Here is a 57,671-nt window from a genome sequence, read left to right as displayed (position 1 = left end):
GGCGTGGGCCTGGAGTCGCCCAAGGCGCTGCACGGCATGACCTCGCGCGCCAAGGGCGTGGCCCGCGCGGGCCTGGCCACGGTCAACCGGAACCTGTCGCCGTTCGTGTGGGCGGGCAAGCAGCGCTGGTTCGCCGAGCCCCCGCACATGCAGGTCTCGATCCTGTTCGTCCCCGCGGACGCGCCGGAGCCGCACGTGGGCGAGGAACTGACGGCGATCCTGCGCCACACCACCACGATGGTGGACCGCACGGTGGACCGCTGAGCGCCCCGAAGGGGCGCGCGGAACTGCGCGACAAGCCACAACGGCGGCGCAGACGAACGACAACCGTCACACCAGCGGCGCGGGGACCCGCTGCACCCGGGAAGGGCCTGCCCCGGCCGTCCGTCGCAGACCGCGGCTTCGTTTCGCCTGAGCGCGCAGTTCCCCGCGCCCCTGAAGGGGCGCGCGGAACTGCGCGGGTGACCACGACGGGCCCACAGCCGGCAACGAACAGTCAGGGGCAGCCCCTCAATCACCGTTCGGCCACAGCGGCGAGCGCTCAGCTTTCGGTCTTGCCGTCGATGAAGTCCTGCACGTTCTGGCGTGCGACGTCGTCGAAGTACTGCACCGGCGGGGACTTCATGAAGTAGGAGGAGGCGGAGAGGATCGGGCCGCCGATGCCCCGGTCCTTGGCGATCTTCGCCGCGCGCAGCGCGTCGATGATGACGCCGGCCGAGTTCGGCGAGTCCCACACCTCCAGCTTGTACTCCAGGTTCAGCGGCACGTCGCCGAAGGCGCGGCCTTCCAGGCGGACGTAGGCCCACTTGCGGTCATCGAGCCAGGCGACATAGTCGGAGGGGCCGATGTGGACGTTGTCGGCGCCCAGGTCGCGGTCGGGGATCTGGGAGGTGACGGCCTGCGTCTTGGAGATCTTCTTCGACTCCAGGCGCTCGCGCTCCAGCATGTTCTTGAAGTCCATGTTGCCGCCGACGTTCAGCTGCATCGTGCGGTCCAGGACCACGCCGCGGTCCTCGAAGAGCTTGGCCAGCACGCGGTGCGTGATGGTCGCGCCCACCTGGGACTTGATGTCGTCGCCGACGATCGGCACCCCGGCGGCGGTGAACTTGTCCGCCCACTCCTTGGTGCCCGCGATGAAGACGGGCAGCGCGTTGACGAAGGCGACACCGGCGTCCAGCGCGCACTGCGCGTAGAACTCGACGGCCGTCTGCGAGCCCACCGGCAGGTAGCAGATGAGCACGTCGGCCTGGGAGTCCTTGAGGGCCTGGACGACGTCCACGGGCGCCGCGTCGGACTCCTCGATGGTCTCGCGGTAGTACTTGCCCAGGCCGTCGTAGGTGTGGCCGCGCTGGACGGGCACGCCTGCGGGCGGCACGTCGCAGATCTTGATGGTGTTGTTCTCGCTGGCGCCGATGGCGTCCGCGAGGTCGAGGCCGACCTTCTTGCCGTCCACGTCGAAGGCGGCGACGAACTCGATGTCGCGCACGTGGTAGTCGCCGAACTGGACGTGCATCAGACCCGGGACCTTGCTGTCCGGGTCGGCGTCCTTGTAGAACTCGACGCCCTGGACCAGCGATGCGGCGCAATTTCCCACGCCGGCGATGGCTACGCGAACCGAACCCATTCCGGTTGCTCCCTGTGTGTTCTCGCTGAGGCCCGCACGAGCGGGAACCTCATGTGTCGGTGTTTTCGGACGGACCCGGCGCGGGATCCGAGGACTCGTTGTGATCGGGGTCGCGCCGACGCCCCGAACGCTCGCTCTCGATCAGCTCGTTGAGCCAGCGCACCTCGCGCTCCACGGATTCCATGCCGTGCCGCTGGAGTTCGAGGGTGTAGTCGTCGAGGCGCTCGCGCGTACGGGCGAGCGAGGCGCGCATCTTCGCGAGCCTCTCCTCCAGCCTGCTGCGACGGCCTTCCAGCACGCGCATACGGACATCGCGCGAGGTCTGGCCGAAGAAGGCGAAGCGGACACCGAAGTGCTCGTCCTCCCAGGCGTCGGGGCCCGTTTGGGACAGCAGGTCCTCGAAGTGCTCCTTGCCTTCGGCCGTCAGCCGGTAAACGATCTTGGCCCGGCGCCCGGCGAGCGGCGCCGCCTGGGTGAGCGCGGGCTGCGCCTGCGGCCGGCCGGCTGTCTCCTCCACCAGATAACCGCTGTGCACCAGCGACTTGAGGCAGGGGTAGAGCGAGCCGTAGCTGAAGGCGCGGAAGACGCCGAGTGAGGTGTTGAGCCGCTTGCGCAGCTCGTACCCGTGCATCGGTGACTCGCGGAGCAGGCCGAGGACGGCGAACTCAAGGATGCCCGAGCGTCTGCTCACCGTCCGCCTCACCTCCTTGGGCCGTCACTGCGCCGACGCATCCGGTACGCGCCGCTTTCCCGTTTCGACTGTCTTGCTTCGACTGTCGCTTCGACTTCTCGCCGCGACGTACCGGCATCTCACTCTGATGTATCGGCTCGATACATCCCGACGATAGAACGGGCCCGGGAGTGCGACAAGAGGGGGGCCGGTGAAGGGACTCACATCACTGATTCACAGCAGAAGCTTTGCGTCGAATGAGGCGAATACGCCGTTAGGAAGGTTTTGAAGCTGCGTAGTCTGTCGGCTGTGCAGACCACCCCCGGGAACCGAGCGGCGCGCGTAAGCGTCCTCGACCTGGGTGCAGTGCGTGCGGACCTTGCGAAACGGTCCGTTTGCACTCGGGGGGACCAGACGTCAACTGCCACCTTCAGGCGCATGGGCCGCCTGCCCGAGGAGTAGCTGTTCCAATGAGCGGAAACCGTCGAAAGCCGCCGCAGGGGCGCGGCCGACGCGCGGCACAGCCGCCGCCGACTTCCGGACGCCGCGCCGCATCGCGCGGCTCTGCTCCGGAGCCGTCCGGCGGCCGTGCGGAGTCCAGGAGAGCGGCCCAGCAAGGTGCCGGGGGCGGTGGCGGCCGGCGCCGCGCGGCCTCCGCGAGTACCGGGGCGGCGGGCGGCGGACGCCGCGCCGCGCGTGAAGCCGGACGCGGCAGAGGCGGGCCGGAGCGCAAACGGTTCATCGACTACCCCCGTGCCAACAAGTACGGGGTGCGCCGCTGGCTGCCCTCCTGGAAGCTGCTCCTCGGTACGGGCTTCGGTTTCCTCGCGCTGATGGTGGGGCTCGCGGGCATCGCGCTGTGGATGGTGCAGGTGCCCGAGGCCAGCGCCGCGGCCAAGCAGGAGAAGAACGTCTACTACTGGGCCAACGGCAAGCAGATGGTCGTCGCGGGCCAGGGCGACCACAACCGGCAGGTCGTCGGCATAGACCAGATCCCCTCCGGAATGAAGTGGGCGGTCATCGCCGCCGAGAACGAGTCCTTCTACGACGACAACGGCGTCGATCCGATGGGCATCCTGCGCGCCGTAGGCAAGATGGCGATGGGCGGCGAGACCCAGTCGGGCTCCACGATCACCCAGCAGTACGTGAAGAACACCTTCCTGGACCAGTCGCAGACCATCAGCCGTAAGGCGAAGGAACTGCTGATCTCCATAAAGGTGGGCGCCAAGGAGGACAAGGACGACATCCTCGCCGGCTATCTCAACACCGGCTACTACGGGCGCGGCGCGTACGGCATCCAGGCGGCGGCGCAGGCGTACTACCGCGTGGACTCCGCCAAGCTCGACCCCAGCCAGGCCGCTTTCCTCTCCGCGACGCTCAACGGCCCGAACCTCTACGACCCGGCGGGCGGCATCGGCTCGGCGGCCACCAAGGACAAGAACCTCGCCCGCGCGAAGGCCCGTTGGTCCTGGACGCTGGATCGCGAGGTCGCCATCGGCAAGATGTCCAAGTCGGAGCGGGATGAGATCAAGGCCAAGGGCTTCCCCATGCCCAAGCAGCCGAAGAAGGCGACGGAGCTGAAGGGCCAGACCGGCTACCTGGTGGAGCTGGCGAACCGGAGCGTCGTCAACAACAGCGGCGGCAAGATCACCAAGCGCATGCTGGAGAGCGGCGGCTACCGCATCCACACCACCTTCGATCAGAAGAAGACGGAGGAGATGCGGGACTCGGTCGAGAAGGTCAAGAAGGCGAACATCGACGAGAAGAAGCGCAAGGTCGACAAGTACGTCCAGTTCGGCGGGGCCTCCGTCAGACCGAGCGACGGCGCGATCGTGGCCATCTACGGCGGCGAGGACGCGACCAAGCACTTCACCAACAACGCCGACTACACCGGTGTCCAGGTCGGCTCCACCTTCAAGCCGTTCGTGCTGGCGGCGGCGATGCGGGACGGGGCGCGCGACCCCGACCTGGGCCCGACGCAGAGCGAGGCGGAGCGCACCAAGGTGTCGCCCAAGAGCGTCTTCAACGGCAACAACAAGGTGAAGCTGCGCGACTACGACGGCACGATCTGGAACGACAAGGACGGCGGGGAGTGGCACCAGCGCAACGACGGTGACCACAGCTACGGCAGGATCAACCTGCGCTACGCGATGCAGGAATCGGTGAACACCCCCTTCATCCAGCTAGGTATGGACGTGGGCACCGACAAGGTCAAGGAGGCCGCGCTGGACGCGGGGCTGGACGAGGACAGCCTGGCCCGCACCACCCCGACCTTCTCGCTGGGCACCTCGGCGCCCAGCGCCATCCGGATGGCCAACGCCTACGGCACCTTCGCCAAGAGCGGCAAGACCACGGAGCCGTACTCGGTCAAGAAGGTCGAGCGGAAGGGCCAGGAGGTCTACACCCACCACTCCAAGAGCAAGCTGACCTTCGACCGCGCTGTCGCCGACAACGTCACCGACGTGCTGGAGAACGTGGTCCAGAAGGGCACCGGCAAGCCGGCCAAGGCGCTGAACCGCCCGGCGGCGGGCAAGACGGGTACGACGGACGACAACAAGTCCGCCTGGTTCACCGGATACACCCCGCAGCTGTCCACGTCGATCGGCATGTGGCGGGTCAACGACCAGGCCAAGTCGCAGAAGTTCCTGAAGATGTACGGCGTGGGCGGTGAGGACACCATCCACGGTGCGTCCTTCCCCGCCGAGATCTGGACGAAGTACATGCAAGGCGCGCTCAAGGGCACCAAGGTGATGTCGTTCCCGAAGGCCGGCCCGATCGGCGAGAAGGTCTACGGCGACGGCATGAGCCCCACCCCGACGCCCACGCGCACGGACGAGCCGTCCGACGAACCGTCCGAGACCGCGAGCGACAAGCCGAGCAACTCGCCGTCCCATTCGGCGAGCGACAAGCCGAGCAACTCGCCCTCGTCCACGACCTCCTGCAATCCGATGGATCCGAAGTGCGAGGACGACAACGGCGGCGGCAACGGCGATCCCGGCGGCGACGACGGCGGCACCCCCGGCAATCCGAACGGCGGCACCGGCGATCAAGGGGGCTTCATCTCCGGCCCCAACTCAAGCCGCAGAGACTAGCGTTCGGGCCATGCTCCCCGGGCTCCGGTCCGGGAGGCACGCGGCCTGGCACATGGCTGGGCAGACGGTCGAGCACCCGGCTCGGCCCACGGCCCGGCAGCGGCGGCGAAAGGCCCCGGCTCACCCCTGAGCCGGGGCCTTTCGGCGTGCCGGGAACGCGCCGGAGCGCCGGGAACGCGGGAGGCCAGGGGACCCGGGAACGCCGAGTGCACGGCCCGTACCGGCACAGGACGGTTGCGGTGTGGCGGGGAGCGCGCCGATACCGGGGCAGAGCACGCCGAAGTCGCCGCCCCCACAGTGCGTGACAGGGGCGTGCGGCAGGATGTGCCCCATGACGAGCGCCCCCACCGACCGGAACCCCACTCCGCGGCAGCCCGCCACACCCCCCGCCCCCGTCGTCCACCCCACGGACCAGGACAAGGTGGCCGCGGCGGCGAGTGAAGTGGCCGGCGGGCCCGTGGGCCGACGAGCCGTCGCGAGCGCCGGATGGTGGACGCCCCTGCGCGTGATCGTGCTGGTGGCCCTGGGGATGTTCGCGCTGGGCATGGTGCAGAAGATGCCCTGCTTCAACGGCGCGTGGTTCTCCGGCCAGACCTCGCAGTACATCCACGCCTGCTACTCCGACATCCCGCACCTCTACAACGGGCGGGGCTTCGCCGACGGGCTGCGCCCCTACTTCGACCGGATTCCGGACCAGATCTCCGGGGGCATGGAGTATCTCGAATACCCCGTGCTGACCGGTGCGTTCATGCAAGTGGCGGCCAAGCTGACGGTCGGCGGCGCCGACATCCAGCAGGACGAGCAGATCTACTGGATGATCAACGCCGGAATGCTGATGGTCTGCGCGGCCGTCCTGATCGTGTGCGTCGTCCGCACCCACCGCAACCGCCCCTGGGACGGGATGCTGGTGGCGCTCGCACCGGCCCTCGCGCTGACGGCGACCATCAACTGGGACCTGCTGGCCGTGGCGTTGACCGCCGCGGCGATGCTGCTGTGGGCCCGCTCGCGCCCGCTGGCGGCCGGCATCCTCATCGGCCTGGCGACCGCGGCGAAGCTCTACCCGGGCTTGCTGCTGGGGCCGCTGCTGGTGCTGTGCTGGCGGGCGGGGCGCTGGCCCGCGTTCGGCCGGGCCGCCGGGGGTGCCGTCGCCTCGTGGGTGGTGGTGAACGTTCCGGTGATGGTGCTGGCTCCGGCGGGCTGGGCGAAGTTCTACACCTTCAGCCAGGAGCGTCCGGTGGACTTCGGCTCGGTATGGCTGATCCTGCAACAGCGAACCGGATATTCGTTCGAAGACGCCAACATCTACGCCATGATCCTGATGGCGCTCGGCTGCGCGGGTATCGCGGGCCTCGCCCTGTGCGCACCCCGGCGGCCCCGGCTGGCGCAGCTGTCCTTCCTGGTCATCGCCCTGTTCGTGCTGACCAACAAGGTGTACTCGCCGCAGTATGTGCTCTGGCTGATCCCCCTGGCCGCACTCGCCCGCCCCAAGTGGCGGGACTTCCTGATCTGGCAGGGCTGTGAGGTGCTGTACTTCATCGGCATCTGGATGTACCTCGCCTACACCAGCAGCGGCGACAAACACCAGGGCCTTCCGCCGGAGGGCTACCAACTGGTGATCATGGCCCATCTCCTCGGCACGCTCTACCTGTACGGAATGGTCGTACGGGACGCACTCTTCCCCGAGCACGACCCGGTGCGCCGTGACGACGGCTCCGACGACCCCGGCGGCGGACCACTGGACCGGGCACCCGACGTTTTCGCCTTCGACCCCTTCCGCCAGTTCCCCGGACGCCGGCAGAGCGACCCCGGAACCGACGCCGACCCCGACGCCGAGCCCCAGAAGAGGTCCGTCCGCTGGGGCACCCTGGCGGACTGACCGGACGGCTGCCCCGCTCCCCGTCCGCCCTTGGCCTCGCGCCATGGCCCCGCGCACACAGCCCGTAGCCTCTCGCCCATAGTCCTGTTTCCCGGCCTTCCACCTCCGCCCCTGCCTCCGTCCCCCGTCCCGCTGGAGCGGCGGCTGCTCTGTTTCACGTGAAACCACCGGACTCCGCTGTGTGAGGCTGTCTCCATGTCCGTCGCCCGCGATCTGCGCACACTGCTCCGCTTCCCCGGCTTCCGCCGACTGCTGACGGTGCGGCTGCTGTCCCAACTCGCCGATGGGGTCTACCAGGTCGCGCTGGCCGCCTACGTCGTCTTCTCCCCCGAGAAGGAAACCTCCCCCTCCGCCATCGCCTCCGCGATGGCGGTGCTGCTCCTGCCCTACTCGCTCCTCGGGCCGTTCGCCGGAGTCCTGCTGGACCGCTGGCGCCGACGGCAGGTGCTGCTCTACGGCAATGTGCTGCGCACCGGACTGGCGGGCCTTACCGCCGTACTCGTCCTGGGGGCCGCGCCGGAGCCGCTGGTCTACCTCTCCGCGCTCACCGTGACCGCCGTCAACCGCTTCGTCCTGGCCGGGCTCTCCGCCTCGCTCCCCCGGGTCGTCGACGGAGAGCGCCTCATCATCGCCAACTCCCTCTCCCCGACGGCCGGTACCCTCGCCGCCACGCTGGGCGGCGGCGTCGCCTTCGTCGTCCGCTTCCTCGCCCCGCAGTCCGGCCGACAGGCCGACACTCTCGTCCTGCTCACGGGCGCGGCGCTCTATCTGCTGGGCGCCCTGGCCTCGCTCCGCATGGGCAAAGACCTCCTGGGCCCCGGCCCACAGGAGCGGCAGCCCCGCGTCCTGGCCGCCGTGGCCAGCACCGCACGCGGACTTCTCGCGGGCCTGCGCCACCTCGGTGAGCGCCGCGTCGCGGCCTACTCGCTCGCCGCCGCCACATTGATGCGCTTCTGCTACGGCGCGCTCACCGTCACCGTGCTGATGCTGTGCCGCTACGCCTGGAACGCGGGAGACGCCGAAGAGGGGCTGGGACTGCTCGGTGTCGCGCTCGGGCTCTCGGGTGCCGGCTTCTTCGCCGCCGCCGTCCTGACCCCCTCTGCGGTGCGCCGGATCGGCATCTTCGGCTGGATAGCGCTGTGTTCGGGTGGCGCGGCGGTGCTGGAGCCCGCCCTCGGACTGCCCTTCGCGCCGGTACCGATACTGATCGCCGCCTTTGTGCTCGGGCTGGTGACCCAGGCCGCGAAGATCGCCACCGATACCGCCGTCCAGACCTCCATCGACGACGCCTACCGGGGCCGGGTCTTCTCGCTCTACGACATGCTCTACAACGTGGCGTATGTGGGCGCCGCCGGTACCACCGCGCTGATACTGCCGCCCGACGGCCGCTCGGCGGTCGTCGTCGTGGGAGTGGCGGTGCTCTACGCGGCGATCGCGCTCACCGTCTTCCATGTTTCACGTGAAACAGGGGACGCCGGGAAGTTCGACGAAGGCAGCGGAAGCGGGACCGGACAGGGGGGCGGCGGCGCGAACGGGAAAGCGGAGGGGGGCGGAAACGGGGACGAGAGGGGGAGCCGGAACGCGAACGGGAGCCCCGGGAACGGGAACGCCGGGAGCGTCAACCCTGCTGGGCCGCCCACCACTCCTTGAGCGCGGCCACCGCGGCATCCCGTTCCATGGGCCCGTTCTCCAGCCGCAGCTCCAGCAGATGCTTGTAGGCGCGGCCCACCTCGGGCCCCGGGCCGATCCCCAGCTCCGACATGATCTCGTTGCCGTCCAGGTCGGGCCGGAGCGCGTCCAGCTCCTCCTGCTCCTGGAGCCGCGCGATGCGCTCCTCCAGCCCGTCGTACGCCCGTGACAGGGCGCCGGCCTTGCGCTTGTTGCGGGTCGTGCAGTCCGACCGCGTCAGTTTGTGCAGCCTCGTCAGCAGCGGGCCCGCGTCACGCACGTAGCGGCGCACCGCCGAGTCCGTCCACTCGCCCGTGCCGTAGCCGTGGAAACGCAGGTGCAGCTCCACCAACCGGGAGACGTCCTTGACCATCTCGCCCGGGTACTTGAGCGCGGTCATGCGCTTCTTGGTGAGCTTGGCGCCCACCACCTCGTGGTGGTGGAAGGAGACCCGGCCGTCCTTCTCGAAGCGCCGCGTCTTCGGCTTGCCGATGTCGTGCAGCAGCGCCGCCAGCCGCAACGTGAGGTCGGGGCCGTCCTCCTCCAGGTCCATCGCCTGGTCCAGCACGGTCAGCGAGTGCTCGTAGACGTCCTTGTGCCGGTGGTGCTCGTCCCGCTCCAGGCGCAGCGCGGGGAGTTCGGGCAGCACCCGGTCCGCGAGCCCGGTCTCCACCATCAGCCGCAGCCCCTTGCGGGGGCAGGGGGAGAGCAGCAGCTTGTTCAGCTCGTCCCGCACGCGCTCCGCCGAGACGATCCCGATCCGGTCGGCCATCTCCCGCATCGCGCCGACGACCTCGGGAGCCACCTCGAAGTCCAGCTGCGCCGCGAAGCGCGCGGCGCGCATCATCCGCAGCGGGTCGTCGGAGAAGGAATCCTGCGGGGTGCCGGGCGTGCGCAGCCTGCGCGCCGCGAGGTCCTCCAGGCCGCCGTACGGATCGATGAAGGTCTTGGCGGGCAGCGCGACCGCCATCGCGTTCACCGTGAAGTCCCGGCGGACCAGGTCTTCCTCGATAGTGTCCCCATAGGTGACCTCGGGCTTGCGGGAGGTGCGGTCGTAGATCTCCGACCGATACGTCGTCACTTCGAGGATGAAGTCCGACTTCTTCACCCCGACCGTCCCGAAGGCGATCCCCACCTCCCACACCGCGTCGGCCCACGGGCGCACGAGCGCCAGCACGTCCTCGGGGCGGGCGTCGGTGGTGAAGTCGAGATCGTTACCGAGCCGTCCCAGCAGCGCGTCCCGTACCGAGCCGCCGACGAGAGCGAGCCGGAAGCCGGCCTCCTCGAAGCGCCGGGCGAGGTCGTCCGCGACCGGCGAGACCCGCAGCAGCTCGCTCACGGCACGGCGCTGCACCGCGCTGAGCTGCTCGGCTGCCGGCTGTCCCGCCGGTGGGGCGGGGGTCGGAGCGGTGGGCTGGTCCTGGCTGTCACTGTTGGCGTTCGGCACAGCAGCAAAGGTTACGTTGCCCTCCGTGCCGGGGGCGCCCCGTGCCCGCCCGCACCGCTGCGTGATCATGTGGTGGCAGGCGCGGCACTTCCACCCTGCGGGCATCGTTACCATCAGGGATCCGGAACGGGACGAGCGGCATCCGGCGGCACGCCCCCGCCGAGCGCCCCGCGCCCACCGGCAGGCACCACCGAGCAGCACCAGCGACCCGCACCACCGACCAGCATCAACCGACGACGACCGATCGACGACGACCAACGACGGGATGGACGAGCGCGTGGCCGAGGCGGCTGAGAGGCAGGCTCCCCCTGGTCCCGGGGGCACGAACCGCACCGGCGAGACGGGCCCGGCACCCCGGGTACGCAAGCGGTCCCGCGTCTGGCACCGCCGGGCGGCCACTCTCGCGCTCGCCACCCTCCCGGTACTGGCGGGCATCCTGTCGCCGTCTGCTGTCGCCGCTGCCCCCGCGGCGGCAGCCGCCCCCGCGACAGCGGCCCAGGCGGCCTCCAAGGCCACAGCGGCTTCCCGCACCACGGAAGCTTCCCGGTCCATGGCGGCGTCCCACGCCATGACGGCGGCCAAGGCCACGGCAGCGGCCAAAACGGCTGCATCCCAGGCCGCCGCGGGCACCGGCACCGGCTCCCGCAGCGCCGAGATCTCCCTGAACCAGGTCACCCCCTCCGTGCCCACCTCGGGCGACACCCTCACCCTCAGCGGCACCATCACCAACAACAGCCGCTCGACCCTCAGCGCCGGCCGCCTCAACCCCCGTATCGGCCCCACGCTGGGCAGCCGCAGCGCCATCGAGCAGGCGTCCCACCGCAAGGGCTACCTCTCAGGCGCCGACGGCAACGAGGTGGCGGGCAAGCACTCGGTGAAGCTCGCCGGCATGGCGCCCGGCGTCACCCGCTCCTTCACCCTCAAGGTCCCGGTCAGCGACCTCGACCTCGGCGCCGACGGTGTCTACCAGCTCGGCGTCTCCCTCACCGCCCACACCCGGGCCCGCCCCTACGACCAGATCCTCGGCATCGGTCGCACCTTCTTGCCCTGGCAGCGCTCCGACGCCTCGCACAAGACCCGGCTCACCTACTTGTGGCCGCTGATCTCCACGCCGCACCTGACCGCGCGTACCGAGTCCGACGAGCAGCAGACCCCCGTCTTCCGCGACGACACCCAGCTGATCAAGGAGCTGCGCCCCGGCGGGCGCCTCCAGCAGATGGTCGAGCTGGGCGACGACCTGCCGATCACCTGGGTCCTGGACCCCGATCTGATCGCGACCGTGGACATGATGTCGCGCCGCTACCGCGTCGAGAAGCCGGGCACCGACGACACGAAGGCGGGCAAGGGCCAGGAGTACGCGAGCCGCTGGCTCAACGATCTGCAGAAGGCCGTGCGCGGCGAGGAGGTCGTCGCGCTCCCCTTCGCCGACCCCGACCTCGCCTCGCTCGCCCACCGCGGCAAGGACGTACGCGGCGCGCTCAGCTCCCTCGGCTCCGCGACGGCACTGGGCAAGAAGGCCGTCGAGACCGTTCTGCACGTCAAGCCGAGCACCGACTTCGCCTGGCCCAACGAGGGCGCCGTGGACTCCTCCATCGTGGACGTCGCCACCTCGGCCGGCGCTCACAACGTGATCGCGCGCAGCGACAGCGTCCGCGACTCCGGGCTGTCCTACAGCCCCACGGCGGCCCGCCCGATCGGGAGCGGCAACACCGCGCTGGTCGCCGACGCCCGGCTGTCCACCGCCTTCCAGGGCGACATGTCACGGTCCGGCAACTCTTCCCTGGCCGTCCAGCAGTTCGTGGCGCAGTCCCTCGCGCTCACCGACCAGGTGCCCAACCGCTCACGCAGCGTCGTGGTGGCCCCGCAGCGCATGCCGAGCGTCTCGCAGGCCCAGGCGATGGCCGAGGGCATCCGGGCGCTGACGGAGAACGGGCGCTGGACGGTGCCCGGCAGCCTCGCCGCCGCAGCCAGGACCAAGCCCGACCCCGGCGCCCAGAGCCGGATGCCGTCGCCCTCCTCCTACCCCGCGTCCCTGCGCAGGACGGAGCTGCCGTTCTCGGCCTTCGAGCAGGTGCGCAGGACGAAGGAGACGCTGAACGACTTCAAGGTGATCCTCAGCCGCGCCGACCGCGTGGTGCCGCCCTTCAGCAACGCCATAGACCGCGAGGTCTCCAACGCCTGGCGCGGCGATCCCAAGGGCGCCGCCGGGTTCCGCAACGGGGTGCAGCGGTATCTGCTGAGCCTGAAGCAGAGCGTCCGGCTCATCCAGAAGTCCGACATCACCCTCTCCGGCCGCGAGGCCACCATTCCGGTCACCGTGCAGAACAACCTCTTCCAGCACGTGGACGGCCTGGATCTGGAGCTGCGGTCCAGCCGTATCGGCCTGGACGTGGGCGAGGTGAAGCGGGTCCGGGTGGACGGCGAGCACAGCCAGTCCCTCAAGTTCGACGCCGCCGCCAAGACCAACGGCCGCGCCTCCGTCGTCGCACAGCTGTACACGAAGGAGGGCAAGCCCTACGGCAAGCCGATGAAGTTCCAGGTCCACGTCACGTCGATCACCTCGACGGTGCTGCTGGTCATCGCGGGCGGCGTGCTGCTGATAGTGCTGGCGGGCATCCGGATGTACACCCAGCGCAAGCGCACCGGCCCGCCCCCGGACCCGGACGCCCTGCTGGAGCAGCCGTCCGACGATGATGACGGCGGCAACGGCGAGCCGGACGGCGACGAAGGCGAGCGGAACGGCAGCGACGGCGACAGCGAGCGGGACGGCGACGACAGCGACGACAGCAGTGGTCAGCGGGACGGCGAACACGGCCCCGGCGACGGCGACGAGCCCCGCGACGGGGGCCGGTCCGGCACCGCGGAAGCAGCCGGTGACGAGGCCGACACCGTCCGCCAAAACGGCAACCCCCCGGGCACGGGTGAGAAAGTGGACCGTTGAGTCAGCTGAGTCAACCGGGCGAGCAGGGGCAGGGGTAGGTAGCGACGATGAACGCGCCGTATGGCGGCGACCGGGGCCGCACTCCCGGTGACGGTCCAGGCCGGCCTGAAGACCTGTACGAGCAGGACCCGTACGGGCAGCGTCCCCCCGAGGACCGCGACCGCGCGCCTGGCGTGCCCTACGGCGAGGATTCCTCGACCGTCCAGTTCACCGGCGGCCCGCGTGACCCGCGCGGCGACGAGGGCGACGACCCGGCGTGGCAGCCGTACGGGCAGCAGCCCTACGGGGCCCGCCCGCCCCACGCGCAGCACCAGGAGCCCGCACCACACCCCCAGGCTTCCCGTCCCCCGCAGGTCCCCCAGCCCCATCAGCCGCCCCAGCAGGGACAGCACCCTCAGCACGACTCGCACGCTCCCCAGGCCCCGCAGGCCGCACAGCCTCCGCAAGCCCCGCAGGCCGGGCCCCAGCCGGGGGACGCCTTCGCGCACCTGTACCGCGACCAGGGCCACCAGGCACAGAATCCCGAACCGCCGCGCCCCGCCCAGTTCTCCCAGCAGCCCCCACAGCCCCAGCACCGAGGCCAAGGAGGGCATGGGGGACACGAGGCACACCCGGAACAGCGGGAACACCAGCACCAGCACCACCAGTTCCAGCCGGCGCAGCCCCCGTACCAGGCATCCCCCCAGACCGCGCCGCCCCAGCCCTACCCTCCGGAGCCCGGGGCGCCGGGAGCCGCCGAAGAGCCCTCAGCACAAACGGTCAACCTCGGTACCGTCCCCTCCCGCACCGGTGAGGCGGCCCCGGCCGAAGTCTCCGGCGGCGGAGGCGGAGGCGGCCTCCTCAAGTCCAGCGCCATCATGGCCGCCGGCACGATGGTCTCCAGGCTCACGGGCTTCATCAAGTCCGCGTTGATCGTCGCCGCGCTGGGAGGTGTCGGCCTGCTCGGCGACTCCTACCAGCTCGCCATCACGCTGCCGACGATGATCTACATCCTCACCGTCGGCGGCGGCCTCAACTCGGTCTTCGTCCCGCAGCTCGTGCGGGCTATGAAAGAGGACGACGACGGCGGCCAGGCGTTCGCGAACCGGCTGCTGACCCTCGTCACCGTCATCCTCGGCGCTCTGGCCGCGTTGGCGGTGGTCGCGGCGCCGCTCCTGGTCCGGGTGATGTCCTACCCGATCGCCAACAACCCGCAGGCCGACGATGTCGCGGTCGCCTTCGTCCGCTACTGCGTCCCGTCCATCTTCTTCATGGGCATCCATGTGGTGATGGGCCAGATCCTCAACGCCCGAGGCCGCTTCGGCGCGATGATGTGGACCCCGGTCCTCAACAACATCGTCATCATCGCCGGTATCGGCATGTTCATCTGGGTCTACGGGGTCTCCGGGGAATCGCGCCTCACCGTCGCCACGATTCCCCCCGAGGGCGTGCGGCTGCTGGGCGCGAGCACGCTGCTGGGACTCGTCGTCCAGGCGCTGGCGATGTTCCCGTACCTGCGGGCCGTCGGCTTCCGTATCCGGCCGCGTTTCGACTGGCGCGGACACGGGCTCGGCAAATCGGCGCGGCTCGCGAAGTGGACGACCCTCTTCGTGCTGGCCAACCAGGCGGGCGTGCTGGTCGTCTCCAACCTCTCCACCGCGGTCGCGGCCAAGGGCGGCGACTCCGGTTCCTACCTGGCCTACAGCAACGCCCAGCTCATCTGGTCGATGCCGCAGTCGATCATCACCGTCTCGGTGATGGCCGCGCTGCTGCCCCGGCTGTCCCGCTCCGCGGCGGAGGGCGACTCCGGCACCGTGCGGGACGACATCTCCCAGGGCCTGCGCAATTCGGCGGTCGCCATCGTGCCCATCGCCTTCGGGTTCCTCGCCCTGGGCATTCCGATGTGCACGCTGATCTACGGCTCGTCCGGCCTCGACTCCGCCCGCTCCGTCGGCTACATGCTGATGGCGTTCGGTATCGGTCTGATCCCGTACTCCGTGCAGTACGTCGTGCTGCGTGCCTTCTACGCGTACGAGGACACCCGCACCCCGTTCTTCAACACCGTGATCGTCGCCGCGGTCAACGCCGCCGCCTGCGCCACGTGCTACCTCGTGCTCCCGACGAACTGGGCAGTCGTCGGAATGGCGGCCTCCTACGGCCTCGCCTACATCATCGGCGTCGGCATCGCCTGGCGCCGGCTGCGCGACCGGCTGGGCGGCGACCTCGACGGCCGCCGTGTGGTGCGTACGTACATCCGGCTCGCGGGCGCCAGCGTTCCGGCCACCCTCCTGGCCGGTGGCGCGGCCTACGGCATCACACACGCCCTGGGCAGCGGCACCTTCGGCTCCGTGGCCGCGCTCGCCGGGGGAGGGATCGTTTTGGGCGCGGTCTTCGTCCTAGCGGCGAAGCGGATGCGCATCGAGGAAATGACGGCAATGCTCGGCATGGTTCGCGCCAGACTCGGCCGATGAACCGGCCCATACAACCATCATTCGCCGCCGCGTGTCGTGCATAGCGGCGAGGTGTAGGCACAATTGTTTTTGGCCGTTCCAGAAACGGCCGCTACGGATGGGGAGGCAGGAACGACGGTGGCGGAACGGAGCACAGCCGCTGTCGACGTGGCCGAGACCAGCGGGGAGAACGGCGAACCGCTGACCGCCCGGCAGGACGGGGCCACGAGCGACGGTGCGACGGACGCGACGAACGGGCACACCAGGGGCGCCAAAGCCCCGAAGGAGGCCCCGGCGGACCCCACCGACCCCACTGCCCTCTCCGATGAAGCCGACGCCGAGGGGCCCGCCGACTCCGCCGACAGCCCCGCCGAGCCGGCCGGTGAAGCGGCTTCCCGGGGCGGGGAGCAACCCGAAAGGCCCAGCGCCGGGGCAAAGACCGAAGCAAAGGTCGAGGCAAAGGAAGAGGCCACGGTGAAGACCGAGGCAGAAACCGACGCCAATACCGACAGGGCCGGAAAGTCAGAAGCACCGGCCAAGAACGGGCGCAAGCAGGTCAAGACCCCTGGTACCGCCCCCACAACGGCCTCCGGAAAAGCCGCCACTCCCGCGGAGTCGGCTCCGGCTCCGGCCCCGGAGGAAGAGGCTTCACCGGAAGAGATTCCGGTGAAGCGGGAGCTGTCCGAGGCGGACACAGCACCGGAGCAGTCCGGAGAACCCGTAGAGACCGTCGAGCCCTCAGCCCCCGGAACCCCCGAAGCTGTCGAAGGCCCCGCAGAAGCTGCCGCAGACGCCGAGGAAGAGGCCCCGGAGCTGCACAGCGGCCACAAGCTGGCCCGCCGCTACCGCCTTGAGGAGTGTGTCACCCGCCTCGACGGGTTCAGCAGTTGGCGGGCCGTCGATGAGAAGCTGCGCCGCGCCGTCGGCGTACACGTCCTGCCCGCCGGTCACCCCCGCGCCCGCCATGTTCTCGCCGCCGCACGCTCGGCCGCGCTGCTCGGCGACCCCCGCTTCGTGCAGGTCCTCGACGCCGTCGAGGAGGATGAGCTGGTCTACGTCGTCCACGAGTGGCTGCCCGACGCCACCCCGCTCAACGAGCTGCTCATCGCCGGTCCCCTGGAGCCGCACGAGGCGTACCAACTCGTCACCCAGCTCTCCCAGGCACTCGCCGCCGCACACCGCGAAGGGCTGGCCCATCTGAGGCTGACCCCCGCCTGCGTGCTGCGCACCGGCATGGGCCAGTACCGCATCCGGGGGCTCGCCGTGAACGCGGCGCTGCGGGGCGTCTCCAGCGACCACGCGCAGCGCGACGACACGGAGGCCATCGGCGCGCTGCTGTATGCCTCGCTCACCCAGCGCTGGCCCTACGAGGAGGACGCGCACGGCCTGCCCGGCGTGGGCGCCCTCGCCAAGGGCGCACTCGTGGCGCCGGAGCAGGTCAGGGCCGGTGTACACCGTGGCCTGTCCACACTCGCGATGCGTGCCCTCGTCAATGACGGCGCCACCCCCTCCCGCCAGGAGCAGCCCTGCGCCACCCCGGAGGAGCTGTCCAAGGCGGTCTCCACGCTGCCGCGCATCCGCCCGCCGGAGCCCTCCTTCACCGCGCCGCCCTCCTACCAGCGCGCCCCCTACCAGCAGGGCGGCTACGCAGCCCCCGGCGCGGCGGGCGGCGGCGCGGTGCCCGGCGGCCCGGCGGCCGGGGCCGGCGCCGAGCCCCCGGCTCCCCCAGCGCTGCCGGGCCGTACCGGAAAGGTCCTCAAGTGGGGAGTGTCCGCGCTGCTGATCGCGGCGCTCGGGCTGGGGAGCTGGCAGGTCGCCGACGCGCTGTTGAAAGGTGAGCCGCCGCCCAAGGAGAAGTCCAAGCCGGCTCAGTCGCACGAGTCCCCCAAGACCGGCAAGGTCCTCGACATCAAGGATGTGAAGGACTTCGACCCGGAGGCGGACGGCTCGGAGAACCCGGACCGGGTGGGGGACGCCGTGGACGGGAAGCCCGGCACCTACTGGCTCACGAAGCACTACATCGGCCGTCCCAACTTCGGCAATCTCAAGTCGGGCGTCGGCCTCATCCTCGATCTGGGCAAGACCCGGCAGGTGAGCAAGCTCAAGGTCGACTTCATCGGCAAGACCTCCGCGAGCTTCCTGGCGGCGCCCAACAGCGTCTCCAGCATGCCCACCTCGCTCGGCAGCTTCAGCAAAGTCACCAGCGGGTCGGGAGAACATCTCCGGCTGAAGGCCAAGAAGCCCATCAAGACGCGTTTCGTACTGCTGTGGCTCACCAAGCTCCCACTCTCCGACGACGGCAACTACCGTGGTCGCGTCACGGAGGTCCAGGTCCTCAGTTGAGGCCGCGGACACCGCTCCGGCCGCGAAAGCGGCGGAGCAAGGGGAGGGGCTGATGGCCAGCGACGACGCGGGGCGTCGTCCACCGCGCCCGGCGGGCGCCACGGACGACGGCGGCCCCTCCAGTGACGGCCCCCACCACCGCACCCCTGGCAGCAGCGAGAACTCCCGCGGCAGCGAGAGCCCCCGCGACAGCGGGGGCGCCCACACCAGCAAAAACACCAGCGGCAGCCAGAGCAACGGCGGCAGTGAGAACGTCCGCCGCTACATGGACGCGCACGACCGGGAGAGCTTCGACGACCGCGAGCTGCTCGCCCGTCATGTCGAGGGCGACCCCGACGCGTTCACGGAGATCGTCCGCCGCCACCGCGACCGGCTGTGGGCCGTCGCGCTGCGCACCCTGGGCGACCGCGAGGAGGCGGGCGACGCCGTGCAGGATGCGCTCATCTCCGCCTACCGCGCGGCCCACACCTTCCGCGGCCAGTCCGCCGTCACCACATGGCTGCACCGCATCACCGTCAACGCCTGTCTGGACCGGGCCCGCAAAGCGGCCTCCCGCCGGGCCACGCTCACCGACGACACCGAGCGGCTGGAACAGCTCCTGGAGCCGCACGAATCCGCCGCTCTTCCGGCTGAGCGGGCGGACCTCCACCGTCAGGTGGCCGGCGCGCTCTCCGAGCTGCCGGTGGAGCAGCGCGCGGCGCTCGTTCTCGTCGATATGGAGGGCTACCCCGTCGCGGAGGCCGCCGAAGTCCTCAATGTGGCCGTCGGCACAGTCAAGAGCCGCTGCGCCCGGGGCCGGGCCCGCCTCCTCCCCCTCGTCGCCCACCTGTGGCATCGCACGGGCGGAAACGCCGACTCCGCAACCTACGCCGACTCCGCCGACCACAAGGACGAAGGCAGCGCTCCGGACAAGGACGGAGGCGGGAGCAAGCGTGGGGGCGGCAGGGTAAGGAACCGGACGCAGGGGACATCCGTCCCAGCTGCGAGAGACGTTCCGCGGGACGCGAGGCAGGACACCACAGGACCCGGCGCCGTGAAAGGAGGGGGGCAGGCATGACATCCACTCCTTTCCCCGGCGGCGCCCCCTCCGAGGAGCAGCACCCCGAAGAGCACCCCGAAGTCGAGGAGCTTTCCGCGTTGACGGAGGAGCTCCTCTCCGTCGAGCGCCGCAGGGAGTTGCACGCGCATCTGTCGGAGTGCGCGCTGTGCGCCGACGTCCACTCCTCACTGGCAGACATCCGTGAGCTGCTCGGCACTCTTCCGGGCTCGGTGGCCATGCCGGAGGACGTGGCAAGCCGTATCGACGCCGCGCTCGCGGCGGAGGCGCTGCTGGAAGCCATGACACCGGAGGCGGACGGCCGCAGCGCTGTTTCACGTGAAACGGTCACCGCCGAGTCCGTCGTTTCACGTGAAACAGCGACGTCCAACAGGAAGAAGTCGTCCCCGTCACCCAAGGGTCGCCGTCCCGCCGAGCACGCACCAGCCTCCGCCAGTTCTGGCATCCGTTCCGGCTCTGGCCCTGGTTCCACGAGGCCCGGTTCCAGCGGCCCGGGGCGGAGCCGTACCGGCGGGCGGCGTCGGCGCTGGCGTACAGTCACCCTCGCTGCGGCTGCCTCCCTCGTCGCGCTCGGGCTCGGGGGCGTCGTGCTGCAGAGCCTCACCGACGACGGATCCGCCCAAGTCAGTTCGGGACCCCCCGACGACTCGGCCCGTCGGCCCCCCGGCACCACGTCGGAGAGCACCGGCTCCCCCGACACGGGCGGCAGCAGCGACGACCAGCAGCTGCGCCGCCGCGTGCAGAATCTGCTGTCCCACCACAAGACAACACCCCCCGCCGAAAGCGGGGACCAGTCCCGTCGTCCGACCGGCACTCCCACCCTGAGTACGAAGCAGAGCCCCGGAGACGGGGACAGGACCCTGCGGGAGGACCGGACCACGGGAGGGGCGGGCGTCCCCTCCTGTGTGCGCAACGGCATCCACCGCACGGAGGTCCCGCTGGCCTTCGACGCAGAGGCCACCTTCGAGGGCCGCACCGGCTACCTCGTCGTCCTTCCGCACAAGGGCGGCGACCCACAGCGAGTGGACGCCTATGTGGTCGATCCCACCTGTGTGAGCGCCGAGGGGTCGGGCCCCGGGAAAATCCTCCTGAAGCGGACGTACCCGCGCGGGTGACACGCCCTGGCGGCACGGGAATGTCTGCCCCGTAGGATCCGTTGGACGGGGTGCAACGCCTCGGCAGAAGATCCCGGTAAGCAGTCGGCAGACAAGGAAGACTCCCGTGAGCGACGTCCGCAACGTCATCATCATCGGTTCGGGCCCGGCCGGGTATACGGCTGCGCTGTATACCGCCCGAGCGTCGCTGAAGCCGCTGGTGTTCGAGGGTTCCGTCACGGCGGGTGGCGCACTGATGAACACGACGGAGGTGGAGAACTTCCCCGGGTTCCAGGAAGGCATCATGGGCCCCGAGCTGATGGACAGCATGCGCGCCCAGGCCGAGCGTTTCGGCGCCGAGCTGATCCCCGACGATGTCACCGCCGTAGACCTGTCGGGCCCCGTCAAGACCGTCACGGACTCCGCAGGGACCGTCCACCGCGCCAAGACCGTGATTGTCTCCACCGGCTCCCAGCACCGCAAGCTGGGTCTGCCCATGGAGGACGAGCTGTCCGGCCGCGGCGTGTCCTACTGCGCCACCTGCGACGGCTTCTTCTTCCGGAGCCAGAACATCGCGGTCATCGGTGGCGGCGACACGGCGATGGAGGAGGCGACCTTCCTCTCCCGCTTCGCCGACTCGGTCACCATCGTCCACCGCCGCGACACCCTGCGCGCCTCCAAGGCGATGCAGGAGCGCGCCTTCGCCGACCCGAAGATCTCCTTCGCCTGGAACAGCGAGGTCGCCGAGATCCACAGCAAGGAGGGCAAGCTGTCCTCCCTGACGCTGCGCGACACCGAGAACGGCGAGACCCGCGAGCTGGACGTCACCGGACTGTTCGTCGCCATCGGCCACGACCCCCGTGTCGAGCTGTTCAGGGACGTCCTGACCCTGGACGAGGACGGGTACGTGAAGGTCGATGCCCCGTCCACCCGCACCAACGTGCCGGGCGTCTTCGCCGCCGGTGACGTGGTGGACCACACCTACCGCCAGGCGATCACCGCCGCCGGCACCGGCTGCTCCGCGGCCCTGGACGCCGAGCGCTTCCTCGCCGCTCTCACCGACGCCGACGCCGAAGAGACCCCCGAACCGGAGAAGACCGCAGCCGCCGTCTGACCGACGGGACGCACCACGCCGGGCGTCCGGTCCTCTCCTCGTACGACCTACTTCCACAGCAGCACCTCTCACGAATCAGGAGAAGCACCATGGCCGGTGCCACCGTTACCGCTACCGACGCAGACTTCGAGGAGGTCGTCCTCAAGAGCGACAAGCCCGTACTGGTCGACTTCTGGGCGGCTTGGTGCGGTCCCTGCCGCCAGATCGCCCCGTCCCTGGAGGCCATCGCCGCGGAGAACCCCGAGAAGCTGACCGTCGTCAAGCTCAACATCGACGAGAACCCGGCGGTGGCGGCGAAGTACGGCATCATGTCGATCCCCACCATGAACGTCTACAAGGGCGGCGAGGTCGTCAAGACCATCGTCGGCGCCAAGCCGAAGGCCGCCATCGAGAAGGACCTCGCGGAGTACATCGGCTGAAGAGGTTCATCGGCTGAAGAGCCACTCCACTCGTACGACTGGGGCGCGGTTTCACGTGAAACCGCGCCCCAGTCGTATCCGCAGCTCCCCCCCGAATCTCAGCCCCTGAGCCTCAGAACGGAGACGAGGGCGGAGGCGGCCCTTGAACTACAGCGGTCTCAGGGCCGGTTCCTTGCCGTGGACGGCACCCAGCAGTTGGTCCAGGGCCCGCTCCATGTCCTCCCGCCAGGACACCGTGGAGCGCAGCTCCAGCCGCAGTCGGGGATGGCGGGGGTGCGGGCGCACGGTCTTGAAGCCGACGGCCAGCAGGTGCTCGGCCGGCATCAAACAGGCCGGTTCCTTCCACCGCGCGTCGCCGAACACCTCTATGGCCTTGAAGCCCCGCCGCAGGAGATCCTTCGCCACGGCCTGCACCATCACCCGCCCCAACCCCTGGCCCCGGAACTGCGGGAGGAGGAACGCGGTCATCAGCTGCACGGCGTCGGGGGAGACGGGGCTGGTGGGGAAGGCGAAGGAGCGCGGCACATAGGCCGGGGGCGCATACAGCACGAAGCCCGCCGGCACCTCGTCCACGTAGACGACCCGCCCGCAAGAGCCCCATTCCAGGAGCACGGCGGAGATCCATGCCTCTTTCTCCACATCGGACCGCCCGGCTGACATCGCGGCCTCACCACTGACCGGATCCAGCTCCCAGAACACACAACCGCGACAGCGCTTGGGCAGATCGGAGAGATTGTCCAGCGTGAGCGGAACGAGCTGTCGCCCCATGGATCCATCGTATCCATGGGGCGACAGCTCGTCGGTGCCATTTTGGGGTTGTCGCGAACGCTCCTCGCGGTGCGAGCGCCGTCGGCTACGACTCCTCGTCGGCGTCGTCCTCCGAGAGCTTCTGCTCCAGGACCCGGCCCTCACCCGGCGCGAGCTGCCCCAGAATCCGTTCCAGATCCTCCATGGAGGCGAACTCGACGACGATCTTGCCCTTCTTCTGACCCAGGTCCACCTTCACCCGGGTCTCGAAGCGGTCCGAGAGCCGGCCTGCCAGATCGTTCAGCGCCGGGGAGACCCGGGCACCGGCGCGGGGGCCCTTGGCCTTCGGCGTGCTCTTGGGCTTGGCGCCCATCAGCGTGACGATCTCCTCGACCGCCCGGACCGACAGCCCCTCGGCGACGATCCGGTGGGCGAGCTTGTCCTGCTCCTCACCGTCATCGACCGACAACAACGCCCTGGCATGCCCGGCGGAGAGCACCCCCGCCGCCACCCGCCGCTGGACCGAGGGGGAGAGCCGCAACAGCCGCAGCGTGTTGGACACTTGGGGGCGCGAGCGCCCGATGCGGTCCGCGAGCTGGTCGTGGGTGCAGTTGAAGTCCTTGAGCAACTGATCGTAGGCGGCTGCCTCTTCCAGAGGGTTGAGCTGTGCCCGGTGGAGGTTCTCCAACAGCGCGTCCAGCAGCAGTTTTTCATCGTCGGTCGCCCGGACGATGGCCGGGATCCGCTCCAGACCCGCCTCACGGCAGGCCCGCCAGCGGCGCTCGCCCATGATCAGCTCATAGCTGCCGGGCGTGGTCTGCCGTACAACGACCGGCTGGAGCAGACCGACCTCCTTGATGGAGGTGACCAGTTCCGCGAGCGCGTCCTCGTCGAAGACCTCACGCGGCTGGCGCGGGTTGGGGGTGACCGAGTCGAGCGGCACCTCCGCGAAGTGCGCCCCGGCCACCTCCTCGACGGCCGCCCCTTCGGAGACGCCATCGGCCGCGTCCGCCGTGTCGGACCCCGCCCCCGAGGCGGCGCCGTCGGCGTCCTTCACGCCCGTACCGTCCGCGTGGTTCGGCCCTGCGGCATCCGACCCGTTGGCGGCACCCGATCCCTTCGCTCCGGCTCCCTGTTCCGTTTCACGTGAAACGGCCTTGGGATCGCCCTTCGGCGCCTGAGTCAGGCCGGCGACCTTGGCCGCCGCCACCCCCCGGGAGCCGACATCCGGTGTGAAGACCGGGACGGCGGTGGGGGAAGTGGATCCCTGCGCGGCGGAGTTCTGCGACTGGCGTTCGCTCTCCGGTGCCTCAACTGTGTCCGTGCCGCTCGGCGCAGCCGGGATCAGCGCACCGAGCCCTCGCCCGAGACCCCTACGTCGCTCGCTCACTGAGTCCCCTCCGCCATGGTGCTGTGCTGCTGTAGCTGTTGCTGACCGTGCTGTGCCTGTTGTGCCTGCTCGACATGGGGGTCGCGCAAGGCGATCTCCCGCGCCGCTTCCAGGTAGGACAGCGAACCGCTGGAGCCGGGGTCATAGGTGAGCACCGTCTGCCCGTAGCTGGGAGCTTCGGAAATCCGCACCGAACGGGGGATGTTGGTCCGCAGGACCTCTTTGCCGAAGTGGCTGCGCACCTCCTCCGCCACCTGCGAAGCCAGCCGGGTACGCCCGTCGTACATGGTCAGGAGGATCGTCGAGACGTGCAGCCGGGGATTGAGGTGCCCCCGTACCAGTTCGACGTTGCGCAGGAGCTGTCCCAGGCCCTCCAGCGCGTAGTACTCGCACTGGATCGGGATCAGCACCTCGGCGCCGGCGACCAGTGCGTTCACCGTCAACAGGCCGAGCGAGGGCGGGCAGTCGATGAGGATGTAGTCCAACGGCTGCTCATATGCCTCGATGGCCCGCTCAAGACGGCTCTCCCGCGCGACCAGCGACACCAACTCGATCTCCGCACCGGCGAGATCGATGGTGGCGGGCGCGCAGAAGAGCCCTTCCACATCCGGGACCGGCTGGACGACCTCGGAGAGCGGCTTGCTCTCCACCAGGACGTCGTAGATCGACGGCACCTCGGAGTGGTGGTCCACCCCCAATGCCGTGGAGGCGTTGCCCTGCGGGTCGAGATCGACGACCAGGACCCGGGCGCCGTGCAGAGCCAGCGAGGCGGCGAGATTCACCGTCGTCGTGGTCTTCCCGACGCCTCCTTTCTGGTTGGCGACGACCATCACGCGCGTCTGTGCGGGCCGGGGGAGGCCCTCACCAGCACGATTCATCGCCTCGACCGCCTGCTGGGCGGCACGGCCGATCGGGGTGTCGTCCATCGGTGGCGGCGTCTCCCGTGCCGCGTCACCGCGGGGAGCGACCCCACCCGCGCTGGTATCCCCTGGTTCTGACCGGGGACCGGGGACCGGATCGGCCATCGGTCCCGCGATGTTGGCGTCGGACCGCAACGGTTCACTCTCCTCAACATCAGGCTCGCTATGAGCAGAGCCTCCCATGCTTTCGGTCTCGTGAACCAGCGAGCCCCGCGCAGTTGTGGATGAATCCACGTCCCGACGGGGCTCATAGGTGGTCTGGCCGCGCGCATTGGCGGCAGCGCGGCCCCTGTTGATGATTCCGTGCAAGAGAGAGCGGCGTTTCACGTGAAACACGATGCATGCGCTCGGTCCACGGAACGCCGCGACACTCCGCTATGTGTAGTTTTAAGGGCTTTTATGGAGTAGTGCCCCACGCAGGAAGCAGCGCACTCAGCGTCGGCGGTGCCCCCGCGCCGCCCGGCCGCCCGAGCGGGCCGCCTTCTCCGCCTTGGCCCGGCGGGCCGCGAACCGCACCCCGCCGGGGCTCTCCCCGACCCGGGCCCGCACCACCGTCGAGAGGGGATCGACAACTCCCTTGCCGATCTGCTCGACCGTGGTCTCCACAACGCCCAGCTTGTGCAGCGCGTCCCTGGCGGCGCGGACCTCGTCCTCGGCGGTGTCTCCCTTGAGCGCCACCATCTCGCCGTAGGGCCGCAGCAGTGGAACGCCCCAGCCCGCCAGTCGCTCCAGCGGAGCCACCGCACGCGCTGTCACCACATGCACCGGCGTCAGCGAGCCCAGCATCTCCTCGGCCCGGCCCCGCATCACCGTCACATGGTCCAGGCCCAGCAGCTCCACGACCTCCTGCAGAAAGGTCGTACGCCGAAGCAGCGGCTCCAACAGCGTGATCTTGAGGTCGGGACGCACCAGCGCCAGCGGAATGCCCGGCAGCCCGGCACCCGAGCCCACATCGCACACCGTCACGCCCTCGGGCACGACCTCGGAGAGGACCACGCAGTTCAGCAGGTGCCGCTCCCACAGCCGGGGCACCTCGCGCGGTCCGATCAGACCGCGCCGCACCCCGGCGTCCGCCAGCAGCTCCGCGTAGCGCTCCACATCGCGAAGGCTCTCGCCGAAGACCTTGCGCGCCGCCTCGGGCGCGGGCTGAAGACCCGGCTCCTGCTCCGGCGACTCCGCTTCCGGCTCCCTGGGACGCTCTGTCACGGGAGAACGACCACGCAGCGCTGCGGCTCCTCGCCCTCGGACTCACTGCGCAGCCCGGCGGCCTTTACCGCATCGTGCACGACCTTGCGCTCGAAGGGCGTCATCGGGCGAAGCTTCACCGGCTCGCCGCTGCTCTGGGCCTCCTGCGCGGCCTTCGCGCCCAGCTCCGCCAGCTCCTCGCGCTTACGGGCGCGGAACCCTGAGATGTCCAGCATCAGCCGGCTGCGGTCGCCGGTCTCACGGTGCACCGCGAGCCGCGTCAGCTCCTGGAGCGCCTCCAGGACCTCCCCGTCCCGGCCGACCAGCTTCTGCAAGTCGCGGGACGAGCCCTCGCTGATGATCGATACCGCGGCCCGGTCGGCCTCGACGTCCATGTCGATGTCGCCGTCCAGGTCGGCGATGTCGAGCAGCGCCTCCAGATAGTCGGCCGCGATCTCACCCTCCTGTTCCAGGCGGGACAAGGTGTCGGTGCCCTCTTCTGGGGCAGTCGTGTCCGTCACGGCGGGGACTCCTTCGGTGCTCACTTCTTGGACGGGTGCTTGGGACGCTGCGGGCCCTTGCGCTGCTGCCCGGACTTCTTCTGGCCCGATTTCTGCTGGCCGGACTTCTGCTGACCCGACTGTCCGCTCCTGGCCTGGCCGGACTTCTGCGACTGTGCCGCTTTCTGGCCCTGCTTCTGGTCCGCGCCCGCCTTCTTCTGGCCGGCCTGCGCGGGATCCGCGTCCTGCGGCGCGTCCTTCTCCAGCGAGGTCGTCCCGGCCTTCGCGGCGCCCGCCGAGGCGCCGGTCACCGGGCCGCCCTGGCGCTGGGACTTGCTCTGCCGCTTGGGCTGCTGACGCCTGGCACGCGCCGCCTCGACGGCCTCCCGCGCCTCGACCTCCTTGGGGTCCTCCTTCAGCTTGCCCGCCGCACGCAGCTTCTCCTGACGCTCGTTGAAGGCCCGCGAGCCCGGCGTCGGATTGCGCTTGATCACGAAGAGCTGCTGGCCCATGGTCCACACGTTGGTGGTCAGCCAGTAGACGAGGACACCGACGGGGAAGTTGATGCCGAAGACGGCGAACATGATGGGGAAGACGTACATGAGCATCTTCTGCTGCTGCATGAACGGCGTCTTCACCGTCAGGTCGACGTTCTTGGTCATCAGCTGGCGCTGCGTGTAGAACTGCGAGGCCGACATCAGCACGATCATGATGATCGTGACGACCCGGATGTCGGTCAGCGAGGCGGCCAGCTCGTGGGCCTTGCCGGCGCTGTCCATGAACTTCGCGGCGATCGGGGCGCCGAAGATCTTCGCGTTACGGGCGCTGTCCACCTGCGCCTCGGTGAGCACGCCGACCGGGTTGTTGCGCGCGATGTGGCTGAGCACCTGGAAGAGCGCGATGAAGAACGGCGACTGCGCCAGGATCGGCAGGCAGCTGGAGAGCGGGTTGGTGCCCGTCTCCTTGTAGAGCTTCATCATCTCTTCGCTCTGGCGCTGCTTGTCGCTCTTGTAGCGCTCCTGGATCGCCTTCATCTTCGGCTGGAGCGCCTGCATGTTCCGCGTCGACTTGATCTGCTTCACGAACAGCGGGATCAGGCAGATCCGGATCAGCACCACCAGGAAGAAGATGGACAGACCCCAGGCCCAGCCGCTGTCCGCGTCGAAGACCAGGCTGAACAGCGAATGGAACTGGACAATGATCCAGGACACTGCGTAATAAAGAGGACTCAGGATCGTGTCCACGAATCAGGCTCCTTGGGCGTTGGACTGGGTCCGGTGCTGCTGCCAGCGGTTGCGGATCCGCTGGTGCCATACCGGGTGCTTCCGGGCGGGGACATGGTCGACGCCACCGGGCGACCACGGATTGCAGCGCAGGATGCGCCAAGCCGTCAGCGCCGTGCCCTTCACGGCGCCGTGGCGGTGGATGGCCGTATAGCCGTAGTGCGAGCACGACGGGTAGTACCGGCACACCGGCCCGAGCATCGGACTGATGGTCCACTGGTACAGCTTGATCATCCACAGCAGCGGGAACTTCACTGAGCTCTCCCTCCCGGTTCATGGCCGGGGGTCCGGGGGTTGTCCCCCGAGGTCTCACAGCGAGGGGACCCTCCGGGCAGCCTGCGCAGCGCGGCATCCAGATCTCGGACCAGAGCGGCGTACTCCGCCTCTCCCGCGCCGGGCAGCGCCCGTACGACAACCAGGCTACCCGGGGCCAGAGCGGTGAGGCGGCCTCGCATCAGATGCCGCAGGCGCCGCTTCACACGGTTACGGACCACCGCGTTCCCCACGGCCTTGCTCACGACGAAACCCGCACGTACCGGGGGAACCTCTTCCCCCGGTACGTGCGGGTCCGTTCGACTGCGGAGGTGGACGACGAGGAGCGGGCGACCGGCCCTGCGTCCTCGGCGTACCGCGGTCGCGAAGTCCTCGCGCCGCCTCAGCCGGTTCTCGGTAGGCAGCACGTCATGGACCTGTGGTCAGGCTGCTCAGGCCGACAGGCGGGTGCGACCCTTGCTGCGGCGGTTCGCGACGATCGCGCGGCCGGCGCGGGTCCGCATGCGCAGCCGGAAGCCGTGGGTCTTCGCGCGGCGACGGGTGTTCGGCTGGAAGGTGCGCTTGCTCACTCGGGGGCTCCAGGGATGCTTCGTGTCCCGCGGCCTCCGCGGGACGGGGTGTGTGGAGTCGACTGGCTGTCACCGTGCGCCCACGAGTAGCTCGCAACGCCCGAGTGTGCACCGCTTCATGACCGAGCGGGTGGAACCCGCCGATCTTGCCCATCGGAGGCAGGCGGCAGCAGCCGTCGACAACTCGACCTGGTTACGGTACGCGCGGCTACGCCATCCGGTCAAACCAGCGTCAGCGGGGCAACCCCGCTACTGCACTCGTGCACAGCCTGTGGACAACGACTTGAACGCGGCAGGTGCCCGTGACTACCGTGGCCGAACTTCCCTTCCTTCCCGACCGTCCCGAGAACCACACATTCGTGGGATCTGGTCGATCACGGAACGACCCGTCATCCCGACGGTCCGTCATTCAGCGAGTGAGAGAGCGTGCCCCGTGGCTGACCTGCCTGCCGATCTTGCCGCAGTGTGGCCACGCGTGCTGGAGCAGCTCCTCCGCGACGGACAGGGAGTGGAAGCCAAGGACCAGCGCTGGCTGCGCGACTGTCAGCCCCTCGTCCTGGTCTCCGGCACCGCGCTGCTCGGCGTGCCCAACGAATACGCGAAGGGGGTCCTGGAGGGCCGCCTCTCGCCGATGATCAGCGAAGCCCTCAGCCGCGAGTGCCAGCAGCCCATCCGGCTGGCCATCACGGTGACCGGCCCCGCCCCCGAGCCCGCCACCCCGCCGGCCCCTGCCTCCGCCACCCCGTCGGCGCCCACCGCTCCCGCCCCGGGCAGCCCCGGGGGTCCGGGCTCTTCGAGTGGTCCGGCCGGACCGGGTGGCCCGGGGGCCCCGGGCGGGCCGTCGATTCCGGCTCCCGCCGCATCCCCGGAGCAACAGCAGCCGCACCAGCCCCCGCAGCGTGAGGGCGGCTACGACGGTGCCTATGACGGGTACCAGCCGCACGAGACGTACGACGGCTACGAGCAGCGTGCCCAGCACCCCCCGCACAACCAGCCCGGACAACCCGGACAGCCCGGTCCCGGCCAGCCGGGCCAGCACGGCCGGGAACAGTACGAGAGCGGCCGTGAGCAGTACGAGACCCGCGATCTGCCCGGCACCCGCAACGCCTACCCGGACTACCCGCCGGGCCCCCGCCAGGGCCCCGGTCCGGGCTCCTGGCCGCAGCCGCACGAGCCCTACCCCCCGCAGCACCAGCGCCGGCAGCCCTACGACCACCGTCGCCAGCCGTACGACCAGCAGGGCTATGACCAGCAGGGATACGAGCAGCAAGGCTACGACCAGCAGGGATACGACCAGCAGCCGTACGAGACCTACGACCAGCAGCGCCGGCGTGAGCGCCACCGCCCGCAGGTGCCGCAGCAGGGCCGGCCGCCCGGCGGCTCCTACGACAGTCCCGCGCAGCTCCCGGCGCCCAGCGGGGCCCCGGGGCCGCTCGCCGCGCAGCCCGCGCCCGCGACGGGGCCGGGGGAGCCGACGGCGCGACTGAATCCCAAATATTTGTTCGACACCTTTGTGATCGGTGCCTCCAACCGCTTCGCGCACGCCGCCGCGGTCGCCGTCGCCGAGGCCCCGGCCAAGGCGTACAACCCGCTGTTCATCTACGGCGAGTCCGGGCTCGGCAAGACGCACCTGCTCCATGCGATCGGCCACTACGCGCGCAGCCTCTATCCGGGCACGCGGGTGCGCTACGTCAGCTCGGAGGAGTTCACCAACGAGTTCATCAACTCCATCCGCGACGGCAAGGCGGACGCGTTCCGCAAGCGCTACCGCGACATGGACATCCTGCTCGTGGACGACGTCCAGTTCCTGGCGGACAAGGAGTCCACGCAGGAGGAGTTCTTCCACACCTTCAACACCCTGCACAACGCCAACAAGCAGATCGTGCTCTCCAGCGACCGCCCGCCCAAGGCGCTGGAAACGCTGGAGGACCGGCTGCGCAACCGGTTCGAGTGGGGTCTGATCACCGATGTGCAGCCCCCGGAGCTGGAGACGCGCATCGCGATCCTCCGGAAGAAGGCGGTGCAGGAGCAGCTCAACGCCCCGCCCGAGGTACTGGAGTTCATCGCCTCGCGCATCTCGCGCAACATCCGGGAGTTGGAGGGCGCGCTCATCCGCGTCACGGCCTTCGCCAGCCTCAACCGGCAGCCGGTCGATCTCGGACTGACGGAGATCGTGCTGAAGGACCTCATCCCCGGCGGCGAGGACGCCACCCCGGAGATCACGGCTCCGGCGATCATGGCGGCGACGGCGGACTACTTCGGGCTGACGGTGGACGACCTGTGCGGGTCCTCGCGCAGCCGGGTGCTGGTGACGGCGCGGCAGATCGCGATGTACCTGTGCCGGGAGCTGACGGATCTGTCGCTGCCGAAGATCGGCGGCCAGTTCGGCGGCCGTGACCACACGACCGTGATGCACGCCGACCGCAAGATCCGGGCGCTCATGGCCGAGCGGCGCTCCATCTACAACCAGGTCACGGAGCTGACCAACCGCATCAAGAACGCCTGAGCGGCCGGATTCCCGCTTCCCTCAGCGCGCTCCGTACGTCCTCCTCCAGCAATGGCGCCGCGCGCACTCGGCGCGCCCCCGCCCGACCGCACGCGGCCCTTCAGCAGCCCTCATCCGGCCCCTCAGCAGCCGTCGTGCGGCCCTTCAGCGACCACCGGGCCCCCGGGGAGCAACTCCCCGGGGGCCCTTCGCTGTTCGAATACGGGGCCGGGAGCGGTTCGGTCCACAGAAATGCGGGGTTTCCCGCTTCCACACCCTGGGGACCTTGTCAGTTGTCCCAAGCGTGTCCACAACAGGCCCGCCCCAGAGGTGGTTTACCAAGGTCACGTGCCTGTGTACTTGTGGGCACTCGTCGTCCACAGCGTGTGGAGGGATCGGCGTGCCCAGTGGTGCGCACCGGCTTGTCCACCGCCCGCCCACAGGCAGAGGCTGCTTTTCCCCAGCTTCTCCACAGACCTGTCCACTGTTCGGCAAGGCAACGCGCCCTCTCACCGGTACGAGTGAAAGCGGTCACACTCAAGCCCAGGATTGGGCTGTGGGAAAGACGGGTAAAACTGTGGGCGCCGCTGTGGGGAACCGGCCCTGAGCTGTGGGCGGGCTGTGCAGAACTTTCCGGCGTCCACAGAGACCCCCCGTTCCTCCACCGGTCCACCCACAGGCGCGGTGGACAAAATTCCGGGCCTGAGCTGGGAAAACGCGCTTTTCCACCGTTTCCACAGCCCCTACTACTACGACTACACCTAGAGAGCCCGGAATTCGCTTCGAAGTGGGGGCTGTGCACAACTCGCCTCCTCGGGCCGCGGGCCGGATCGCCACGAGTTGACCCGCAGCCGCACCTCCTGTCAGCGCCGTGCGTCAGACTGGTCCCCGGCAACAGCGAGCAGGAGCAGCAGGAGGCGGCTGAAGGTGAAGATCCGGGTAGAGCGCGATGTCCTGGCGGAGGCGGTGGCGTGGGCTGCCAAGAGCCTTCCCGCCCGTCCGCCGGTGCCGGTCCTCGCGGGCCTGCTGCTGAAGGCCGAGGAGGGCTCCCTGAGCCTCTCCGGCTTCGACTACGAGGTCTCGGCCCGGGTCTCGGTCGAGGCCGAGGTCGAGGAGGACGGCACGGTCCTGGTGTCCGGGCGGCTGCTCGCCGACATCTGCCGTGCGCTGCCGAACCGTCCGGTGGAGATCTCCACAGACGGTGTACGCGCCACCGTGGTCTGCGGATCCTCGCGCTTCACGCTGCACACACTGCCTGTGGAGGAGTATCCGGCGCTGCCCGAGATGCCGACCGCCACGGGCACGGTCCCCGGCGAGGTCTTCGCCGCCGCCGCCCAGCAGGTGGCCATCGCCGCCGGGCGGGACGACACGCTTCCGGTGCTCACGGGTGTGCGGATCGAGATCGAGGGCGACACCGTCACGCTGGCCTCCACCGACCGCTACCGCTTCGCGGTGCGCGAGTTCCTGTGGAAGCCGGAGACGCCGGACGCCTCGGCCGTGGCCCTGGTGCCCGCCAAGACGCTGCTGGACACCGCCAAGTCGCTCAGCGGCGGTGACCACGTGACGCTGGCGCTGTCCGGCTCGGGTTCGGGTGAGGGTCTGATCGGCTTCGAGGGCGCGGGCCGGCGGACGACGACGCGGCTGCTGGAGGGCGACCTGCCCAAGTACCGCACCCTGTTCCCGACGGAGTTCAACTCCGTCGCGGTGATCGAGACGGCGCCCTTCGTGGAGGCGGTCAAGCGTGTCGCGCTGGTCGCCGAGCGCAACACCCCGGTGCGGCTCAGCTTCGAGCAGGGGGTGCTGACCCTGGAGGCCGGGTCGAGCGACGACGCACAGGCTGTGGAGCGGGTGGACGCCGACCTGGACGGCGACGACATCTCGATCGCCTTCAACCCCGGCTTCCTGCTGGAGGGGCTGAGCGCCATCGACTCCCCCGTGGCCCAGCTCTCGTTCACGACCTCGACCAAGCCGGCGCTGCTCAGCGGCCGTCCGGCCAAGGACGCCGAGGCGGATGACGCGTACAAGTACCTGATCATGCCGGTGCGGCTGTCCGGCTGACCGCAGCCGCCGGGACGGCCCGTCGGTCCGTCCACCGGCCGGGCCGTGACTGTGGACGGACGATCTTGTCGCAGGTGGCGGGCCGGTGGCCGGGGTGCCCGCTCGGCCCGTCCTGGTGGAAGGAGCGCTCACAAGCTGTGGGCGTAGGGTCGTATTCGGTCGGAATACGCCAAGAAACTCAGCTAAGGGGCAGTGATGGAGCTCGGTCTGGTCGGTCTCGGCAAGATGGGCGGGAACATGCGGGAGCGCATCCGCCGGGGTGGCCACACGGTCATCGGCTATGACCGGAATCCGGCCGTGGCGGATGTGGGCAGCCTGAAGGAGCTGGTGGACCGGCTCAGCGGGCCGCGTGTGGTGTGGGTGATGGTCCCGGCGGGCGCCGCCACCCAGTCCACGGTCGATGAGCTTGCCGAGCTGCTCTCCCCCGGCGACCTGGTCGTGGACGGCGGGAACTCCCGCTGGTCGGACGATGAGAAGCACGCCGAGGAGCTGGCGGCCAAGGGCATCGGCTTCGTGGACTGCGGCGTCTCCGGCGGGGTCTGGGGCCTGGAGAACGGCTACGCGCTGATGTACGGCGGCGACGCCGAGCACGTGGCGAAGGTGCAGCCGGTCTTCGACGCGCTGAAGCCCGAGGGCGAGTTCGGCTCGGTGCACGCGGGCAAGGTGGGTGCGGGCCACTTCGCGAAGATGGTCCACAACGGTGTCGAGTACGCGATGATGCAGGCTTTCGCCGAGGGCTGGGAGCTGCTGGAGGCCGCCGACTCGGTCACCGACGTGCGGGAGATCTTCCGCTCCTGGCAGGAGGGCACGGTCATCCGCTCCTGGCTGCTCGATCTGGCGGTGAAGGCGCTGGATGACGACGAGCACCTGGAGAAGCTGCGCGGTGTCGCGGCGGATTCGGGCGAGGGCCGCTGGACGGTGGAGGCGGCGATCGACAACGGGGTGCCGCTGCCGGCGATCACGGCGTCGCTGTTCGCGCGGTTCAGCTCGCAGCAGGAGGACTCGCCGCAGATGAAGATGGTGGCCGCGCTGCGCAACCAGTTCGGCGGGCACGCGGTCCAGGGTTCGAAGTAGGCGGTCGGCGGGCCGGGGCGGGGCCGGATGTGAGCCGCCGGGCCGGATACGCGCGGCCCGGGCACGTCCGGCCCTGGTATGCCCGGCCCGAGTACGCACAGCCTGGGGACGGGCCGGGGGCCCTGGACGGAGTGGGGAGGCCGGCGACGCCGTGCATGTGACGCATCTCTCGTTGGCCGATTTCCGGTCGTACGAGCGGGCCGAGGTGCCGCTCGGTCCTGGTGTGACGGCGTTCCTCGGGCCCAACGGCCAGGGCAAGACGAATCTCGTCGAGGCCGTGGGCTATATCGCCACGCTGGGCAGCCACCGGGTGTCCTCGGACGCGCCGCTGGTGCGGATGGGGGCCGAGCGGGCGATCGTGCGGGCGCAGGTGCGCCAGGGCGAGCGCGAGCAGCTGGTCGAGCTGGAGCTGAATCCGGGGAAGTCCAACCGGGCGCGGATCAACCGTTCTTCGCAGGTGCGGCCCCGCGATGTGCTGGGGATCGTGCGCACGGTGCTGTTCGCGCCGGAGGACCTGGCGCTGGTCAAGGGCGATCCGGGGGAGCGGCGCCGGTTCGTGGACGAGCTGGTGACGGCGCGGGCGCCGCGGATGGCGGGGGTGCGCTCGGACTACGAGCGGGTGCTCAAGCAGCGCAACACCCTGCTGAAGTCCGCCGCGATGGCCAGACGGCACGGCGGCAAGGGGGTGGATCTGTCCACGCTGGATGTGTGGGACCAGCATCTGGCGCGGGTGGGTGCGGAGTTGCTGGCGCAGCGGCTGGATCTGCTGGCCGTGCTGGGGCCGTTGGCGGACAAGGCGTACGAGCGGCTGGCGCCGGGCGGCGGGCCCGTCTCGTTCGAGTACCGGGCATCGGCGGGTGCGGCGCCGTCGGCTGCGTCTCCGGCCGGGTCCTCGGCGGGCAGTGCCGAGGAGCTGTACGGCGTGCTGCTGGCGGCGCTGGGGCAGGCGCGCAAGCAGGAGATCGAGCGCGGGGTGACGCTCGTGGGGCCGCACCGGGATGAGGTGTTGCTGCGGCTGGGCGAGCTGCCCGCGAAGGGGTACGCGAGTCATGGCGAGTCGTGGTCGTTCGCGCTGTCGCTGCGGCTGGCGGCCTATGAGCTGCTCAAGAGCGAGGGGCACGAGCCGGTGCTGGTGCTGGACGATGTGTTCGCCGAGCTGGATACGCGGCGCCGGGAGCGGCTGGCGGAGCTGGTGGCGCCGGCCGAGCAGGTGCTGGTGACCGCGGCGGTGCCCGAGGACGTGCCCGAAGTGCTGGCGGGGGCGCGATTTTCGGTGGCGGAGGGTGAGGTGGCGCGGCTGTGAGCGATCGGGCATCCGATGCGGACGGCGTCCTGCCGGGCGCGGGCGGCGCCGAGCCCGGTGCGGGCAAGACCGCCTCTGGTGCGGGCACTGGGGGCACGGGGCCCTCCGGTGCGGGCGGCGGCGTGCCCGAGCCGAGTGGGGTGGACCTCGCCCGGGTGGCGCTGCGTGCCGCCAAGGAGCAGGCGAAGGCGCGGGGTGCGGAGGCTCAGCAGCGCAGGCAGGCGCGGCGCGGGGGTGGGCTGCGTTCGGGTTCGGGGCGCGATGGCCGGGATCCGATGCCGCTGGGCGCCGCGGTCAACAGGCTGATCGCGGAGCGGGGTTGGGAGACCCCGGCGGCGGTCGGCGGGGTGATGGGGCGCTGGCCGCAGATGGTGGGTGCCGAGGTGGCGCAGCACTGTGAGCCGCAGCGCTACGACGAGGAGGAGCGCACGCTGCTGGTGCGGTGCGACTCGACGGCGTGGGCCACGCAGCTGCGGCTGCTGGCGCCCCGGCTGGTGGCGCGGCTGAACGAGGATCTCGGCCAGGGCACCGTGAAGTTGATCAAGGTGAGGGGTCCGGAGGCGCCGCGGACCGGATACGGGCGGTTGCGGGCGCCGGGAAGCAAGGGACCGGGCGACACCTACGGGTGAGCGGAGGCCCTGTGTGCGCAGGTGAGCGGGGTGGGGATGCCGTGTCGGCGCGGGGCGCGCGTGGGCCTGCCGTAGCGGTGCGTAGACGGGCCGGGACAGGCAGAGACAGGTCGAAGCGCTCAGTGCCACTGTGAGCCCCTTGGCCCCCCGGTCCGTATATGGGGAGTCGGCGGACGCCAGTTCAGGTCGGCACATGCGGACTCAGGCGCCCGCAAACCCCCATTCGCATCGCTCCCACCGGTACACTGGGGGACTACCGCACCGTTGCGGGACATGTCGAACGACGCAGCCGCTCCGCATTGCCCTGGAGACGGCCTGTGCTGTGCCAGAAAGGGCGCTTCGTGGCCGATTCCGGCGATCTCAACGAGAACGACAAGACACCTTCCCAGGCCGAGGGCCAGGCGGTGCCCCCAGCAGACGGCGAAGGCGCCGTGCCCACGTCTTCGGGAGCCGCGGCCCCGGGGGCCGCGGCTGCGGCGGGCGGACCCGTGGAGCCGTCGTACGACGCGAGCGCGATCACGGTCCTGGAGGGTCTGGACGCGGTCCGTAAGCGGCCGGGCATGTACATCGGTTCGACCGGTGAACGTGGCCTTCATCACCTCGTGCAGGAGGTGGTCGACAACTCCGTCGATGAGGCCATGGCCGGGCACGCGGACTCGATCGAGGTGACGCTGCTGGCCGACGGCGGCGTGCGTGTGACCGACAACGGCCGCGGTATCCCGGTGGGCATCGTGCCGTCCGAGCAGAAGCCGGCGGTCGAGGTCGTGATGACGGTGCTGCACGCGGGCGGCAAGTTCGGGGGCGGCGGTTACGCGGTCTCCGGCGGTCTGCACGGTGTGGGTGTGTCCGTGGTGAACGCGCTGTCGCAGAAGGTCGCGGTCGAGGTCAGGACGGACGGCTACCGCTGGACGCAGGACTACAAGCTGGGTACGCCCACGGCGCCGCTGGCCCGCAACGAGGCCACCGACGAGACCGGTACGACGGTGACGTTCTGGGCCGACGGGGACATTTTCGAGACCACCGACTACTCCTTCGAGACGCTCGCCCGGCGCTTCCAGGAGATGGCGTTCCTCAACAAGGGCCTGGCCATCGCGCTGACCGACGAGCGCGAGGGGCATGTGGACGAGGAGGGCCGGCCGAACTCGGTCCAGTACCACTACGAGGGCGGTATCTCCGACTTCGTCCGGTACCTCAACTCCCGCAAGGGTGAGCTGGTCCACCCCACGGTGATCGACTTCGAGGTGGAGGACACCGAGCGGCTGCTCTCGGTCGAGGTCGCCATGCAGTGGAACACCCAGTACAGCGAGGGTGTCTACTCCTTCGCGAACACGATCCACACGCATGAGGGCGGCACCCACGAAGAGGGCTTCCGGGCCGCGATGACGGGGCTGATCAACCGCTACGCGCGCGACAAGAAGCTGCTGCGCGAGAAGGACGACAACCTCACGGGCGAGGACATCCGCGAGGGTCTGACCGCGATCATCTCCGTCAAGCTGGGCGAGCCCCAGTTCGAGGGGCAGACGAAGACGAAGCTCGGCAACACCGAGGCGAAGACCTTCGTCCAGAAGGTCGTCCACGAGCACCTGACGGACTGGCTCGACCGCAACCCGAACGAGGCGGCCGACATCATCCGCAAGGGGATCCAGGCGGCCACCGCGCGCGTCGCGGCGCGCAAGGCGCGCGATCTGACCCGGCGCAAGGGGCTGCTGGAGACGGCGTCGCTGCCGGGCAAGCTCTCGGACTGCCAGTCCAACGACCCGGTCAAGTGCGAGATCTTCATCGTGGAGGGCGACTCGGCGGGCGGCTCGGCAAAGTCCGGCCGGGACCCGGAGTACCAGGCCATCTTGCCGATCCGCGGCAAGATCCTGAACGTGGAGAAGGCCAGGATCGACAAGGTCCTGCAGAACGCCGAGGTCCAAGCGCTGATCTCGGCGTTCGGCACGGGTGTGCACGAGGACTTCGACATCGGGAAGCTCCGCTACCACAAGATCATCTTGATGGCGGACGCCGACGTGGACGGCCAGCACATCAACACCCTGCTGCTCACCCTGCTCTTCCGGTTCATGCGACCGCTGGTCGAGGCCGGGCACGTCTTCTTGTCGCAGCCCCCGCTCTACAAGATCAAGTGGAGCCGGGACGAGTACCAGTACGCCTACTCCGACCCCGAGCGCGACAGCCTCATCCAGCTCGGCCGCGAGCAGGGCAAGCGCATCAAGGACGACTCGGTGCAGCGCTTCAAGGGTCTGGGCGAGATGAACGCCGACGAACTGCGCGTGACCACGATGGACATCGAGCACCGGGTGCTGCGTCAGGTGACGCTGGATGACGCGGCGGCGGCCGACGACCTGTTCTCCATCCTGATGGGCGAGGACGTGGAGGCGCGGCGCTCGTTCATCCAGCGGAACGCCAAGGACGTCCGGTTCCTCGACATCTGACGTCGTCGGCCCGCCCGAGAAGCGCCGCACACACAGAAGGACTTGATCTTTAGCCATGGCCGACGAGACCCCCACCACACCTGACGGGCCCACGCCCGAGAACGCCCCGGCGCCCGACAGCGCGCTGGTGGACACCGAAGCCGGCGCGCGCGTGGAGCCGGTGAGCCTTGAGACGGAGATGCAGCGCTCGTATCTCGACTACGCGATGAGCGTGATCGTGAGCCGTGCGCTGCCCGACATCCGCGACGGCCTCAAGCCGGTGCACCGCCGGGTGCTGTACGCGATGTACGACGGCGGCTACCGCCCCGAGAAGGGCTTCTACAAGTGCGCCCGCGTCGTCGGCGACGTCATGGGCACCTACCACCCGCACGGCGACTCCTCGATCTACGACGCGCTGGTGCGGCTGGCCCAGCACTGGTCGATGCGGATGCCGCTGGTGGACAGCAACGGCAACTTCGGCTCCCCGGGCAACGACCCGGCCGCGGCCATGCGGTACACCGAGTGCAAGATGGACCCGCTCTCGATGGAGATGCTCCGGGACATCGACGAGGACACCGTCGATTTCCAGGACAACTACGACGGCCGCAACCAGGAGCCGACGGTCCTGCCGGCCCGCTTCCCGAACCTGCTGATCAACGGCTCGGCGGGCATCGCGGTCGGCATGGCGACCAACATCCCCCCGCACAACCTGCGCGAGGTCGCCGCCGGTGCCCAGTGGTATCTGGACCACCCCGAGGCTTCGAACGAGGAGCTGCTGGACGCGCTCATCGAGCGGATCAAGGGCCCCGACTTCCCCAGCGGCGCGCTGGTGGTGGGCCGCAAGGGCATCGAGGAGGCGTACCGCACCGGGCGCGGCTCGATCACGATGCGCGCGGTCGTCGAGGTCGAGGAGATCCAGGGCCGCCAGTGCCTGGTGGTCACCGAGCTGCCCTACCAGGTCAACCCGGACAACCTCGCGCTGAAGATCGCCGACCTGGTCAAGGACGGCCGCGTCGGCGGGATCGCCGACGTGCGCGACGAGACCTCCTCGCGCACCGGACAGCGCCTGGTGATCGTTCTGAAGCGGGACGCGGTCGCCAAGGTCGTCCTCAACAACCTCTACAAGCACACCGACCTCCAGACCAACTTCGGCGCCAACATGCTGGCCCTGGTCGAGGGCGTGCCGCGCACCCTGTCGCTCGACGCCTTCATCCGGCACTGGGTCGCCCACCAGATCGACGTCATCGTGCGCCGCACCCGCTACCGGCTGCGCAAGGCCGAGGAGCGCGCCCACATCCTGCGCGGCCTGCTCAAGGCGCTGGACGCGATCGACGAGGTCATCGCACTGATCCGGCGCAGCCAGACCGTCGAGGAGGCCCGCGAGGGCCTGATGGGGCTGCTGACGATCGACGAGATCCAGGCGAACGCGATCCTGGAGATGCAGCTGCGCCGCCTGGCGGCACTGGAGCGGCAGAAGATCACCGCCGAGCACGACGAACTCCAGCGCAAGATCGACGAGTACAACGCGATCCTGGCCTCCCCGCAGCGGCAGCGGGAGATCATCGGCGAGGAACTGGGCAACATCGTCGAGAAGTTCGGCGACGACCGGCGCTCCAAGCTGATCCCCTTCGAGGGCGACATGTCCATGGAGGACCTGATCGCCGAGGAGGACATCGTCGTCACCATCACGCGTGGCGGCTACGTCAAGCGCACCAAGACCGACGACTACCGGGCCCAAAAGCGTGGCGGGAAGGGGGTGCGCGGGACGAAACTGAAGGAGGACGACATCGTCGATCACTTCTTCGTCTCCACCACCCACCACTGGCTGCTCTTCTTCACCAACAAGGGCCGCGTCTACCGGGCCAAGGCGTACGAACTGCCGGACGCGGGCCGGGACGCGCGCGGCCAGCACGTGGCCAACCTGCTGGCCTTCCAGCCGGACGAGGAGATCGCCGAGATCCTGGCGATCCGCGACTACGAGGCGGCCCCGTACCTGGTGCTGGCCACCAAGTCCGGACTGGTCAAGAAGACCCCGCTGAAGGACTACGACTCCCCGCGCTCGGGCGGCGTCATCGCGATCAACCTGCGCGAGATGGACGACGGCCGCGACGACGAACTGATCGGCGCCGAACTGGTCTCGGGCGAGGACGATCTGCTCCTGGTGAGCAAGAAGGCGCAGTCGATCCGCTTCACCGCGACCGACGAGGCGCTGCGCCCGATGGGCCGGGCCACCTCGGGTGTGAAGGGCATGAGTTTCCGCTCCGAGGACGAACTGCTCTCGATGAATGTCGTGCGGGCGGGTACGTTCTTGTTCACGGCCACCGATGGCGGTTACGCGAAGCGGACGAACATGGACGAGTACCGCGTCCAGGGCCGTGGCGGACTCGGTATCAAGGCCGCGAAGATCGTGGAGGACCGGGGGTCACTGGTCGGCGCGCTCGTGGTGGAGGAGACGGATGAGATTCTCGCCATCACGCTCGGCGGCGGTGTGATCCGTACGCGGGTCAACGAGGTCAGGGAGACGGGCCGTGACACCATGGGCGTCCAACTGATCAACCTGGGCAAGAAGGACGCGGTTGTCGGTGTCGCTCGTAACGCCGAGGCCGGTCGTGAGGCCGAGGAAGTGGAGGCCGCGGTGGACTCCGTCGATGACGGGGAACCGCAGACCCCCGACCACGACGACTAGGACGACTAGGAGCAGGGCGTGAGTGGTGCCAAGCCTCAGCCGCAGGCGAAGCGGAAGGCGCAGCCACCGTCCCCACCATCCCAGCCTCAGCCCGAGCAGCAGCCGCACCGGCCGCCGCAGGCGTACCCGGCCCCGAAGCCGGAGACCGGCGGCGGGGCCCGGACCGGGACCCGCGGGCCCCGGTCCGGCGGGTCCGGATCCGAGGAGCCCAGCGGGTCCGGTGGATCCGCTGGACCCGGTGGTGGCGGGAGCGGCGAGGGATCAGGGAAGGACGCGGTTCGCAAGCCGCGTACGGGCGCGCGGACGATCCCGCGCACCCGCAAGGCGCGGCTGCGGGTGGCGAAGGCCGACCCGTGGTCGGTGATGAAGGTCAGCTTCCTGCTGGCGGTGGCACTTGGCGTGTGCACGGTGGTGGCAGTCTCCGTGCTGTGGATGGTCATGGACGCGATGGGCGTCTTCTCCACCCTCGGCGGCACGGTCAGCGAGGCGACCAGCGCGGAGGGCAGCGGCGGCTTCGACCTGGAGTCGTTCCTCTCGCTGCCGCGGGTGCTGCTGTTCACCTCCCTGATCGCGGTCATCAACGTCGTCCTCGCGACGGCGCTGGCCACGCTCGGCTCCTTCATCTACAACCTGTCGGCCGGCTTCGTCGGCGGCGTCGAGCTGACGCTGGCGGAGGACGAGTGACCGGGCCCGCGGCCCCCCGCTGACCGCGCCTCCGGGCCGGTGGAGGCCCGCACGGAACCGATTTGGGGCACGGCCTGAAGTGCGCTAATCTTTCCGTGCAGCGCGCGGCTATAGCTCAGACGGTTAGAGCGCTTCCCTGATAAGGAAGAGGCCCCAGGTTCAAGTCCTGGTAGCCGCACCAGCACGGAGGCCCCGGCTTTTGAAGCCGGGGCCTTCGGCGTGTGCGGGGCTGTCAGTGTGTCCCCTTCGAAGCGAAGTCCCGTTACGCGGGCAGGCGGCCTTGATCACCCGGGCGGTGGTGGTCCTTGGGAGACCGACGTCTCATGAACCCTCTTCCGCGCCGACCCGTATGCACAGGAAGCGCAACGTGTGTCCCGAGGTATACGCCAAGGAGGGGTCAGCATGACATCAGAGCCGGGGAGCAGGGGTAGCAACGGTGACTTCGTACGCAGGGAGTCACAGCAATTCGTACCGCCGGCAAACCCCTACAGCGACTACAGTCAAGCCGTTTATACCGAGGACGTTCATCTCCCGGACCTCGCCGCCCCGCCCACCCAAGCCCACCCCGCTCAACGGGACCCCGTCGCACGGAATTCCGCCGACGACGGGGCACAGGCGCAACTCGGCCTTGGGGAACAGCTCCCCCCTTACCAGAGCAGGGAATCTTACGGGGCCGGCCATCCCCAGCCCAGCGCTGCCCCCGCGCCGCCTGCCCCGCTCCCGCCGCCGCGCCAGCTGTCCGATATCGAGGGCCCAGCCCCCCGGTATCTCCCATTCCGTACCCAGACCGCCGGGAACTCCCCGCATTCGGCTCAGCCGTCCTTTTCCACCACACACGGCATCTTGGGAAGGGGGTTCACCGCAAGCCCTCATGGGAGCCCTGGGCCGTCCACTCCTGCCTCAGAACAGGGAAATCCCCTCGGCGGATCGGCCGGCAAGAACCAGCCCCCTGGTTATTCCAGCGCCACTTCCGGCCCGGTTTCGAGCTATCCGAGCAGCGCTTGGAGCAGCCAAAGCAGCCAGAACAGTTGGCATACGGCGCGTACCCATCAGCCGGGCTCCGGCTCCAGTTCTCCGTCCCAAGGTGCGCAAAAAGGGCCTTCTCGGTGAGTAAGCCGCTTGCTCGGGGTTCTCGTACCGTCCGCCGTGTGTGCGGAGATCGGAGATCGCGGGCTCTCGCGGCGGCGGCCGGGGAGGTCGGGGCGCCGGGGCGGTTCGCGGGGGTGATTTCGGCGCGTTCGGGCGTGTTCGGGCCGCCCCGGCTGTTGACAGGGGCCGTTGGGTATCATCGGGCCCCATAGAGGTCCCAATGTCTAAGAAGGACGAGGTAGCGCGGTGAAGAAGCTTTTCCTGGTCGCATTGGCCGCCATCGGCGGCCTCCTCGTGTACCGCCAGATCCAGGCGGACCGCGCCGAGCAGGATCTGTGGACGGAGGCGACCGACTCCGTGCCCGCGGGTTCGGGTGTGTGAAGCTCAGCGAACAGCGAACGTGAGGCCCTGACCGCCCGGAGCGGTCGGGGCCTTCGTCTGTTCCCCGGTAGTCTTCCGCCTCGTTCCGCCTGGTACGACGGGCTTCTGCCGTCCCTCGTGCCCTCCTCCACCGTGCCGCCCGTTGCTGTACCGTGACAGCTTCCCCTCTTGATGATTGCTTGCGCAAAGTAATACCGTGCGTGTGCAACGCCTGCTCGCGCAGTTGCTGAGGCCATCGGCCCAAGGGGGAACAAGGACATGCGATCACTACGACGAGGCTGCCTGGCGGGGGTGTTGGCGGGAGGCGTGGCGCTGGCCGCCTTCGCCGGTCCGCTCGCCGGTCCGCCCGCGGTGGCGGCGCCGCACACCGCGCGGACCGGAACGGCCACGGGAACGGAAGCGGCGAGCCGGGTGGCCGTTGCCTCCGGGAAGAGCGCGGCGGCGGCGAACCGCGGCGGCGCGCTGGAGATGGTGCTGGACTCCTCCGGGTCCATGGCGGAGGAGGACGGTTCGGGCACGTCCCGTATCGCCTCGGCGCGTCAGGCCGTCGGCACCCTCGTCGAGAGCCTGCCCGACGAGTTCCCCACCGGGCTGCGGGTCTATGGCGCCGACAAGGCCAAGAGCTGCACCGACACCCGGCTCGCGCAGCCCGTCGAACCGCTGGACCGGGCCGGCATCAAGAAGGCTGTCGCCGGTGCCGAGCCCAAGGGCGACACCCCCATCGGATACTCGCTCGAAAAGGCGGCGGCCGACCTGCCCGAGCCGTCGCGCGGCGCGCCCGGCCGCCGCACGATCGTGCTGATCTCCGACGGCGAGGACAACTGCGGGGCGCCCGAGCCCTGCGACGTGGCCAAGAGCCTGGCCGAGGACGGCATCGGCCTGCGGATCGACGCCATCGGCTTCCAGGTGAGAGGCGCGGCCCGCAAGCAGCTGCGGTGCGTCGCCGAGGCGGGCCACGGCACGTACTACGACGCACCCGAGGCCGAGGACCTGGCGCGCGAACTGGAGCGCGCCGGGCGGCTGTCGGCCGAGGGCTACCGGCTCAAGGGCACGCGGGTGACCGGAACCTCCTCCTCCGGCGACGCGCCCGCGCTGAAGGCCCCCGGGCCCCCCGGGCAGTATCTGGACACCATCGGAGCCGGTGAATCGCGCTGGTACGCGGCCCAGTTGGACGGCGACTCCGCCGTCGATCTCGCGGCCACCGGGGTGCCGGCCCCCGGCTCCCGGATCGGCCGCCTGGACGGGCTGCGGCTGACGATGCGCGCTGCCGACGGCAGCGTGTGCGGGAGCGACCGCGCCTCCTTCCGGCAGGACGAGGGTGCCGTTCCGGTCACCACCGCCGTCAGCCGGATCCCCCGAGAGGGCCGTTCGGGCGGCCGTTCGGGCGGCTGCGACAAGGCGGGGCGGTTCACCTTCGCACTGGAGCGGGAGTCCGGCGACGGCGCCGACCGGGCCCGCTGGCCCGTCGAACTGCGGCTCGGCGCGGAGCAGCCGCTCCCCTCGGACACCACCCCGGCCCGCGCCGAGACCTCCTACGGCGCCGCGGGCGAGGACGCCGCGCTGCCGGCCGGTGCCCCGGAGGACATCCGGGGCGGCACCGGCTTCAACGACGCGAAGAAGCTCGGTACCGGCGTGTGGCGCGACACCTTGCTGCCCGCGCAGACCCGCTGGTACCGGGTGCCGATCGGCTGGCACCAGCAGCTGCGCTATGACGTGGAGTTCGCCAACGAGCCCAAGCGGAACGGGGGCGCCATCCCGTCCTCGTACGTGTGGACGACGGCCTTCGCGCCGGGCCGCCTGCCGCTCAAGGACAGCGCGGAGTTCACCCCGCGCAGGCTCTACCGGGGTGAACCGGTGAAGGTCTCGCAGGGTACGGTGCCGGTCTCCTGGAACAACCGTGCGGAATCCAGCGGTTCCGTCCAGCCCGTACGGCGCGACGGCACCTACTACCTGGCGGTCACACTGGGTGCCGGTGCCGCTCGGATCGCGGACAACGCTGCGGTACGTGTCGTCCTGCGCGTCGGCGTCAAGGGCAGGGCGCGGACGGGGCCCGGGCACGATGCGCCGCTCGCCGCGGCGGGGCGTGCCGGCGCCGGGGGAAGCGAGGCCGACGAGCGTGGTACGGCGGACGGCGCGGCTGCCGGTCAGGACGGCTCGGGGCCGCATCCGGCGCTGCTGGCGGGCGGTGGCGCCGTCGCCGTCCTGCTGAGCGCCGGAGGCATCTGGTACGGCCTGCGACGGCGTGGCAGGGTCCGGGGCACGAACGGGATGAGGGGTGGGACGTGGTGAGTCGGCACACGCGGCGCGGGCGCGAAAGCGAACGGCGGCACGAGCGGGAGCAGTACGGGGACGAGCCGTGCCGGAACGAGACGTACGGGGAGCGAGGGCATCGGGAACACTCCAGCCGCGCCGGGGTCCGCCGCGCCGGGGTCGCCCCTACGGGAGCCCGCCGTACCGGAGCCCGCCGTACCGGAGTCGGCCGGTCCGGAGCCGTCGTCACCGTGCTGGGCGCGCTCGCCGTGCTCTCCCCGGCTCCCGAGGCCGCCGCGCTGGCCAAGCCGAAGCCGTACGAGATCTCCGCGGACGCCAAGAAGACGGCGGGCACCTCCAGCAGTGCCGACGCGCCGCAGATCGAGCCCGGTCTCTTCCGTGACCGGATCGGGGCGGGCCAGGAGAAGTATTACGCCGTCAACCTGGACGCGAAGTCCTCCGCGCACGTCACCGCGACCGCGATACCGGCACCGGGCACCAAGGTCACCTTCCGGGACGGGCTCACGCTGACGCTCCAGAGCACCAACGGCGACTCCTGCGGCAGTTCGGACGTCAGCGGCAGTGGCGACACCGCCTACCCGATCACGGTGCAGGCCAGCCGGCTCATCGGTGACCAGGCTGCCGAGAGCTGCCGGGAGAAGGGCCCCTACCTCGTCCGTCTGGAGCGCAAAGCGGGCGGTGCCAGCACCGGATCCTGGCCGGTGGAGCTGTCGCTCAAGCGGGAGCCGGGCCTCAAGGGCAGTATCCCCGCCCCCGTTCCGGGGACCGAGGACGAGACCGACGACAACAACGCGCGCCCCGCCCCACCCTCCGGAACGGCGGAGTCCGCCAAGGGCGGCAGCGGCTTCAACGACGCGCGCGCCCTGGACAGCGGCGTATGGAAGGATCGCCTCCGGCCCGGCGAGACCCGCTACTACCGGGTGCCGGTGGACTGGGGCCAGCGGCTGTACGCGCGCACGGAGATCCCCAACTCCCAGGCGGCGGACGGCGCCAGCGGCCGGTTCATCGCCAACGGCTTCCGGATGAACCTCTACAACCCGGCCCGGGGCGCCCTCTACAACGAGGATTTCCAAAGCTATGACGGCGACGGCGCCAAGTTCGACCGCTACACCAACCCGGTGCGCTACGAGAACCGCTTCGCTGCCGACGCTTCCGCCACCCGCTTCGCGGGCTGGTACTACATCGCCGTGACCGCCGGTACGGACATGGCCCAGCCGTTCCCGGAGGGCACGCCCGTCACCTTGCGCGTGGCCGTCAAGGGCAAGGCGAAGAAGGGGCCCGCGTACGACGGCGACGCCGTCGCCGCCGGGTTCGGGGTCAGCGACGAGGACCGCGAAATGGCCGCGGAGGGCCTCACGGCGGCCGAGGTCCAGCACAACAACACGCTGCGCACGATCGGCTACACCGGTATCGGCGCCGGGGCCGCGCTCATCCTCGTCCTGGCGGCCTGGACGCTCCTGGCCCGCCGCCGGGCGGCAACGGCCGCTGCCCCGCCCGCGACCGGCCCGCTGGCCGCGACCGGCCCGTGGCCACCCCACCAGTCCCCGCAGCCCACCGAATCCATGCGGCCCACCCAGCCCGCTCAGCCCGCCCAGCCCACGCCGTCCACCCGGCCGTACTCGCCTCAGCAGTACGGCGGCCCCGGAGAGTACGGGCGCCCGCCGCAGGGCTGACGGCGGCGGACGGCCATCGGGGGGAGGGCGTACGGCAGTTGGCCGTACGCCCTCCCCACGTCAGGACATCGAGGAGAGCGCCACCACTCCGGCCACCACGCACAGCACCGCGACCACCAGCAGGGGCACGGCGATCTTCAGCGGGGGCCCCGGCCTGCGTACGGGTGCGGGCGCGGATGCGGGTGCGGGCGCGCCCAGCGCCGCGGCCTGTCCCCCGGGCGGCCCGGCGGGCCCCGGGAACGGCTCTGTGGAGGCCGGGGCGGGCGGATACGGCTGGAACGGGCCCGGGAAGCCGGAGTGGGCCGGTGCCGGTGCCGTTGCCGGGGCTGGAGTGGGCGCCGGGGGCATCTGGGCTGCCGGGGCTGCCGGGGCTGCTGTCTCCGTCACCTGCCGGGGAGGCGGGAGATGGAAGCTGCCGGTCGTCGAGGACGACGCCACCTCCGTCCCGGCTCCCGCACCAGCACGCTCATCGGCCCCCGCACCAACCCCCGTACCAGCGCCCCCGCCCGTGCCCGCTCCCCCACCCGGCCCCGAAGAGCCGGTGGTCTGCCGTGCGGCGACGGGCCCGTCCGGGCCGAACCCCTCGGGCAGCGGCCCGAGATGGTCGAAGACCTCGACCACATCCTGCTCCGGCCGCTCCCCTCGCCCCGCCGCCGCCCCCTCGCCGAGCATCTCGGCCGCGCTCGCCAGGGCCTTGCGCGCGCCGGTCGCCGTACGGAACCGGGCCTGCGGATCGGGCTGCAACAGCTGCCCGAGCACCTGCCACAGCGGCTCGGGCACGCCTTCGGGCGCCGATGGCACCCCGTGCTCGTACTGCTCCAGCAACGCGTGGGAGTCCGGCTTCGTGCCCGTCAGCAGGTAGAGCGCGACCAGGCCGACCGCGTACAGGTCCGAGGGGAAGTCGGCCTCGGCGTTGAGCATCTGCTCCGGGGCGAAGTAACCCGGGGTGCCGACAACGTAGTTGGTCTCGGTGAGGCGGGGCTCGCCCTTGCGCATGGAGATGCCGAAGTCCGACAGCCGCAGATGCGGGCGTCCGGTTCCGGTGGGCTCCAGCAGGATGTTGGCGGGTTTGATGTCCCGGTGGATCACGTCCTCGGCGTGCACGGCGGACAGCCCCGAGAGCAGTTGGTCGAGCAAGGTGCACACGAATGAGGGCGGCAACGGGCCGTAGTCACCGATGAGATGGGCCAGCGAGCCACCGCTGACCAGGTCCATGGTGAAGAGCACCTTGTCGTCGTCGGCCGCCCAGCTGGCCGGCGCGAGCACATGCGGATGGTCGATGCGGAGGGCCTGTTCGCGGACGAAGCGCAGCAGGGTGTACGCGTCGCTCTGCAGGAGCACCTTGGCGGCGACGTAGCGCCGGCGCCGCTGGTCCCAGGCACGCCAGACCATGCCGACCCCGCCCCGGCCGATCGGGTCGATCAGCTCGTACCGGCCGGCGAAAATCTCTCCCATGGCGCTGTGCCTGCCCCCTGTTCCGGTTTCTGCTCCGGTTCTCGTTCCGGTTCTCGTGCCCGTGCGTGCTTGCGCTTGTACGTGCTCGTGCTCGTGCTCGTGCTCGTGCGTGCTTGCGCTCGCGCGCTCGTGGGTTCTCGTTCGGGCCTCGCTCCGGCAGCCCGGTGATCAGCTCTGGTGTGCTTCGTAGTGCTTCACCGCGTCGGAGGTGCGGCCCGCGCCATAGACCCGGAGGAACTCTGCCAGCTCGGGGTGGGAGGGGGCGAGGGCGTTGGACGCCTCGATGATGTCGGCGGCGTCCGAGACCGAGCGCAGCAGAGCCTGAATCTCGCGCACCACGCGCTTGACGGGGGTCTGGGAGGCGCCGGAGGAGGCGGTCTGCGAGGTGGCGTTGAGCACGCTGCCCCCGGCGGTACGGCGGATCTCGTCCATCCGCCCGGTCGCGTCGCCCGCGCTGATGTCGCCCCGCGCCACCTCGGCGGCCAGCTCCTGGAGGGCCTGCACCCGCTGGACGACGGCCGGATTCCCGATCTTTGCGCGCTGCCCGCTCATGAGCTGCGAAAGCATAGGGGCGGACAGTCCGAGCACGGTGGCAAGCCGTGCCTGGTTGAGGCCCAGATCCTCGATCAGACGCCGGAAGAGACTCCCCAACGGCTCGCCGTACCACTGACTCTGGAGTTCTCGCGCTTTCGCGGTCGCTTCCTGTGCTGCTGCGTCCATATCGACTCCCCGGGCTCCCCTGCGTCACTTCGCTCGCGCGAACTTGCGGTGCATCCTACGGAGGGTGACAGGTGCGGGGCGATACCCGGTCGGAATTAGCCCGGGGGAGCCGGTACCCTGGTGCGCGAAGGGGCCATAGCTCAGTTGGTAGAGCGCTGTCTTTGCATGGCAGATGTCAGGGGTTCGACTCCCCTTGGCTCCACCGAAGCAAGCCCTCTGATCTGCGGAGACGTGGATCAGAGGGCTTTTTCCTTGCCCGCTGGCGGGCGTTCCGGCCGCTCAGCCCGGTCACGGCCGTGCGCCTGGGTACGAGTCGGCGCGGCCGTGCGTCAGGTATGCGTCAGGTGTGCGAGCCGTCGCTGCCGGGCCGGGGGATGACCGCCTCCTCCGTGGGGCGGCCTGATCGGCTGCTCGCCGCGGGCTGCCCGTATCCGGCCACCGAAACCGTTCAGCACTCTTCGTGTCGGCCCCGCTCCCGCCATAGGTGCCGCGAAGGTCGCGGAGGTGATCCCTGCCGCCGCGAGCTGTGCACCACACATCCGTAATTCACAAGCGGACACCTGTTCAACGCGTTCATCGCGCCCGCCACCCGGATTCCTGGACCGTCCAACTCCCCAGTGCTGTGCTGGAATTCCGGCGCTGACGACCCGACGACCCGGCGCCCGCCCGTTGAGATGCGTCCGCCCGTTGATGTGCGCCGACGGTCCCGCCCGCGTCCGGAACCGCGGTACGGCGTCCGGAACCACGGTACGGCTGAGCCGGGCCGGGGCCGAAAAAGGAACGGAATGGGAGATGACTGGCAATACCGGAAAGACCTCGAACGGTGGAAGCGAGCCGCTGAGTGCGCAGCCGAGTGCGCAGCGAAGTGGGCAGCGGAGTGCGCCGTCACGTGAGCAGCCGGGCGGGCAGCCCCGGTGGAACCCCCAGCGGCCCTCGGGGATGCCGCACTGGCGTTATGCCCGCGCGGCAGCGAAAGGGCCGGAAGAGGGGGAGGCGGGGAAGTCCGAGGCGGAGGCGGGGAAGTCCGAGGGGGCCGGGGCAGGGGAAGGGGCGGCCGGGCGCCGGTGACCGGGCCGGGAAGTCGAGCGGGGCACCGCGGTGGCCTCGGCGGAACTGGCCGTGCTGTCCGGTGCCGACCGGATCGAGGGCACGCTGTTCGGCAACGGCGAGCGCACCGGGAACGTGTGCCTGGCCACCCTGGCCCTGAACCTGTTCACCCGCGGCGTCGATCCCCAACTCGATTTCTCCGACATCGACGCGGTCCGCCGCACGGTCGAGCGGTGCAACCAGCTGCCGGTGCACGCCCGCCACCCCTACGCCGGTGACCTCGTCCACACCGCGTTCTCCGGCACCCATCAGGACGCGATCGGCAAGGGCCTCAAGGCACTGGAGGAACGGGCCCGCGGCGTCGGCCGGGTCCCGTCCGAACTGCCTTGGCGGGTGCCCTACTTGCCCATCGACCCCAAGGACATCAGCCGGACCTACGAGTCCGTGATCCGCGTCAACAGCCAGTCCGGCAAGGGCGGCGTCGCGCACGTCCTCAAGAGTCACCACGGGCTCGACCTGCCGCGCGGCCCGAGCGTGGAGTTCGCCCGCCGGGTCCAGAAGGCCACCGACGAGAGCGGGGCCGAACTCACCGCCCACCGCGTGTGGGAGATCTTCGCCGAGACCTGTCTCGAACCGGCACCGTGGCTGGAGCTGAAGGAACTCCACGACCAGCGGGACGGAGACGGCCAGCACGACGAAGACGATCACCGGGGCGAAGCCGAAGCGGAGACCGCGGTGTGCGCGACCTTGGCCGCCACCTCCGAGGGGCCCGCCACCTCCGGTCGCGGCGGCCAGGGCGGCAGCCGCGAGGAGCACCTCACCGGGGGTGGGGCCCGAGCTGTGCCGAAGCCGTCCTCGCCGCCCTCGAACGGGGCGGGCACCCCACCGAGCTCGACGACCTCAGCCGGCACCCGGTCGGGGACGGCCACGGTGCGGACACCGCCGCGTACGCCCACCTCACCGCGCACGGGGTCACCGCCTACGGGGTCACCGCCTACGGGGTCGGCATCCACGCCGACCCCGGCACCGCCACGGCCGCCGCCGTCCTCAACGCCGTCAACCGCACCCGTCTCGCCGACTCCGCCGACTCGGCTGACTCCGCCGACTCGGCCGACTCCGGCGGCCCGGCCAAGGAGCAGCCCTGACGGGGTGCGTACGAATGTTCGGGAGCCGGGCGAGGTCGGGGTGAGGAGGCCACTCGCGGCCCACTCGCAGCCCACTCATACGCCGCTCTCCGCGAGGAGGGATTTCGATCAACTCGCAAGCGAAACGGACTACTTCCACTCGATCGGGTGACACTGAAGGGGTGGCGCGGCGCCACCCCGGAGGGCGCTGCCTATGCTGACGGGTCGATTTCCGGACTCCCAACGGCCACTGGTTCCGGACTCCCAACGGTCACAAGGTCATACGTCATGGCATCGATGGCACCGCACACGGACGAGAGCCGTTCACTCTCCTCTACGGCCGGATCGGCGGGACCCGACGAGGGCCCCGCCGGCGCCGTGCTGGCCCGGCTCACCCGCGGGCGCACGGTGCTGGAACTGCACGGCGAGATCGACCTGGCCGTGGTGCTGGCGACGACGCCGCAGCTGTACACGCTCACCGCCTCGCCCAGGCCCCGGCTGGTCGCCGACCTGCGGCCGGTCACCTTCATCGACTGCAGCGGGCTGGCCATGCTCGTCGATGTCCGCTCCCGTGTGCTGGCCGGCGGCGGCAGTTTCACCATGGTGTGCGCCGACCCCAGAGTGCTGCGGCTGCTGCGGATCACGGGTCTGACCTCGCTGCTCGCGCCGGTCGCGGAACCGGAGGAGGACGATGAAGCCCTGGCGGGTCCGGAGCATCCCGAAGGGTCGGAAACAGCCGCAACGAAAGCGGCCGGCCCGGATCCGGGCTGGCCACACAGGGACGGCCCGGATCCGGGCCGGCCGAACGCGGAAGGTCCGGGTACCGATGGTCCGGGTGCCGATGGTCCGGGTACCGAAGGTCCGGGCACGGAAAACAAGGGCCAGGGCACTGTGGAGGGGCGGGAGACATGAGTCTCCCGCCCCTTCACTTTTTGTGCCTGCCGTTCCTGCCGGGCCGCCGCCCGCGCGCTACTTCTTGCGCCGCTCCTCGGTCTCCGCGTCCTCCTGCTTGGCCTGGACCTCGGGGTCGAGGTTCGCGTCCTGGCCCCCTCCGGCCTCCTCGGGCGAGCCGTTCACCGACGTCAGCGGCGTAGTACGGTCACCGACCTCGGTGGCGGCCGGGGGCTCGACGAGCCAGTCGGGGTTCGCCTGCCGGTCCCACCAGCGCCACGCCGCGTAGGCACCCCCGGCCAGCAGACCGACGAGGCCCGCGCGGACGACGAGCCGCCCGGCCCGGGAGCGCCGACGGCGGCGCCGGGTGATCTTCTCGATCTCCTTGACGGTCACCTGGCCGCGCAGTGCCGCGACGGCGGCGGCGCCCCGCTGGGCGGCCTCCTCCCGTGCCGGTCCCGCGGCGGCGCGTGCGTCCGTCACGGCGGTCTCGATGCGTGGGCCCGCGTAGTCGGCCGCCCTGTGAGCGGCCTTGCGGGCCCGCTCGGCGGCGCGGGCCGCGGCCTTGTCGACCTCGGGCGGCAGCGACTCACGGGCCTGTGCGACGCGGGGGCCGACGTACTGCTCGTAGCCCTCGCGCGCCGAGTGGCGGGCCTGCTCGGCGGCGAGTGAGACCTTGGGCCCCAGCCGCGCCCCCGCCTCCTGTGCGTAGCGGGCGGCGGCGTCCTTGGCATGTCCCGCGTGGGGCGCCATCACCTCCGCGGCGTGACGCACGCTCTCCTTGGCGGTGCCGGTGGCGGCGCGCACGCTTTTCTTGGCGGTCACGGGTTCCTCCTCCTCGGTGGCTCATGACTCGGGGCGTGTCTCTGCGGACTCTCTGCGAACAGATTCGTGAACAGATGACAGAAGTCGTTTTCCACCCGTTTTGAAGATCATGCACGGGAGTGCTGAACCCGGCATGCCACGGGCGGGCATCCGGGTCAATACGGGGCGCACCCCCTCCTCGGCGTCCGTGGGAGGATCGGGGTAGTCCCTGCAGACAGATGGAAGGTAGATCGTGGCCGAGCAGCTCTACGCCACCCTGAAGACCAACCAAGGCGACATCGAGGTACAGCTCTTCCCCAACCACGCGCCGAAGACGGTCAAGAACTTCGTCGAGCTCGCCGAGGGCTCCCGCGAGTGGACCCACCCCGCGACCGGTGAGAAGTCCACGGCCAAGCTGTACGACGGCACCGTCTTCCACCGGGTGATCAGCGGTTTCATGGCCCAGGGCGGCGACCCGCTGGGCAACGGCACCGGCGGTCCCGGATACGAGTTCGAGGACGAGATCCACCCGGACCTCGCCTTCACCAAGCCCTACCTGCTGGCCATGGCCAACGCCGGTCCGGGTACCAACGGCTCCCAGTTCTTCATCACGCTGGCGCCCACCACCTGGCTGACCGGCAAGCACACCATCTTCGGTGAGGTCACCACGGAGGCGGGCAAGAAGGTCGTCGATGCCATCGGCGGCACCGCGACCAATCCGCGCACCGACCGTCCGCTGGAGGACGTCACGATCGAGTCGGTCGTCATCGAGCGCCGCTGAGCGCAGCTGGGAACCCCGCCGCCCCGCCTGTCCGTAGAACGAGGACAGGCGGGGCGGTGTGTGCTGGAGACGAGGGTACGAGGAGACGGGGCGATGGAAGCGAACGGACAGCCCGAGGACCGGGCGGAGCAGCGGGGGCCCGCGTTCTGCTACCGGCATCCGGGCCGGGAGACGGGCATTTCCTGTGCCCGCTGCGAGCGTCCGGTGTGCACCGACTGCATGATCCCGGCCTCCGTCGGCTTCCAGTGCCCCGAGTGCGTCAAGACCGGCTCGGGGACCGGACACGCGCCGGGCGCCAATCAGCCGAGGACGATAGCGGGCGGCAGCCTGGCATCCGACCCCCGGCTGGTCACCAAGGTGCTGCTGGGTATCAATGTGGCCGTCTTCCTCGCGGTGCTCGCGGCCGGCAACCGGCTGCTGGATCAGCTGCTGCTGTTCGGCCAGGCCGTCACCCAGCCCTACGGCCCCCTGGAGGGCGTCGCCGAGGGGCAGTGGTACCGCCTGCTCACCTCGATGTTCCTGCACCAGGAGATCTGGCACATCGCGATGAACATGCTCGGGCTGTGGTTCCTGGGCCCGCCGCTGGAGCAGGCGCTGGGCCGGGTGCGCTTCCTGGGGCTGTATCTGCTCTCCGGGCTCGGCGGCGGCGCCATCACCTATCTGCTGGCCGCGCCCCAGCAGGCGTCGCTGGGCGCCTCGGGTGCGATCTTCGGCCTCTTCGGCGCCACGGCGGTGCTGATGCGCCGGCTGCGCTACGACATGCGGCCGATCCTGATCCTGCTGGCGATCAACCTGGTCTTCACCTTCACGTGGAAGAGCATCGCCTGGGAGGCCCACATCGGCGGGCTCGTCACGGGCATACTGCTGGCCTTCGCACTGGTGCACGCGCCGCGGGAGCACCGGAAGCTTGTGCAGTACGGGGCGTTCGCCGTGCTGCTGGCGGCCGTGGTGCTGATTCTGGCGCTGCGTACGCTCCAGCTCACCTGACGGCGGTCGCCCGACCGGTGGACAGAGCGGCCCCGGACCTGCTGGAAGCGGGCTCTCCGGTGAGTTGTCCACAGCATGTACGGGATCTTGTGCATGGAGTGGTCCGCCCGTCCCGGCAATCGCTCAAGCGTGCGTTTCCCTTGGGATTACGGGGGTGACCAGGGCTCTCTTCGGCGGAACCCCGGTCACATCGGTGTCAACGTCCGGAAAGTTATCCACAGATCTTGTGAGTTTTCCAAGGCTGTGGATCAGCCTGTGGATAACTTGCTACTTCCATTGAGTGGAGACCACGAACCCGGTCGCGATGAAGCCGAAGCCCACCACGATGTTCCAGTTGCCCAGAGCATCGAGGGGCAGGGAGCCGTCTGTGACATAGAACACGACGATCCAGGCGAGCCCGATGCCGAACATGGCCAGCATCAGCGGTGCCACCCAACGGCGGCCACCACCGCTCCTGAGATCGATGCTGGTGGCCTTCTTCTCCGGCGGGGGCGTGAAGTCCGCTTTCTTCCGGATCCGTGACTTCGGCACGAGAGACTCTCCTGTCGATGCGCTGCTGACCGCCGTACGGCCCACGGGGGCGGTGGTCCGTTAGCGTAGTGCTTCCCCAGGGCGGAGGGAGACAAGGGTACGGTGACGAGATCGCTCATCCGGCCTGCCCGGCTGGCCGCAATCGGGGTTTTCGCCCTGGCGGGACTCATCTTCTGGGTCAGCTTCAACACAGCGCAAGGGACGAACATCCGCAGCGACGATTCGATGCTGCGCCTCTCGGACCTCATCCAGGACCGCAGCCGGGACAACGCCCAGCTCGACAGCTCGGCCGCGGCCCTGCGCCGCCAGATCGACGCCCTCGCCCAGCGGGACGACGGCAGCACGGCGGCCCAGAAGCGCAGGCTCGGTTCGCTGGAGAAGCACGCGGGCCTCAAGAAGGTCTCCGGTGACGGCCTCGCCGTCACCCTCGACGACGCACCGACCAACGCGACCGCCAAGGTGCCGGGCCTGCCCGACCCCGAGCCCAACGACCTGGTCATCCACCAGCAGGACCTCCAGGCCGTCGTCAACGCCCTGTGGAAGGGCGGAGCCAAGGGCATCAAGGTCATGGACCAGCGGCTGATCTCCACCAGCGCCGTGCGCTGCGTCGGCAACACCCTGATCCTCCAGGGCCGGGTCTACTCCCCGCCCTACACCGTCACCGCCGTCGGCGACCGGGGCAAGCTGCGCACCGCCCTCGACAAGGCCCCCGCGATCCGCAACTACCTGGAATACGTGGACGCTTACGGGCTCGGCTGGAAAGTCGAGGAGAAGAACGCGGTGACTCTTCCCGGATACTCCGGCACAGTGGATCTCCGGCAGGCCAAGCCCGTGGAGTGACCGCGGGGCGAGCGCGGGCAGGCCCCGGGGCGAGCGAGTCGGCGAGCGTCGGAAGTGAGTGACGGCGGTGGCGTTACGGACGGTCGTAAGAAGCTTCAGCGAACTGTGCATCACGGTCGGCGTCCTGATCGTGCTGTTCGTCGTCCACCTCCTCTACTGGACGGGACTGCGCGCCGACAGCGCCGCCGACGGTGAGATCGAGCGCCTCCACCACCAGTGGGCCGACAGCCCCGCGGCAGGCGGCACCCGGGGAGACGGCGACGGGGCGGACGGGGGAGGCGGAACGGGCTCCTCCGGCGCGGACGGCCAGGACGGGGGCGGGGCGGGCTCCCGCGCCGCCCGGCAGGGGGCCGGGGCACCCGGCGCCTACCGGGACGGCCGCTCCTTCGCCGTGATGTACATCCCGCGCCTGGGCCGCGACTGGTCCAAGCCCGTACTCCAGGACACCGGGGTCCGGACCCTGCGCAAGGGCCTGGGGCACTACACGCACAGCGCGCGGCTGGGCCAGAAGGGCAACTTCGCCGTCGCGGGCCACCGCCGCACCTACGGCGACCCCTTCAAGGACTTCCCCCGGCTGCGGCCCGGCGATCCCGTGGTCGTCACCGACGGCACCACCTGGTACACGTACACCATCACCAAGCGGCCCTACCGCACGGTGCCCGGCGACACCGGAGTGCTCAACTCCGTTCCCGCGCCGCTCGACAAGGCCGCGACCCCCTTCGACAGACCCGGCCGTTACCTCACTCTTACGACCTGTGATCCAGAGTGGGGCAGCAGCCACCGGCTCATCGCGTGGGCCCGCCTGGACGCGACCCGGCCGGCTGCTGAAGGGAAGCCGGACGCGCTCACCCGCTGACGCCGTACTCTGGGGTGGGCCGTGGGCCTGAACGGCAGGCGTGCCCGGTGGGGCGCGCGGGAGGAGAGAGAGGACGGCATCGCGGGATGTACGGCTGGATCTGGCGTCATCTGCCGGGCAACGGGTATGTGCGCGCACTGATTTCGCTGGTGCTTGTCGCCGGAGTCGTCTTTCTGCTCTTCCAGTACGTCTTCCCCTGGGCGGAGCCGATGCTTCCGTTCAACGACGTGACCGTTGACGGCGCGGC

The 57,671-nt window shown here is 70.1% G+C and carries 44 protein-coding genes, 2 tRNA genes and 2 pseudogenes (2 of these 48 cut by a window edge); 32 read left to right on the top strand and 16 right to left on the bottom strand.

Annotated elements, in window-relative coordinates; all coding sequences use genetic code 11:
• A protein-coding gene (locus tag ABD339_RS12625) for an alanine racemase (protein ID WP_344565335.1) crosses the window boundary here: on the top strand, positions 1–264 show its 3' portion. Its footprint begins 768 nt before the window's first position; the window shows 264 of its 1,032 coding nt (coding positions 769–1,032); the start codon falls outside the window, past its left edge; the stop codon is at positions 262–264.
• A 277-nt stretch (positions 265–541) separates the two neighbouring features.
• On the opposite strand, the gene ABD339_RS12620 is transcribed toward ABD339_RS12625, so the two are convergent.
• Entirely contained in the window at positions 542–1,624 is a 1,083-nt protein-coding gene (locus tag ABD339_RS12620) for an inositol-3-phosphate synthase (protein WP_344565333.1), read from the bottom strand.
• A gap of 49 nt (positions 1,625–1,673) precedes the next feature.
• The gene (locus tag ABD339_RS12615; protein ID WP_344565332.1) at positions 1,674–2,315 is read right to left on the bottom strand and encodes a PadR family transcriptional regulator; all 642 of its coding nucleotides are present in this window, start codon (positions 2,313–2,315) and stop codon (positions 1,674–1,676) included.
• 449 nt (positions 2,316–2,764) lie between these two features.
• On the opposite strand from ABD339_RS12615, the gene ABD339_RS12610 reads away from it, so the two are divergent.
• The 3 genes from ABD339_RS12610 to ABD339_RS12600 all read left to right on the top strand — a co-directional run bounded on the left by ABD339_RS12610 (position 2,765) and on the right by ABD339_RS12600 (position 8,912).
• Positions 2,765–5,386, top strand: coding sequence for a transglycosylase domain-containing protein (locus ABD339_RS12610; RefSeq protein WP_344565330.1), 2,622 nt, complete (start codon positions 2,765–2,767; stop codon positions 5,384–5,386).
• 331 nt (positions 5,387–5,717) lie between these two features.
• A complete protein-coding gene (locus tag ABD339_RS12605) occupies positions 5,718–7,262 on the top strand; it encodes a glycosyltransferase family 87 protein (protein ID WP_344565328.1) in 1,545 nt (514 codons plus the stop codon).
• Positions 7,263–7,457: 195 nt separating this feature from the next.
• Complete coding sequence (locus ABD339_RS12600; protein ID WP_344565326.1) at positions 7,458–8,912, top strand: MFS transporter; 1,455 nt, start codon at positions 7,458–7,460, stop codon at positions 8,910–8,912.
• Here ABD339_RS12600 and ABD339_RS12595 read toward each other — a convergent pair.
• Entirely contained in the window at positions 8,881–10,284 is a 1,404-nt protein-coding gene (locus tag ABD339_RS12595) for a CCA tRNA nucleotidyltransferase (protein ID WP_486388541.1), read from the bottom strand. The two genes, ABD339_RS12600 and ABD339_RS12595, sit on opposite strands and share 32 nt — an antisense overlap.
• Before the next feature lie 358 nt (positions 10,285–10,642).
• Between ABD339_RS12595 and ABD339_RS12590 the strand changes: the two genes are divergently transcribed.
• The 7 genes from ABD339_RS12590 to trxA all read left to right on the top strand — a co-directional run bounded on the left by ABD339_RS12590 (position 10,643) and on the right by trxA (position 21,774).
• Positions 10,643–13,318 (top strand): DUF6049 family protein, encoded by a 2,676-nt coding sequence (locus ABD339_RS12590; RefSeq protein ID WP_344565639.1) that lies wholly within the window; start codon positions 10,643–10,645, stop codon positions 13,316–13,318.
• A 47-nt stretch (positions 13,319–13,365) separates the two neighbouring features.
• A complete protein-coding gene (gene murJ / locus ABD339_RS12585; protein ID WP_344565322.1) occupies positions 13,366–15,768 on the top strand; it encodes a murein biosynthesis integral membrane protein MurJ in 2,403 nt (800 codons plus the stop codon).
• A gap of 117 nt (positions 15,769–15,885) precedes the next feature.
• Positions 15,886–18,090, top strand: coding sequence for a hypothetical protein (locus ABD339_RS12580; protein WP_344565320.1), 2,205 nt, complete (start codon positions 15,886–15,888; stop codon positions 18,088–18,090).
• A gap of 265 nt (positions 18,091–18,355) precedes the next feature.
• Positions 18,356–19,147 (top strand): RNA polymerase sigma factor SigM, encoded by a 792-nt coding sequence (sigM, locus tag ABD339_RS12575; protein ID WP_344565637.1) that lies wholly within the window; start codon positions 18,356–18,358, stop codon positions 19,145–19,147.
• Complete coding sequence (locus tag ABD339_RS12570) at positions 19,144–20,262, top strand: anti-sigma factor family protein (RefSeq protein WP_344565319.1); 1,119 nt, start codon at positions 19,144–19,146, stop codon at positions 20,260–20,262. The genes sigM and ABD339_RS12570 overlap by 4 nt, the downstream gene beginning before the upstream one ends.
• Positions 20,263–20,368: 106 nt before the next feature.
• The gene (gene trxB, locus ABD339_RS12565) at positions 20,369–21,355 is read left to right on the top strand and encodes a thioredoxin-disulfide reductase (protein WP_344565317.1); all 987 of its coding nucleotides are present in this window, start codon (positions 20,369–20,371) and stop codon (positions 21,353–21,355) included.
• 89 nt (positions 21,356–21,444) lie between these two features.
• Entirely contained in the window at positions 21,445–21,774 is a 330-nt protein-coding gene (trxA, locus tag ABD339_RS12560) for a thioredoxin (protein WP_344565315.1), read from the top strand.
• 147 nt (positions 21,775–21,921) lie between these two features.
• On the opposite strand, the gene ABD339_RS12555 is transcribed toward trxA, so the two are convergent.
• The 9 genes and pseudogenes from ABD339_RS12555 to rpmH all read right to left on the bottom strand — a co-directional run bounded on the left by ABD339_RS12555 (position 21,922) and on the right by rpmH (position 28,641).
• A complete protein-coding gene (locus ABD339_RS12555) occupies positions 21,922–22,542 on the bottom strand; it encodes a GNAT family N-acetyltransferase (protein ID WP_344565313.1) in 621 nt (206 codons plus the stop codon).
• An 85-nt stretch (positions 22,543–22,627) separates the two neighbouring features.
• Entirely contained in the window at positions 22,628–23,911 is a 1,284-nt protein-coding gene (locus ABD339_RS12550; RefSeq protein WP_344565311.1) for a ParB/RepB/Spo0J family partition protein, read from the bottom strand.
• On the bottom strand, positions 23,908–25,014 hold the full coding sequence (locus ABD339_RS12545) for a ParA family protein (protein ID WP_344565309.1): 1,107 nt from the start codon (positions 25,012–25,014) through the stop codon (positions 23,908–23,910). Before ABD339_RS12545 ends, ABD339_RS12550 begins: the two co-directional genes overlap by 4 nt.
• 249 nt (positions 25,015–25,263) lie before the next feature.
• A complete protein-coding gene (gene rsmG / locus ABD339_RS12540; RefSeq protein ID WP_344565307.1) occupies positions 25,264–26,037 on the bottom strand; it encodes a 16S rRNA (guanine(527)-N(7))-methyltransferase RsmG in 774 nt (257 codons plus the stop codon).
• Positions 26,034–26,537 carry a Jag family protein gene (locus tag ABD339_RS12535; protein ID WP_344565302.1) on the bottom strand — a complete coding sequence of 168 codons (504 nt, stop codon included), beginning with the start codon at positions 26,535–26,537 and terminating at the stop codon, positions 26,034–26,036. Before ABD339_RS12535 ends, rsmG begins: the two co-directional genes overlap by 4 nt.
• A gap of 20 nt (positions 26,538–26,557) precedes the next feature.
• Entirely contained in the window at positions 26,558–27,760 is a 1,203-nt protein-coding gene (yidC, locus tag ABD339_RS12530) for a membrane protein insertase YidC (RefSeq protein ID WP_344565299.1), read from the bottom strand.
• Positions 27,761–27,763: 3 nt separating this feature from the next.
• On the bottom strand, positions 27,764–28,054 hold the full coding sequence (gene yidD, locus ABD339_RS12525) for a membrane protein insertion efficiency factor YidD (protein ID WP_344565297.1): 291 nt from the start codon (positions 28,052–28,054) through the stop codon (positions 27,764–27,766).
• Between the two features lie 59 nt (positions 28,055–28,113).
• Positions 28,114–28,479: pseudogene (gene rnpA / locus ABD339_RS12520) on the bottom strand (ribonuclease P protein component); the annotation flags it as partial.
• 24 nt (positions 28,480–28,503) lie between these two features.
• On the bottom strand, positions 28,504–28,641 hold the full coding sequence (gene rpmH, locus ABD339_RS12515; protein WP_326689238.1) for a 50S ribosomal protein L34: 138 nt from the start codon (positions 28,639–28,641) through the stop codon (positions 28,504–28,506).
• 433 nt (positions 28,642–29,074) lie between these two features.
• Between rpmH and dnaA the strand changes: the two genes are divergently transcribed.
• The 12 genes from dnaA to ABD339_RS12455 all read left to right on the top strand — a co-directional run bounded on the left by dnaA (position 29,075) and on the right by ABD339_RS12455 (position 47,388).
• A complete protein-coding gene (gene dnaA, locus ABD339_RS12510; RefSeq protein ID WP_344565293.1) occupies positions 29,075–31,147 on the top strand; it encodes a chromosomal replication initiator protein DnaA in 2,073 nt (690 codons plus the stop codon).
• Between the two features lie 906 nt (positions 31,148–32,053).
• A complete protein-coding gene (gene dnaN, locus ABD339_RS12505) occupies positions 32,054–33,184 on the top strand; it encodes a DNA polymerase III subunit beta (protein WP_344565291.1) in 1,131 nt (376 codons plus the stop codon).
• Between the two features lie 195 nt (positions 33,185–33,379).
• Positions 33,380–34,258: a phosphogluconate dehydrogenase (NAD(+)-dependent, decarboxylating) gene (gnd, locus tag ABD339_RS12500; protein WP_344565289.1), complete on the top strand. Its 879-nt coding sequence runs from the start codon at positions 33,380–33,382 to the stop codon at positions 34,256–34,258.
• Positions 34,259–34,409: 151 nt separating this feature from the next.
• Positions 34,410–35,561 (top strand): DNA replication/repair protein RecF, encoded by a 1,152-nt coding sequence (gene recF, locus ABD339_RS12495; RefSeq protein ID WP_344565288.1) that lies wholly within the window; start codon positions 34,410–34,412, stop codon positions 35,559–35,561.
• On the top strand, positions 35,558–36,190 hold the full coding sequence (locus tag ABD339_RS12490) for a DciA family protein (RefSeq protein WP_425575969.1): 633 nt from the start codon (positions 35,558–35,560) through the stop codon (positions 36,188–36,190). The genes recF and ABD339_RS12490 overlap by 4 nt, the downstream gene beginning before the upstream one ends.
• 317 nt (positions 36,191–36,507) lie before the next feature.
• Positions 36,508–38,625: a DNA topoisomerase (ATP-hydrolyzing) subunit B gene (gene gyrB, locus ABD339_RS12485; RefSeq protein WP_344565286.1), complete on the top strand. Its 2,118-nt coding sequence runs from the start codon at positions 36,508–36,510 to the stop codon at positions 38,623–38,625.
• 55 nt (positions 38,626–38,680) lie between these two features.
• Entirely contained in the window at positions 38,681–41,290 is a 2,610-nt protein-coding gene (gene gyrA / locus ABD339_RS12480) for a DNA gyrase subunit A (RefSeq protein WP_344565284.1), read from the top strand.
• Positions 41,291–41,308: 18 nt separating this feature from the next.
• Complete coding sequence (locus ABD339_RS12475; RefSeq protein ID WP_344565282.1) at positions 41,309–41,974, top strand: DUF3566 domain-containing protein; 666 nt, start codon at positions 41,309–41,311, stop codon at positions 41,972–41,974.
• 104 nt (positions 41,975–42,078) lie between these two features.
• A tRNA-Ile gene (locus tag ABD339_RS12470) sits at positions 42,079–42,155 on the top strand.
• A 1,154-nt stretch (positions 42,156–43,309) separates the two neighbouring features.
• A complete protein-coding gene (locus ABD339_RS12465) occupies positions 43,310–43,444 on the top strand; it encodes a DLW-39 family protein (RefSeq protein ID WP_019356762.1) in 135 nt (44 codons plus the stop codon).
• Between the two features lie 258 nt (positions 43,445–43,702).
• Complete coding sequence (locus ABD339_RS12460) at positions 43,703–45,733, top strand: vWA domain-containing protein (RefSeq protein ID WP_344565280.1); 2,031 nt, start codon at positions 43,703–43,705, stop codon at positions 45,731–45,733.
• A complete protein-coding gene (locus ABD339_RS12455; protein WP_344565278.1) occupies positions 45,730–47,388 on the top strand; it encodes a hypothetical protein in 1,659 nt (552 codons plus the stop codon). Before ABD339_RS12460 ends, ABD339_RS12455 begins: the two co-directional genes overlap by 4 nt.
• 60 nt (positions 47,389–47,448) lie before the next feature.
• Here the strand turns inward: ABD339_RS12455 and ABD339_RS12450 are convergent, their stop codons facing one another.
• A complete protein-coding gene (locus tag ABD339_RS12450) occupies positions 47,449–48,843 on the bottom strand; it encodes a serine/threonine protein kinase (RefSeq protein ID WP_344565276.1) in 1,395 nt (464 codons plus the stop codon).
• Between the two features lie 168 nt (positions 48,844–49,011).
• On the bottom strand, positions 49,012–49,563 hold the full coding sequence (locus tag ABD339_RS12445) for a helix-turn-helix domain-containing protein (protein WP_344565274.1): 552 nt from the start codon (positions 49,561–49,563) through the stop codon (positions 49,012–49,014).
• 129 nt (positions 49,564–49,692) lie between these two features.
• On the opposite strand from ABD339_RS12445, the gene ABD339_RS12440 reads away from it, so the two are divergent.
• From ABD339_RS12440 to ABD339_RS12430, 4 genes and pseudogenes are all read left to right on the top strand, one after another.
• Positions 49,693–49,765 (top strand) — tRNA-Ala (locus ABD339_RS12440).
• A gap of 896 nt (positions 49,766–50,661) precedes the next feature.
• Positions 50,662–51,048: pseudogene (locus tag ABD339_RS12435) on the top strand (2-isopropylmalate synthase); the annotation flags it as partial.
• A 164-nt stretch (positions 51,049–51,212) separates the two neighbouring features.
• Positions 51,213–51,755, top strand: coding sequence for an alpha-isopropylmalate synthase regulatory domain-containing protein (locus tag ABD339_RS33765; RefSeq protein ID WP_425575974.1), 543 nt, complete (start codon positions 51,213–51,215; stop codon positions 51,753–51,755).
• Positions 51,756–52,022: 267 nt separating this feature from the next.
• A complete protein-coding gene (locus ABD339_RS12430; RefSeq protein ID WP_344565272.1) occupies positions 52,023–52,646 on the top strand; it encodes an STAS domain-containing protein in 624 nt (207 codons plus the stop codon).
• A gap of 57 nt (positions 52,647–52,703) precedes the next feature.
• Here ABD339_RS12430 and ABD339_RS12425 read toward each other — a convergent pair whose 3' ends face one another.
• Complete coding sequence (locus ABD339_RS12425) at positions 52,704–53,450, bottom strand: DUF5324 family protein (RefSeq protein ID WP_344565270.1); 747 nt, start codon at positions 53,448–53,450, stop codon at positions 52,704–52,706.
• Between the two features lie 232 nt (positions 53,451–53,682).
• Here ABD339_RS12425 and ABD339_RS12420 point away from each other — a divergent pair, with 232 nt between their 5' ends.
• Both ABD339_RS12420 and ABD339_RS12415 read left to right on the top strand, forming a co-directional pair.
• Positions 53,683–54,210 carry a peptidylprolyl isomerase gene (locus tag ABD339_RS12420; RefSeq protein WP_344565268.1) on the top strand — a complete coding sequence of 176 codons (528 nt, stop codon included), beginning with the start codon at positions 53,683–53,685 and terminating at the stop codon, positions 54,208–54,210.
• Between the two features lie 93 nt (positions 54,211–54,303).
• Positions 54,304–55,197, top strand: a complete 894-nt coding sequence (locus tag ABD339_RS12415; protein ID WP_344565266.1) for a rhomboid family intramembrane serine protease — start codon at positions 54,304–54,306, stop codon at positions 55,195–55,197.
• Positions 55,198–55,464: 267 nt separating this feature from the next.
• Here ABD339_RS12415 and crgA read toward each other — a convergent pair whose 3' ends face one another.
• Positions 55,465–55,728, bottom strand: a complete 264-nt coding sequence (crgA, locus tag ABD339_RS12410) for a cell division protein CrgA (RefSeq protein WP_344565264.1) — start codon at positions 55,726–55,728, stop codon at positions 55,465–55,467.
• Between the two features lie 102 nt (positions 55,729–55,830).
• Between crgA and ABD339_RS12405 the strand changes: the two genes are divergently transcribed.
• From ABD339_RS12405 to ABD339_RS12395, 3 genes are all read left to right on the top strand, one after another.
• Positions 55,831–56,568, top strand: coding sequence for a DUF881 domain-containing protein (locus tag ABD339_RS12405; protein ID WP_344565262.1), 738 nt, complete (start codon positions 55,831–55,833; stop codon positions 56,566–56,568).
• A 67-nt stretch (positions 56,569–56,635) separates the two neighbouring features.
• Positions 56,636–57,424 (top strand): class E sortase, encoded by a 789-nt coding sequence (locus ABD339_RS12400; RefSeq protein ID WP_344565261.1) that lies wholly within the window; start codon positions 56,636–56,638, stop codon positions 57,422–57,424.
• Positions 57,425–57,510: 86 nt separating this feature from the next.
• Positions 57,511–57,671, top strand: the 5' portion of a protein-coding gene (locus ABD339_RS12395; protein WP_344565259.1) for a hypothetical protein. It continues 64 nt past the right edge of the window; only the first 161 of its 225 coding nucleotides appear in the window; the start codon lies at positions 57,511–57,513; its stop codon lies off the right edge, out of view.

Source organism: Streptomyces axinellae, assembly GCF_039532135.1.
Classification (GTDB): domain Bacteria; phylum Actinomycetota; class Actinomycetes; order Streptomycetales; family Streptomycetaceae; genus Streptomyces; species Streptomyces axinellae.
This window is presented reverse-complemented; position numbering and strand designations above follow the sequence as displayed.

Excerpts from the sequence above, each read along its gene's own strand:
- ABD339_RS12620 (WP_344565333.1), bottom strand. The coding sequence starts at position 1,624 with ATGGGTTCGGTTCGCGTAGCCATCGCCGGCGTGGGAAATTGCGCCGCA.
- ABD339_RS12610 (WP_344565330.1), top strand. The coding sequence starts at position 2,765 with ATGAGCGGAAACCGTCGAAAGCCGCCGCAGGGGCGCGGCCGACGCGCG.
- ABD339_RS12605 (WP_344565328.1), top strand. The coding sequence starts at position 5,718 with ATGACGAGCGCCCCCACCGACCGGAACCCCACTCCGCGGCAGCCCGCC.
- ABD339_RS12600 (WP_344565326.1), top strand. The coding sequence starts at position 7,458 with ATGTCCGTCGCCCGCGATCTGCGCACACTGCTCCGCTTCCCCGGCTTC.
- ABD339_RS12590 (WP_344565639.1), top strand. The coding sequence starts at position 10,643 with ATGGACGAGCGCGTGGCCGAGGCGGCTGAGAGGCAGGCTCCCCCTGGT.
- murJ (WP_344565322.1), top strand. The coding sequence starts at position 13,366 with ATGAACGCGCCGTATGGCGGCGACCGGGGCCGCACTCCCGGTGACGGT.
- sigM (WP_344565637.1), top strand. The coding sequence starts at position 18,356 with ATGGACGCGCACGACCGGGAGAGCTTCGACGACCGCGAGCTGCTCGCC.
- ABD339_RS12570 (WP_344565319.1), top strand. The coding sequence starts at position 19,144 with ATGACATCCACTCCTTTCCCCGGCGGCGCCCCCTCCGAGGAGCAGCAC.
- trxA (WP_344565315.1), top strand. The coding sequence starts at position 21,445 with ATGGCCGGTGCCACCGTTACCGCTACCGACGCAGACTTCGAGGAGGTC.
- ABD339_RS12555 (WP_344565313.1), bottom strand. The coding sequence starts at position 22,542 with ATGGGGCGACAGCTCGTTCCGCTCACGCTGGACAATCTCTCCGATCTG.
- ABD339_RS12545 (WP_344565309.1), bottom strand. The coding sequence starts at position 25,014 with ATGGGAGGCTCTGCTCATAGCGAGCCTGATGTTGAGGAGAGTGAACCG.
- gnd (WP_344565289.1), top strand. The coding sequence starts at position 33,380 with ATGGAGCTCGGTCTGGTCGGTCTCGGCAAGATGGGCGGGAACATGCGG.
- gyrA (WP_344565284.1), top strand. The coding sequence starts at position 38,681 with ATGGCCGACGAGACCCCCACCACACCTGACGGGCCCACGCCCGAGAAC.
- ABD339_RS12460 (WP_344565280.1), top strand. The coding sequence starts at position 43,703 with ATGCGATCACTACGACGAGGCTGCCTGGCGGGGGTGTTGGCGGGAGGC.
- ABD339_RS12450 (WP_344565276.1), bottom strand. The coding sequence starts at position 48,843 with ATGGGAGAGATTTTCGCCGGCCGGTACGAGCTGATCGACCCGATCGGC.
- ABD339_RS12445 (WP_344565274.1), bottom strand. The coding sequence starts at position 49,563 with ATGGACGCAGCAGCACAGGAAGCGACCGCGAAAGCGCGAGAACTCCAG.
- ABD339_RS12430 (WP_344565272.1), top strand. The coding sequence starts at position 52,023 with ATGGCATCGATGGCACCGCACACGGACGAGAGCCGTTCACTCTCCTCT.
- ABD339_RS12415 (WP_344565266.1), top strand. The coding sequence starts at position 54,304 with ATGGAAGCGAACGGACAGCCCGAGGACCGGGCGGAGCAGCGGGGGCCC.